Origin of the sequence: Lysobacter changpingensis, from assembly GCF_017308985.1 — a bacterium.
In the GTDB taxonomy this organism is placed as follows: domain Bacteria; phylum Pseudomonadota; class Gammaproteobacteria; order Xanthomonadales; family Xanthomonadaceae; genus Lysobacter_J; species Lysobacter_J changpingensis.
In genome coordinates this window covers 111,610-167,945 of the sequence record NZ_JADWPE010000007.1, presented here as the reverse complement: position 1 = coordinate 167,945, position 56,336 = coordinate 111,610, and the positions used below count along the sequence as shown (strand labels likewise).

Sequence of the window (56,336 nt, the reverse complement as noted above, 5' to 3'; positions counted from 1 at the left end):
GAATCCCGAATCCCGAATCCCGAATCCCGAATCCCGAATCCCGAATCCCGAGTCCCGAGTCCCGAGTCCCGAGTCCCGAGTCCCGAGTCCCGAGTCCCGAGTCCCGAGTCCCGAGTCCCCAGCAGGGGAGCCAAGGTCGCGTACATGCAAGATAATGCGCCGAACTTTCACCGAACCATCACGATGGATACCCCCGTTCGAGTCGCGGTCGTCGTTCCCTGCTACAACGAGGCCACGACGATCGCCAAGGTCGTGACGGATTTCCGCGCGGCGTTGCCGGATGCCACCGTGCACGTCTTCGACAACGCGAGCACGGACTTGACGGCCGCCACGGCCGAAGCGGCCGGCGCGCGCGTGACCCGCGTTCCCATGAAGGGCAAGGGCAACGTCGTGCGCGCGATGTTCCGCGAAGTCGATGCCGACATCCTGCTGATGGTCGATGGCGACGATACCTATCCCGCGGCCCATGCGCGCGAACTGCTCGCGCCGGTCATCGCCGGCTCGGCGGACATGGTGGTCGGCACCCGCCTGGAGCAGCATCACGATGGCGCGTTCCGGCGATTCCACGGATTCGGCAACCGGCTCGTGCGCGGCGTGATCACGCGACTGTTCGGTTACGGGATCTCCGACGCGCTGTCGGGCTATCGCGCGTTCAACCGCCGGTTCGTGCGATCCATGCCGGTGCTGTCGCAGGGCTTCGAGATCGAGACGGAAATGACCGTCTTCGCGCTCGCCAACGGCATGACCGTCCGCGAGATCCCCGTCCCTTACGGCGCGCGGCCCGTCGGCAGCCATTCGAAACTCCACACCTTCCGCGACGGCTACCGGGTGCTGCGCACCATCGCGTTCCTGTACAAGGATTACCGCCCGCTGCGGTTCTTCGGATGGCTCGCGCTGCTGTGCCTGCTGGGCGGTATGGCCGCCGGCTCCATCGTCATCGGCGAATTCGCCACCACCGGGAAGGTCACGCATCCTTCCACGGCGGTCCTGGCGGCGGCCCTGGTGCTTTCGGCGTTGCTGTCGGTTGCCACCGGCCTGATTCTCGATACCGTGAATCGCAGGAGCCAGGAGCTGATGCGCCTGCTGGCAGACCAGGTGGTGCATGCCATCCGCAAGTAAGGATGCTGGCCGGAAGATTCACCAGAACAACTGCTGCGCCGGGCAGAAAATCTTCCCGGGCTGAGGCGTGGGGCTGCCAACACAAGCGTGGTGAGCTCGGCGTTCATAGCGCGTGTCAAAGCACGCGCGCAGCTGATTGCGCACTGTCCGTGCGCGGGAGCGTCGTGCAACGTCGCGAAGCAGGGAACGTTCCCGCACAATGCCCAACGACGGGCGCCGGATCGTGTCCGGTCCGGCGCATGACTTCAATCGCCCAGCAGTCGATGCAGCGGCTGCCTGGGTTCCGACGCGATGTCGAAATTGAGCCACGACAGGATCAGCTGGCTACCCAGGATCAGGGGCAGGGCCGCCAGCATCACGGTGCCCGCGGTGGATACCTCTCCCAACGCGATCGAACGGCACCACGCGATCGCTCCGAAGATGACACCAAAGGCCAGCATCGGTATGCCGACCAGCAGCTCCAATGACGCCACCGAGAAACCGCGAACGAAGTAGCTGTAGATGAGGCGACGGAAAGCGTTGCGCGAATGTCCTGCAAGAAAAGGACCAATCACGCGCATCGGGCGCAGGCTCGAAGGCTCGCCTTCGTAACGTGCGGACATGGGCATCTCCGCCACGACAGCGCGAACCTGATTGAGCTGGTACAGCATGTCCGACTCGAAAAAGTAACGTCTGGCCACGCGGTCCAGCGGAATCTCGGACACCACCTTGCGATGGATCGCCGTGAAGCCATTGGTCGGGTCGAACAGCTGCCAGTAGCCGCTGGACAGCTTGGTCATGAAGGACAACACCGCGTTGCCGATCAGGCGGACGGCCGGCATTGCGGCCACGTCGGCAATATGGTGGAAGCGATTGCCTTTGGTGTAGTCCGCGCGCCCGGCGAGGATCGGCGCCGCCAACCGGTCGATCATGGCCGGATCCATCTGCCCGTCGCCGTCGATCTTCACGATGGCCACCGCGTCGCTTTCCAGTGCCGCCGTGTAGCCGGTGATCACCGCGCCGCCCACGCCCTGGTTCTTCTCGTGATACAGGACGGTGACCCGTGGGTCACGGCATTCGCGTTCGACCAGTCGTCCGGTGGACAACGGGCACTGGTCATCCACGACGTAGATCCATCCCGCTTCCGGCCCGATGCCGGCGATCACATCGAGGACCAGGGCACCGACGCCGTAGCACGGAATCACGACGGCAAGGCGAGGCGGAGTTCGTTCATTCATGGGCGTTTCCGTCCTGCTGTTTGCGCACGAATAGCGAAGCAATGGATTGGCGGAGCCCGCTCGCGAGATCCCGATCGCGGGCGACATCGGAAGCCGGGATCGTGGCGGCGCGAATCAGGGAGAAACGCATGGGCTTGGTTGGCGAAGCGGTCACCACGAACTCCTTGACCGGTTCGTTCAGCGTGAGCGCGTTCTCGATGCTGGCCACTTCCGAAGTCGTGCAGGTGGCCCAGCGCGACTCCAGATGCGTTTCGCCGGGGCGGTCCGCGTAACGCGCCGACCAGGAGACGATGATCGGGACGTTCACCTGGTCGCAGTGCATGGAAATGCTGGAATCGAACCGTCGAACGTCGCCCGACACCGGATAGCGGACCTTGATGTACTCGGGCTTCTCGACAGTCGTGGCGGCCGGCAGCGAGATACCGGCTATCTCCCAGATTTCATAATTGCCCACGCTCGACACCTGGCGGCTCTCGCTGGAGCGCAGGGCCGCGCTCAACGCCGGACTCGGCCTCTGCGTGTCGACCACCACGACTTCCACGCCGAAGTCCGAGAGCAACTTTCGCCATGCCTTGCCGGTCGGATCCGAATCGGCGGCGGCGGCAAGTCCTCTGAGACGCCAGTCGTACCAGGCTGTCGTGTACGCGGTCCCCGCCAGTTCGGCGTTGCCGTGCGAAATCACATTGTGGAAGAGGGCCTGCTTGCTGCCGTGGTACAGATCCCGAACGCGGGCCGCGACCTCACGCTGCGGAACGAACTTCCGCAACGCCTCCCTGCTGCCTTCGAGCAGGAACACATGCAGCATCCCGCCGTGGATCTGCCAGTAACCCGTGGAAAGCAGGCTCAGGTTCAGAACGACGATCGCGCCGACAGCTGCCAGCGTCTGCCTGCGCAGCTCAAGCTGGTTCAAGCCGGCCATCGCGACGGGCACCAGCAGTGCGAAGGACGGATGGACGTAGCGCACGTACTGGATCTGGAAGAAAACCAGCAGGAAGCAGCCCAGGCCCACCAGAGCCAACGCACGCGCGCGACGTCGGAGCAGCGCAAGCAGGGTGCCGGCGAAGATCAGCAGGAGCGCCATTCCGGATGCGCCGTCCTTGGCGCTCAGGTAGCGCGTGGTATGGAACGTCAGGTCCCAGGGCGTCCTCCAGTTCACACCGGCATCCCACAGCTCGTCCTTCCAGTTGATCGGCTGGAAGTAGGGCGACTGGAAGATGCCGTTGAGGAAGGGCAGGGTGGGATTGCCGGTGAGCAGGTATGCGTAGAAGTAGCTCGATGCGGCAACGAGGAGACCCAGCGCGCTGGCCGGCAGCAGCCACTTCCACGGCAGCCCGCGACCGGCTCTGGCCACCAGCCAGACGCCCATCGGAATCAGCAACAGTGCATTGGACAGTTTCAGCGCCAGCAGCAGGCCGGCGAGTACGGCAATCAGGCAGAGCCGCTTTCGGCCGTAGACGGCAGGCCTGCCGATCGCGATGGCGAGCCCGAGCAGCGTGGCCGTCGTGGCCGTCTCCGTCTGCATGCCCGCCAGCAGGGAACTCGACATGGGGAACGTGACGTAAAGCGCGATCGCCATCCAGCGCAGTGCGGAGGGCAGTCCAAGCAGGAGGCCGAGCTGCCAGAGCGCTCCGCAGATGAGCAGCAACCAGATGCCGTTGACGGCGCCGCGCGCCTCGCTCCCCGCGAGCAGCTGCGCAATCGCATGCACCACATCGCTCGCCCACGGCGCCACGGCCCAGAGCGAATCGCCCGCGGCCATGCGGTAGTAGCCCAGTTCCTGCAGTTGCCACGGCAGCGCCAGGTGGTAGCTGACGTCGTCGGACTGCGCGGTGGGCAACCAGGCGGCGGTCGATGCGATGCCCACGCAGGTGATCGCGACGAACGCGGCCACAGGGGCCTGGTCGATGGCGGAAACGAACCGGCTACCGAGCGGTCGTACCGCGGACACGATCGCCCGGCGTCGCAAGGAGATGACGAGCGCGGCGACGAGGAAATACACCGAAGGACGATGGATCGGAAACGGCAGCAGCCAGCCGACCGCCGCGCAGATGATGCCAAGGCCGGCAAGCAGTGCGAGCTCCGCACGGGCAGGCTCGTCGTCGGCCACGAGCAACGTACCCAGGCCGAGGGCCACGGCCGCGATGACGAGGGCTGCCGCCGTCGGCCCGAGTCCGGCGAAACACGCCAGCGCCACGAGCCACGCCCCGGCAGCCGTCGCGACGAACCGGCGTCGCTGCACCATCCACACCAGGCCCGTGATGGTGGTGATCGCAGCAGCGATGAGGGCATAGTCCACCACGGTGAATACCGCGACGTTGCGCCACGTCGAATGGAAAAGGAAGCCAAAAACCGTCAGTAGCGGTGTGACCCACAGGATCAGCTGCCGCACGGACGACGGCAGCGACAACGTTCGGGGAACTGCGTCCATGCACTCTGCGCCTAGGGAAATCGGCCTAGTCTATCTGCGAAAAAAGACGACTGTCTGCGAGAACAGTTCGGCTGGGCCGGGGTGGTGGGCGGGCCGGGCCTGGAGCGATCAGCGCCGGTACACCCAGTGCCGCGAGAGAAGGAATCCGACCGCACTCAGCGCCAGGTCGATGGCCGGCTTGGCCAGCCACGCCCATTTGAGGCCAACCGCCGCGTCGATGTTCGCCATGGCCCACGTGCTCACTGCCGTGGTCCCGAGCCACATCAGCACGAAGCGCGCGAACTGGCGCCGCCCCAGGGTGCCTTCCGAGCCGAAGGTGAACCGGCCGTTGAACCAGAACCCGAGCACCGCGCCACTGACGCGACCCACCACGTTGGCGGGCTCGACGGCGACGCCGGCGGCGCTCAGGCTCACGAAAACGGCCCAGTCCACCAGCAACTGCAACATGCCGATCAGGAAGTAACTGCCGCCCTGCCGGAGCAGTGTGGGGGTGGGGATCAGTCGGCGCATGCCGTGATTCTAGACCAGCCGTCGGTCACACTTGCTGAAGGCCGCGCCGCACGGGAAGCCTGTCGCCGGACCATTGCTAAGATTCCGCTCGCGGCGTCGACGTCCGGGCCGGCATCAGGAACAGAACAGGAACACGCATGAACCAGTTGCACGTCGTCATCCTCGCCGCCGGCGAGGGCAAGCGCATGAAATCGTCCACGGCCAAGGTGCTGCAGAAGATCGCCGGCAAGCCGATGCTGGGGCACGTGATCGACACCGCGCGCCAGCTCGGTGCGGCCGGCGTTCACGTCGTGTACGGGCACGGGGGCGAGCAGGTGCGTGCGGCGTTCGCCGACCAGCCGGACCTGCACTGGACCGAGCAGGAGCAGCGCCTGGGCACCGGCCATGCGGTGCAGCAGGCGATGCCGTCGGTGCCGGTCGACGCGCGCGTGCTGGTGCTGTACGGCGACGTGCCGCTGATCACCGCGCAGACGCTGCAACGCCTGTTGCAGGCGCCGGGACGCATCGCGGTGCTGGTCGCCGATCTCGACGATCCCACCGGCTACGGCCGCATCGTGCGCGATCCGCAGGGTCGCGTCGGCCGCATCGTCGAACACAAGGACGCCGACGACGAGCAGCGCGAGATCCGCACCGTCAACACTGGCATCCTCGTCGCCGACGGCGAGGCCCTGCGCCGCTGGCTGCAGCACCTGGGCAACGACAACGCGCAGGGCGAGTACTACCTCACCGATGTCTTCGCCTCCGCCGCCGCCGAATTCAACGCGGCCGAGATGGTCCACGTGCAGGATCCGATCGAAGTCGAAGGTGCCAACGATGCGTGGCAACTCGCGCAACTCGAACGCGCCTTCCAGCGTCGCGCGGCGCGTGCGCTCTGTGTGCAGGGCGCCCGCCTGGCCGACCCGTCGCGTTACGACCAGCGTGGCGAGGTGAGCGTCGGCCACGACGTGGAGATCGACGTGGACGTGGTGCTGGAAGGCAAGGTCGTGCTCGGCGACGGCGTTCGCATCGGCCCGTTCTGCCGCCTGAAGGACGTCACCCTCGGCCCCGGCACCGAAGTGCGCGCGCATTGCGACCTCGATGGTGTCGTCGTCGAAGGCGCGGCGCAGATCGGTCCGTATTCGCGCCTGCGTCCGGGCACCGTGCTCGCCGACGGCGTGCACATCGGCAACTTCGTCGAGACCAAGAACGCGCGCATCGGCGTGACCAGCAAGGCCAACCACCTCACGTACCTCGGCGATACCGTCATCGGCTCGCGCGTGAATGTCGGCGCCGGCACGATCACCTGCAACTACGACGGCGTGAACAAGTCGACCACGATCATCGAGGACGGCGCGTTCATCGGCTCCAATTCCTCGCTCGTTGCGCCGGTGACGATCGGCCGTGAGGCGACGATCGCCGCGGGTTCGGTCGTCACGCGCGATGCGCCCGAAGGCAAGCTCACCGTGGCGCGTGCGCGGCAGTCGGTGGTGGAGGGGTGGCAGCGGCCGGTGAAGAAGCCCAAAGGCTAGGAACGAGTGAAAGGAACCAGCAACGAGCAGGGCGTTCTTCACTCGTTTCCCGTTCTCCGCTCGTTCCCCGTTACTCGGCGGGCAGCGTCAAACTCACCGTCAGCCCGCCGCCGTCGCGATTCGCCAGGCCGATCCGGCCCCCGTGCGCCTCGCAGATCTCGCGCGCGAGCGCCAAACCCAGGCCACTGCCACTGCGCTTGGTCGAGTAGAACGGCACCAGCGCGTTGGCGAGCACCGCATCCGACATGCCCGGACCGCGATCGCTCACTTCCACCCGCAGCACGCGCCCGACCTGCCGGACCGACACGGTCACGTCCTCGTGCGCGGAGCCGGATTCGTGCGCGTTCTTCAGCACGTTGATCAGCGCCTGCTCGACCTGCGCGGGATCGAAGCGCGCCGGATCGTCCGGCACCGGGCCATGCTGGAACGCGTAATGCTGCTGCAGCCGCGACAGGAACGGCGCCCATTCCACCGTTTCCAGTTCCGGCACGGGCAGCTTCGCCACGCTCGAGTACCCGCGCAGGAAGCCGTGCAGATGCCGCGCGCGTTCCTCGATGGTTTCGAAGATGCGCCCGAGCTTCTCGTAGTCCTCGCGCCGCAGCAGCTCGGCGCCCGAATGCGCCAGCGACGTGATCGGCGCCAGCGAGTTGTTGAGCTCGTGGCTGATCACGCGGATCACCTTCTTCCACGTCGCCACTTCCTGCCGGTTCAACTCGGCGGTGAGCCGCTTGAACATGTACAGCGTGTGCACGCGGCCATTGAGATGGAAGTCGCGACGCGCGAGGTGGTAGGTCTCTTCCTGCCCGGCATGCTCGAAGCTGAAAAGCCGGTCACGGCCTTCGCCGAGTGCCTCGCGCAACGGCGCGGGCGTGTGTTCCATCAGCTGCGCGAACTTCAGTCCTTCGACCTTGCGCCCGTCATGGAACAGCTGGCGCGCGGCGACGTTGCCGTACACGATCGCGCCGCGGCTCTCGGTGAGCAGCAGCGCGGTCGGCGTGTTCTGCACGACCGTGTCGAGCAGCAGTTCGCGCTGGAACAGCGACTGGCGCTCCTCGCGCAGAACGCGGCCGAGTTCGTTGTGCGCCTCGACCAGGTCGTCGAGTTCGTCATGCGACCGGCGCGTCACGCTGAAACTGAAATCGCCGTCGCGGAAGCTCGCCACCGAACCCGACAACGCGCGGAACAGACTGAGTTGTCGGGCGAGATAGCGTTGCGCGATCCATGGCGCGACGATCGCACAGGCCAGCATCGCCAGGCTCGCGCCGAGCAGCGCGTTGTCGAGCCAGTCGATCAGCAGCGCCGCGAGCCCGGCGGCGCCCAGCATCGCCACGAACAGCAGCAACGCGAGCTTTCCGGCCATCGAGAACTGGCGCGTCTGCGGCTGCATGGCATCACCGGGCAATGCCGAGCTTGTCGAGCCGCCGGTACAGCGCCTGCCGGCTGAGGCCCAGGTCCGCCGCGGCCTGGCTCATCACGCCGCCGGCGCGCTGCAATGCCGATTCGATCGTCTCGCGATCGAGTTCGCCGTCGTGCGTGCGCGGGCTGGCTGCGATGGCGGCGAGGCCGAGTTCGTCGGCATCGATCACGTCCGCACGGCCGAGCAGCAATGCACGCTGGATCGCGTTCTTCATCTCGCGCACGTTGCCCGGCCACGAATGCCGCAGCAACGCGCTGCGCGCCGAGTCGCTCAGGCGGCGCCGGCCTTCGAGGAAGTGCTCGGCCAGCGGCAGGATGTCGCCGCGACGCTCCGCCAGCGGCGGCACGCGCAGCTCGATCACGTTGAGGCGGTAGTAGAGATCCTCGCGGAACGCGCCGGCGCGGATCATCGCCGGAATGTCGGCATTGGTCGCGGCAATCACGCGCACCTTCACCTGGCGCTCGCGGTTCGAACCCAGGCGCTGGAAGCGGCCGGTTTCCAGGACCCGCAGCAGTTTCATCTGCCCGGCCGGCGGCAGGTTGCCGATCTCGTCGAGCAGCAGCGTGCCGCCGTCGGCCGATTCGAACTTGCCTTCGCGCGACTTGTTGGCGCTGGTGTACGCGCCGGCTTCCGCGCCGAACAGCTCGGCCTCGATCAGCTCCGACGGCAATGCGCCGCAGTTGAGCGTCACGTACGGGCCTTCGCGCACGGCGGAATTGGCCTGGATGATCTCGGCGATGCGCTCCTTGCCGGCGCCGTTCGGACCGGTGACCAGCACCGGCACGTCGGCGCGCGCGACGTGGCACGCGAGGCTGACGACGCGTTCGCTCGCCGGATCGCCGAACACGATGCCGCGCAGGTCGTACTGGCGTTCCAGTTCCTGCCGACGACGGCGCTCGCCGTCGCGATGCTGCGCGAGCGCGCGATTCGCCTCGCCCAGTTCCAGCAGGTTGGTGACCGTGGTCATCAGCTTGCGGTCGTCCCACGGTTTGCCGAGGTAATCGGCGGCGCCGGCCTTCACCAGCGCGACGGCCGACTCCAGCCGCGTCCACGCGGTGAGCAGGATGATCGGCAGGTCGGGGAAACGGTCGCGGATCGTGCGGAACAGCGCGATGCCTTCCTCGCCGGAGGTCGTGTCGGCGGTGAAGTTCATGTCCTGGATGACGAGATCGATCGTCTCGCGTTCCAGCAGTTGCAGGCCTTCCTCCGGCGACTGCGCGCTGAGCACGCGCAGGTCGGCCAGCGAGAACAGCACGTCGAGCGCGACGTGCACGGCATGGTTGTCGTCGATGACCAGGATGGTCCGCATCGGCCTAGGGTAGCAGTGGGGCGCATGGGGCGGCGGCCGTTCCGGAGAGAGGAGCGAACGGCCGCCGCCGGTTACAGGGTTCGCGTCGGGACGATGTCAGATCCTTGGGAACCATGACATCGCGCCCTGATGGATTCCCGCCCGCGCGGGAACAGCATGTCTTCGAATCCCGAATCCCGGAACCGCTCACACCGTCCGCGTCGCCACCGCCGGCGACACCCGCGACGCACGCGTCGCCGGTCCGAACACCGCCAGCTGTCCCAGCAGCAGCACCGTCAGCGCGCCCAGCGGCGCGTAGTACCACGACAGGCGCGGCAGCTCGTAATGCTTCATCAGCCAGATGTTGAAGCCGTACGTGAGCAGCAGGCCGAGCGCGATGCCCACGCCCACCACGATCACGTTCTCGATCATGAAGTAGCGGCGGATGTCGAAGCGGCGCGCACCCAGCGCACGGCGCGTGCCGATCTGCTTCACGCGGCGCGTCACCCAGAAGCTGACCATGCCGACGATGCCCAACCCGGTCACCGCGAGCAGCGAGAAGATCACCGTGCCCAGCACGACGGTCATCGCGCGGTCCTGGCGGTAACTTTCGCCGCGCACTTCCTCGACCGAACGCAGCCCACGCACGATGCGGCCGGTGTTGATCTCGCCCAGCTTGCGTTCGGCTTCCTTCATCACCTCGTCGCGGCGGCCGGGTTCGGTGCGGATGAGATAGCGCGCGGAACTCGAATCGAACTCGCCGTCCTGGTACTGCGGCACCAGCATCGCGTGCTCGACCTTGTCCCAGCCCACCCACGGCGCCTGCAGGCGCTCGATGATGCCGACGATGGTGATCGGCCCGTTCCGGCCGCCGATGCCGCTGTAGATCACCTTGCCGACCGCGTTGCCTTCCGGATACAGCTGGTCGGCGAGCGCCTGGGTGATGATCAGCGTGTGCGGCGTGCCCTTGTCGTCCTTCGAGCGGTAGCTCACGTCACCGACGGTGAAGTTGCGGCCGGCGACGAGCTTCACGCCCAGCGTGTTCACGCCGTGCTCGTCGACCAGGTACAGCGCGGTCGGCACGTTCTTGCGCTGTTCCTCCGGCACGCTCTCGGGCTGCGTGGTGATGCCCTCGCTCCAGCCGCCGTTGGACAGCGGCACGGAGTTGATCGTGGTGGCGTCGACCACGCCGGGAATCGAGCGCAGCGTCTCCAGGTCCTCGCGAATGCTGCCGCGCAGGTCGAAGTCCTGCGCGAATCCCAGGCTGGTGATGGTGAACAGCGCGCTTTCGTCCATGCCGCTGGGACGGTTCACCTTCTCGATGCGCTGCAGGATGATGAAGACGCTGTTGCACACGATGGCCAGCGTGATGGCGACCTGCAGCGCGATCAGCAGCAGGCCGGTCTTGTTGCGCATGAGCGCGTTGAGGATCGGGCGGAATTCCATGATGGTTTCCTCGCGGTTACTGCGTCTTCAACTGCGTGGCCGGCTGCACCTGGCAGGCGCGCCACGTCGGATAGAGACCGGCGATGAGGCTGGCGATCAACGCGATCAGCAGGGATGCGAAGACCATGCTCCAGTCCAGTTCGGCGAGCCGTTCGATCGAGGTGCCCGCATACAGCTTTCGTAGCGCCAGCAGCCCGAGGCCCGTCAGCACCAGCCCGCACAGGCCGCCGGCGAGGCCGACCAGGCCCGATTCGGTCAGGTACTGCGCGAACACCGCCGGCTTGCTCGCACCGACCGCGCGACGCAGGCCGATTTCCGGCGCCTTGCCCATGAACTTCGCCAGCAGCAGGCCCACCGTATTGATCAGGCACACCGCGAAGAACGCGAACGCCAGCCACACCTGCGTGCGCACGTCGCGACCGACCACGCGCTGCGCTTCCAGGAACTCCGACACCGTGTAGACGCGGTTGTTGGTCGGACGCTGGAAGCGGCCGGTCTTCTTCTGCTCGGCCACGTAGTCGTTGAGGAAGCTCGCGTAGCGTTGCGCGTCGGCGTCGTCCTTCACCTGCACCCACAGGTCGATCCAGATGCATTCCGACGCGAGCAGGCCGGCGTAACCCGGTTCGGCGTCCTTGTAGCAGCTGTTGTTCGAGTTGCTGTTGAGCTGCTTCTCGATGCCGATGGCGAAGGGCACGAACACCGACTGCGGATCATTGAAAGCGCCGTTGGCGACGTGGTAAACGCGCGGCGTCGGACGCCACTTCTCCAGCACGCCGACGACGGTGTAGTCCTCGCCGCCCAGCCGTACCTTGCGGCCCACGCTGTTCTCGCCGCCGAAGAGTTTGTCGTTGGTCTCGCTGTCGATCACCGCCACGCGCGCGGCGTTGCGGTCTTCCGCGGGCGACCAGCCGCTGCCGTAGCGGAATGGCGGCTCGAAGATCGGGAAGAAGCCCGACGTGGTGAACAGCGCTTCGACCATGTACGGCTTGACCTCGCGCTTGTCCGGCTCCAGCGGAAGCACGTTGGGGAAGAACGCCGCCTCGTGCTCGGCCTTGTGCGCCTGCACGAGGTTGTTGGCGTCCTGGTAGGTCACCAGGTCCGGCGGTTCGGTCGGGTTGTCCTCGTCCCACGGGTCGTTCACGTCCCAGTTGTCGAGCAGGATGCGCCGGACCTTCTCGTCCTTATGCGACAACGGATTGGCGCTCATCATGTGCAGCACGGTCATCGAGGTCATCGACATGCCGATGCCCAGCGCGATCGCCGCCACCATGAGGGCGGTGAGGATGCGGTTGCGCTTGAGCGAGATCGCCGCCAGCCGCAGGTAGTAGGTGAACATGGTCGCGCGCTCCTCAGGCTTCGGTCGCGGTGGCGGCGGTCGTGGCGGCGACTTCGCCGCCCAGGCGCGGCGCATCGTCCAGGTCGGTCACCTGGCCGTCGATGATGTGCACGTTGCGCTGCGCGCGCGCGGCGAGTTCGGGGTCGTGCGTCACCATCACGATCGTCGTGCCCTGCGCGTGGATCTCCTCCAGCAGTTCCATCACGCCGCGCGCCATCAGCGAGTCGAGGTTGCCGGTGGGTTCGTCGGCGAGCAGCAGGCGCGGCGAACCCGCCAGCGCACGCGCGATCGCCACGCGCTGCTGCTGGCCGCCGGACAGTTCGGACGGATAGTGCTTCATGCGCGAGGACAGGCCCACGCGGCCCAGCGCGTGCTCGATGCGCTCCTTGCGCTCGGCCGACGTCATGCGGCGATAGCGCAGCGGGACGTCGACGTTGTCGAACAGGTTCAGGTCCGGAATCAGGTTGAAGCCCTGGAAGATGAAGCCGATCTTCTCGTTGCGCAGCCTCGATCGCGCGTTGTCGTCCAGGCCCTTCACCGACACGCCGTCGAGCAGGTAGTCGCCGTCGTTGAAGTCTTCCAGCAGGCCGGCGATGTTGAGGAACGTCGTCTTGCCCGAGCCCGACGGGCCGGTGACGGCGACGAACTCGCCTTCGCGCACGTGGATGTCGAAGCCGCGCAGTGCATGCGTTTCGATCATGTGGGTGCGGTAGACCTTGCTCAGGTGGGTCATCTTCAGCATGGCGGGCTCCTGGTGGTGCGTGTTCGGCGAAGGTTTCGGGGCGTGGACAGGGATGCGCGAAGGCGAGGGAACGTTACCGGTCAGTCGTTGACCATGACTTCCTCGGCGCCGTTGAATGCGGTGGTGTCGGAAATCACGATGCGGTCGCCGGGCTGGAGGCCCGACAGCACTTCCACGTCGGACAGGCTGCTGGCGCCGGTGGTGATCGCGGTCTTGATCGCGCTGTCGCCGTCGAGCTTGTAGGCGACCCGACCGCCGCCGGTATCGAGGAACGGGCCGCGCTGCACCATCAGCACGTTCGGCTTCTCCTCGATCATCACGCGCGTGCTGACGCGCTGGTTCTGGCGCAGGCCGGTCGGGCGCTTGCCGTCGGGCTGGTCGTCGGCGAAGCGCACGCGCGCCATCACCTGGCCGTTGACGACTTCGGGCGACACCGAACGCAGCTGGCCGTTGTACTTCTGCCCGCCGTAGCTGATCTCCGCGCCCATGCCCAGGCGCAGGTCGTCGGCGTAGCTTTCAGGCACGGGGAGTTCGACCTCGAGTTCGCGCAGATCGACCACCACCAGCAGCGGCTGATTGGCCGGCACCACCGTGCGATCGGTGATGTTCACCGTGCCGACCATGCCGTCCACGGGCGAGCGGATGTTGAGTTCGTCCACCTGGCGCTGCAGGTCGTCGACCAGCGCCTGCTGGCGCTGTGCGAGCAGGTGCTTGTTGCGCGTGTCCAGGCCGGCGCCGCGATCCTGCAGGCCGTAATCGCGCTGCGCGTGCAGCAGGCCGATATCGGCCTTCTTCAGCGTGTCCTGCGCGCGGGCCACTTCGATGCTCGACACCGCGCCGCCATCGAAACCCTTCTGGCTGCGTTCCAGGTCGCGCATCGCCGCGGTGCGGTCGATCTGTGCCTGGTCCAGCGCCTTCTGCGCGGTGGAGCGCGCCAGTTGCGCGTCGAGCGCGGCGCGGCTGGCTTCGGCCTGCAGGCTCGCCAGGGTCGACTGTTCCTGCACGAGCTTGCTGCGCAGCTCCGGGCTGTCGATCACCGCCAGCGTCTGGCCCTGCTTGATGGTGTCGCCGGCCTGCACCTTCAGCGTGACCGTGCCGGCGGCCGGCGCATACAGGGTGGGGCTGACCGCGGCGACCATCCGGCCCTGCACCGAGACGTCGCGCACCAGCGTGCCGCGGCGGACCTCGGCCGTGCGCAGGCGCTCGCCGCTGACCGACTGTCCGGCGCCCAGCCAGCGCCCCAGGGTGGGCACGCTCAAGGCCAGCAGCAGGGCCGCCGTCACGCCGCCGCCGATGAGCAGCTGCTTGCGACGCGGGTTCGCGGGGGGCGCGGCGATGACGCGGTCTTGGCCGGAGGTGTCGCGGATCATGCGGTCGGTCGGTGATGGGAACCCACCTGAACACGCACGGAGCGTGCCAACCCCCGCGCTCTTTGTTTTCAACCACTTGCGCGTGCGGCACGGTGTCCGCGGTGTCCGCGCGGACACTCCGGTGTCCGCCGTAAAGCCGCCATCGCGTACCTCCCGCTAAACTGTCCGTCTTCCCGATCTGGAGTGCCGCTGCATGTGCGGAATTGTGGGTGCGATCGCCGATCGCGACGTGGTACCGGTGCTGATCGAAGGCCTCAAGCGCCTGGAATACCGCGGCTACGACTCCGCCGGTATCGCCGTCCTGGACGGTGCCGACGTCCGCCGCGTGCGCCGCACCGGCCGTGTGGCCGAGATGGAGGCCGCCGCGCAGTCCGAGGACTTCCACGCCACGCTCGGCATCGGCCACACGCGCTGGGCCACGCACGGCGGCGTGACCGAAGCCAACGCGCATCCGCACATCTCCTTCGGCGAGCTGGCGGTGGTGCACAACGGCATCATCGAGAATCACGACGAGCAGCGCGAAGCCCTGCGCGCGAAGGGCTACGTGTTCGAGTCGCAGACCGACACCGAGGTCATCGCGCACCTGATCCACTTCCACCAGTCGCAGGGCGCGGATCTGCTGACGGCCGTGCAGAACTCGGTGCGTGAACTCGTCGGTGCCTACGCCATCGCCGTGGTCAGCAAGCGCGAACCCGGCCGCCTCATCGCCGCACGCATGGGCTGCCCGCTGCTGGTGGGGCTGGGCGAGGGCGAGAATTTCGTCGCGAGCGATGTGTCCGCGATCGTGCAGGCCACGCGCCAGGTGATCTTCCTCGAAGAAGGCGACACCGCCGAAGTGACCCGCGAGGGCGTGCGCGTGTTCGATGCGAACAATGCGCCGATCGAACGCGAAGTGCACGTGTCCGACGTGTCGCTCGCCTCGCTGGAGCTGGGCCCGTACCGCCACTTCATGCAGAAGGAAATCCACGAGCAGCCGCGCGCCATCGCCGACACCATCGAGGCGGTGATGGACGCCAACGCGTTCAGTCCGCTGCTGTTCGGCGCGAGCGCGGAGGACGTGTTGCGCGGCGTCGAAGGCGTGCAGATCCTCGCCTGCGGCACCAGCTACTACGCCGGCCTCACCGCGCGTTACTGGATCGAAGCCATCTCCGGCTTGCCGTGCTCGGTCGAAATCGCCAGCGAATACCGCTACCGCAAGGCCGTTGCCAACCCGAAGCACCTCATCGTCACCATCTCGCAGTCGGGCGAAACGCTCGACACGATGGAAGCGCTGAAGTACGCCAAGTCGCTGGGCCACGACCGCACGCTGTCCATCTGCAACGTGCCCGAAAGCGCCATCCCGCGCGCCAGCCGGCTGGTGTACTACACGCGCGCCGGCGCCGAGATCGGCGTGGCATCCACCAAGGCCTTCACCACGCAGCTGGTGGCGCTGTTCACGCTGGCCGCAACGCTGGCGAAGCTGAACGACCGCCTGGGCGTGGAGCAGGAAGGCCAGTACCTGGACGCGCTGCGCTTCCTGCCCGGCAGCGTGCAGCACGCGCTGAACCTGGAGCCGCAGATCACCGCCTGGGCCGAGCGCTTCGCGCCGAAGCAGCACGCGCTGTTCCTCGGCCGCGGCGTGCATTACCCGATCGCGCTGGAAGGCGCGCTCAAGCTCAAGGAAATCTCCTACATCCATGCCGAGGCCTACCCGGCGGGCGAACTCAAGCACGGCCCGCTCGCCCTGGTGGACGCCGCGATGCCGGTGGTGGTCATCGCGCCGAACGACACGCTGCTGGAGAAGGTGAAGTCCAACATGCAGGAAGTGCGCGCCCGCGGCGGCGAGCTGTTCGTCTTCACCGACGAGGACAGCCAGTTCGGCGCCTCCGAAGGCGTGCACGTCATCCGCGCCCCGCGTCACGTCGGCGTGCTGTCGCCGGTGGTGCATGCGATCCCGGTGCAGCTGCTGGCGTACCACGCCGCACTGGCGCGCGGTACCGACGTGGACAAGCCGCGGAATCTGGCGAAGTCGGTGACGGTGGAGTAATTCCCCGGGCACGTTCGGTCGTTGTGATTACGAACAATAAAGTCTGTACGGATTAATTAAGTCTGTCATGACTCCTCCTTCGTCCTTTGGATGGAACCAGTCGCAGATACTGGTTCCCAAGGCGAAGCCCGATGAGACTGTGTGGGGGCACCTCTATCGGACTGCGGCGCTCAACAACCTAGATTCCGTTCCAAGGATGATCGAAAAGTGGTCGGGCGGGGGCCAATCGATGGGAGGGGGACTCGACTCTTCTCTTGCGGCGGCGCAAGTGCTCCGGCTGCTCGCCAGCGCTGATACTGAGGAGGAGCTTCATCCGTACGCATGGAGGCATGGGATGGGGTACATGCTAGTTCTCAGCATGCACTCCAGAGATGGCGCCAAGGCCCTTGACTATTACACGCGAAGTGCCTTGCACGAGCACGCTTGCTTACTACCGGCTCGGCATCGAACGAAATTCTGTAGGCGCTGTCAGATAGACGCCATGGAGGCAGAAGGCTTCACATGGTTCAGGAGAATTCATCAGGCAGCGGGCATTGAGTTTTGCCCCTCCCATCATGAGATGTTGGAAGAGCGTCCTGCGAATCTTCAACGCCCGCTTTCTCATTTTCCTATGTCACGCACGGGAGCTCTACAGGTCGGATCGGGCAGCGGTGCGCGTATCAATGAATCTGACTCCGCGATTCACTGTTATACAGAGTTGGTGTCCTGGCGCTGGCGCGATACAGGTTGTGCGCGCCTTTCGGATATTCATGATCTTGTCGCAGAGCGGGCCCGCACTTCACGTGTTGCCGTTGAAACGATGATCCGTGAGGCCATCCGGGACCTGCAGGGGCGTCCGCAGGTCAGGGCGTGGTTCACCCGCCATTTCCAACACCTTCTCCTGTCTCCGCGTCCGCGGTGGCGGCCTCATATCTCGTTGTACCACTTGGCTTTAACCCTCGCATCTCACGGAGGGTCCATGGAAGAGCTATTTCTGCAGCTCAGTATTAAGCGAAGTGAGAGGAATGGAGATGCGGAGCAGGCTGAACCATGTGTTCGTTCGGTGGCGATTGAGAAGCAGGTTTCATGAAGGAGGTGCCAGACGAGGCCTTGAAACTCACTTTGAATGGCGCTTAGACGTAAGGAGCCCGGGTGCGCGCCATGCTTATCCATTCTGGCCGCCGACGATCGTTTGCAGGTAGCGGAGAGCTTTCTCGTATTCGCCGTCGCCGATCGTCTCGAGGAGCGTCCGCTGCTTCAACGCCCGTATCGGGGTATTCTTCAAATGAAACGCAGCAGACTCCACGTCTGGCGTGATCACCAACAGCCAGTCTAAGACTTCGGCGAAGGCGCCGAGCCTTCGCTGCACAATGGGGGCGTCTGGCCGACGGTGCAGAGCAAACTCGCTTACGCCAAGAATGAAGGCCAATTCTTGGAGGGAGATGCCCAGCATCGTACTGCATAGCAGGGGCGACCAGGCATATCGTCCGGGCTCGCGCAGCAACTGTTTTGATGTTGTCAATTGCAGTGCCATTCTCTCCTTCCTCCCTGGGTTTAGCTGGTCAGCGCCATCCAGACGCAACGTAGTTCTGCTCTAGTGGGGCGATTCGGCGGGCAGTTAGGTTCTTGGCCTTAGGCTGTTGTTAAGCGCCACAGCACCCTCGAGCAAGGCTTCTCCGGTGACCTTGGGCTTTGGAGGTTCCTTGGCCCTGCGTGCTCTTGGTTCACCTTGTTCTGTGAGGCCAGAGTGCAGTCGCTCGGACGGTGTCATGGAGCCGGCCAAAGCTGCTTGACCTAGACGTTGCTCGTATGCCTTGGCCGCAGGGTGCTGTACGACCTTTACTGGATAGGACGTGCTCCGCATCGCTAGAGTGCACATTCCTCAGGAACGCGACGTGGCCAGGGTATCGCTGCTCGCTGTAACAGCGGCAAAGTGCGTGGAGTTGACGCAGAATACTGCGAGTCTGGGTGCTAGGGACGAAGTGTGTCCTGAGCGCAACATCCAATTTCCACTCCGCTACTTCTATCGGGAACTCGGCAAGCGAGCCAAGTGGTTGGGGGACAATCTTCGTCCGCTCGTCGATTTCTTCGTCAGTAAACTCAGTACTGAAGCGTCGACTCCAGAAGGTCTCCAGTTCACTCATCGCGATCCCTTCCGCGAGGGAAACTGCGTCGGTACATCGTTTCGGTTGCTGCCGGCTCGGGAACCGTCGCTTCTAGTGCGCGCGCGGTTTCCGGATTAGGTCGCACGGCCAGCACGGAGAGGTTGACCAGTTCCAGCCCAAGACCAGGAAGCCCATCCGGCCGACGAAGACCTTCGCGCACGGTTTGCACCAGTCGTTCGGAGCCGCGCAGCAGTTCTTGCAGGGTCTGCCCGGACAGGACCGAGCGTAACTGCACCTGTGCAGCGTTGACTACGCGCTGTGGCAGTCGCGAAGGATCCTCCGAGACATACTCGCCGTTAGGCTTGAGGGTGAAGTTCATCAGGCTGGCCAGGAGCTTGGGATCGGCGACGCGATAGGTCACCTGCCCCTGCGCCGTTACGGCCTGGAAGTCGCTGCTCACCTCATTGAACATGAAGGCAACGTCGACGCTCTCCAGAGGCACTGAGACCAGGGAGGCGTTGGGGGCGAAATAGAAGAAGGCCAATCCTGTGCCCTCCCGTACCGGTTGCCCGTTGCGGTATTGAATAAGGTAGGTGCTTGGACTGGCTTTGACATAGCGCAAACCGAACATGGATTCCCCTTGTCTCCGATGTGAACTTCAGCGGCGTTTGAGCACAGTTGGTTGCGGATCTGCAGCGTGTGCATTCTGGGTTTGTACGCAAACCTGATCCAGCAGATTTCCTGATCGGTCGACGGCAGCTATCGCGCGGTACCCGAAGAGGCTCCAGCCTCGATACAGCGTCGCATAGACGACGAAGATGCACACGATCGCGAGGACCTTGAGCCATGCCGCCCCAAGTGCAAGCACGACGAGGCAGTTCATCAGAACCCAATGCACGCATACGATCGTGGCGAATGCGGCGGATAGCACGCGCATGAGGGTCGATCGGCGAAGAAAGACCTTGTTGCGCCGCATACGCAGGTCGGTATTGAGCACGATCAGTCGAAGGTCGCTCACAGATACGCCGGCTTCGCGTGCAGCGAGTGCCGCGCGTCGGACGAGCGCGGGTGCGCTTCGCCAGTACGTCACCGCGAAGTGCATCTCGCGGTATCGCTCGGTTACCCAGCGGGCAGCAATCGAATTATCCCCGAATCGTTCAAGTGCCTGGCCGAGTCGCTTCTCCATCATGTATCGGCGTGCATGCCACCACCAGACGCCAGAGAAGAATGTGTCCAGTTTGCTTCCGATGGCTGCAAAAGAGCGTCGCAGGGTTCTCGGCCTCTTCGCGAATACCAGTGCAAAGACACCGGCCCAGGCGTCGCGGAGCAGTGTGGAAAAGGCGACGATCACTCGCTGGAATGCTTGGCTATAGCTCATGCGCTCATCAACCTGATCAGGCGTTCCTTGAGCGTTGTGGTCGATTCGTTCGAATCGTCCTGCATCAAGGTCGAGCAAAGGAAGGCGAAGAACCGCTCCCGCTCCGGGTAGGGGAGCGGATCACCGCTGGCGGTCCGCGCGAACTCGTCGACGGTCCGAAAGGCGGCCACGCACATCTCGAGTGCTACTGCGCTCGCCCGACCGGCGTGGGCCGATGTCTGCCCCAACACGAGGGCACCGATATCGACGCCGTGCGCCTGCAGGCGAAGCAGGTAGTTGAGATCCGGAACTCGGACAACTACACGCAGCTGATCGAAGTGTCGATGGCCTACCGCAAGATCACCTGGGAGCACACCGTCGCCGGCACCTCCGGTTCGGACGACTGGCGCGCGCCGCTGACGGCGTGATGTCGGATCGGGCGCCGCGTGGGGCGGCGCCCGATTCTTTCCAGAGTCGATGCTTCGGAGTCGAAGATGAAACCTCTCGTTCTCGTCGGACACGCGCATGAGTGTCCGATTCATGGCAAGGGCACCGTCGTCTCGGGTGCCAACGCATTCACCAGCAATGGCCGCGCGGTCGCCCGCGTCGGCGACAGAACCAGTTGCGGCGCGACGATCGTCAGCGGCTCGGCTGGGTTCGTGATCGATGGAAAGGCGGCAGCCACGGTCGGCGACAAGACTGATCACGGCGGAACGCTGACGGAAGGCGACAGCGGCTTCATGGTCGGGCGCTGAGGTCTCTTCACGTTCCCTGCTGAGTTCGCCAGTGGATGACGTGTGGCGCATGGGCTGAATGCAGCTTTCACCGTGCGCACGAATGCAGACGCGCGGCGCAGGCCGCGCGTGTCCGCTCCGCCAATCGGCTCGCGTTGTAGGGAGGGCGCAACGTTTGCGGAAGCTCGTGCGCGTTCACGACAGGACCACGCCCGTGCGACGCGGGCGGCCGTTCCTTACCAGGCTCTGTTGCGCGTTACGAAGGGAGGTCGGCGCCAAGGGCCACGTTCGAGGGCATCCCCCATGAAACTCCGTACCCATCCCCGGCATCGTCTCCCGGCGATCGCCAGCGCCGTGCTTGTTCTCGGCACTTTCGCCGGTGCCGCCTTCGCGCAGACCGCAACCACGGTCAATCCCTACACCGGCTCGGTCGTGGTGAAGAAGTTCTACGACGCCAACGCCAACGGCGTGCGCGACACCGGCGAGCCGTTCCTCACCGGCTGGCCGATGACGCTCACACGCCCCAACGGCACCACGAGCACGAGGAACACCACCGCCGTCTGGTCGGGGCTCACCGGCGGCTCGGGTTATTCGGTGCTCGAAGCCACGCCGCTCCAGTCCAACTGGGTGCAGACCGCGCCACGCGTGAACGGCGTTCCGGTCAACCCGAAGAACTTCTCCATCGTGCCGTGCAAGACGGTGACCGTGTACTTCGGCAATTACTGCAAGAAGGGAAGCGGCGGCCACACGCTCGGTTTCTGGAGCAACAAGAACGGCCAGGACCGCATGAACGACGGCGGCGAAATGGCGACCGAACTGGGCCTGCTCTCCACGCTCAACCTGGTCGGCGCGAGCGGCACCGCATTCGATCCGCTCAACTACGACGGCTTCCGCGCCTGGCTGCTGGGCGGCAACTCGGTCAACATGGCCTACATGCTCTCGGTGCAACTGGCCGCGATGACGTTGAACGTCGAAGCCGGCTTCGTCGACGGCGATGCCTACTTCCTGCCCTGCAAGTGCACCATCAACGAGCTGATGGACGATGCCAATGCGTCGCTGGGGCTATACCCCAACACGCCTTCCGGCCATTCGCAGCGCGATGAGCAGGCCACGCTGAAGACCTGGCTCGACCAGCTCAACAACGGCGCGAACATCATCCCGGTCACGCCGTGCACGCGCACGTTCTACTGACCCGACCTCACGGAGCCGCGACGCATCGTCTCCGTGCGTCGCGCGCTCCGGGCCGGGAAGACGGCTGCCACTCCTGTCGCGGTGATCGCTCGCACCGGGCGGCTCCCCCGTGCGTTGCCGAGTGAGCCCACCGCTGGCGCTCGGGTTCAGGAACATCGCGCCCGCGCGCCATCACATCCCAGCGAACGGCCCGACTCCGCACAGTGGCTCGATCCTGTCCGCGCGCCGGCGAACCGAGCGCACAGTTCCATCCGCGCCCGGCCGTGGAGGGCGCCCCTATAGCCCGTTCGTCACTTGACGGCCCCCGAGCCCCCCACCCACAGTCGGTGCGATTTTGTCTCGATCGCCTGCCCGCCCGCCGTTCCGGCGTCCGCGGGCCCACTCCGGGGGTACTACAACAGTGGATAGACGTTCCTTCCTCACCATGTCCGGCATCGGTGCCGCCGGGCTGATGTTGCCGTTCGGCCGCGCCATCGCCGCCGAAGAGCTGCTCACCACCCTCGACGTGGCCAAGAAGAAGCAGCTGGCCGACGCCGCGCTGCAGGCCGCCACGTCCGCGGGCGCCAGCTATTCCGACGTCCGCATCGGCCGTTACCTGCGCCAGTTCGTCATCACGCGCGAGGACAAGGTCCAGAACGTCGTGAACACCGAATCCACCGGCATCGGCGTGCGCGTGCTGGTCAACGGCGCCTGGGGCTTCGCCGCCACCAACGCACTGAACACGCAGGGCGTGGTGAAGGCCGCGCAGCAGGCCGCAGCGATCGCCAAGGCCAACGCGAAGATGCAGACCACGCCGGTCCAGCTGGCCAAGGCGCCTGGCGTGGGCGAGGTGTCGTGGAAGACGCCGATCAAGAAGAACGCGATGGAAGTGCCGCTGAAAGACAAGGCCGACCTGCTGCTGGGCGTGAACGCCGCGGCGATCAACGCCGGCGCCAACTTCGTCAACTCGATGCTGTTCCTTGTCAACGAGCAGAAGTACTTCGCGTCCACCGACGGCAGCTACATCGACCAGGACGTGCACCGCATCTGGGCGCCGATGACCGTCACCGCCATCGACCAGGCCACCGGCAAGTTCCGCACGCGCGACGGCCTGTCCTCGCCGATGGGCCTGGGGTTCGAATACCTGGACGGCGCATCGTCGGGCAAGGTCATCTCGCCGAACGGCGTGGTGAACTACGGCCTGTCGTACGACATGAAGGAAGACGCCATCGCCGCCGCAAAGCAGGCGAAGGCCAAGCTGAAGGCGCCGTCGGTCAAGCCCGGCAAGTACGACCTCGTGCTCGATCCGTCGCACACCTGGCTCACCATCCACGAGTCGGTCGGCCATCCGCTCGAACTCGACCGCGTGCTCGGCTACGAAGCCAACTACGCCGGCACCAGCTTCGCCACGCTGGACAAGCAGAAGGAGCGCTTCCAGTACGGCAGCGGCATCGTCAACATCTTCGCCGACAAGATCCAGCCGGGCAGCCTCGGCGCCGTCGGTTACGACGACGAAGGCGTGAAGACCAAGAAGTGGGACCTCATCAGCGACGGCAAGCTGGTCGACTACCAGACCATCCGCGACCAGGCCCACATCCTCGGCAAGACCGAATCCGACGGCTGCTGCTACGCCGACTCGTGGTCGAGCGTGCAGTTCCAGCGCATGGCCAACGTGTCGCTGGCGCCGGGCAAGAACAAGCTGTCGGTCGCCGACATGATCAAGGACGTCGAGAACGGCATCTACATCATCGGCGACGGCTCGTTCTCCATCGACCAGCAGCGTTACAACGCGCAGTTCGGCGGCCAGCTGTTCTACGAGATCAAGAACGGCAAGATCACCCAGCAGATCGAGGACGTCGCCTACCAGATCCGCACGCCGGAATTCTGGAACGCCTGCGCCGCCGTCTGCGACGAAAGCGACTATCGCCTCGGCGGTTCGTTCTTCGACGGCAAGGGCCAGCCGGGCCAGGTCTCGGCGGTCTCGCACGGTTCGAGCACGGCGCGCTTCAACGGCATCAACGTCATCAACACCGCCCGCAGCCTCGGCTGATCGCGCGCTGGAGAACTGAATAAATGAGCATCTTCACCGAAGAACAGTCCAAGGCCATCCTGGACAAGGTCATCAAGCTGTCCAAGGCCGACCAGATCAGCGCGACGCTGTCGGGCTCGGTCGACGGCAACATCCGTTTCGCGCTGAACAACATCTCCACCAGCGGCATCGTCGACAACACCGAACTCGCGGTCGAAGTCGCCTTCGGCAATCGCGTGGGCACCGCGACCATCAACGAGTTCGACGACGCCTCGCTCGAACGCGTCGTGCGCCGCGCCGAGGACCTCGCGCGCCTGGCGCCGGAAAACCCGGAGTTCATGCCGGCGATCGAGAAGCAGACCTACAAGCCGAGCCCGACCTTCAGCGAATCCACCGCGGGCATCACGCCGGAATACCGCGCCAAGGTGGCGGCCGATTCCATCGGCCCGTGCAAGGGCGAGAAGCTGATCGCCGCGGGCTTTCTGGAAGACGGCCAGAACTTCGTGGCCATCGCCAACTCCAACGGCAACTTCGCCTACCAGCGCGGCGCGAACTTCAACTACACCTGCACCGTGCGCACCGAAGACGGCCGCGGTTCGGGCTGGGTCGGTCGCAACCTCAAGGACGCGTCCGACTTCAAGGCCGACGCCGACATCCGCACCGCCATGCGCAAGGCCACCGAATCGGCCGAAGCCAAGGCGCTGGAGCCGGGCAAGTACACCGTGATCCTGGAACCGGCTGCGGCCGCGGGCCTGATCTCGTTCATGATGAATTTCTTCGACGCGCGCCAGGCCGATGAAGGCCGCAGCTTCCTGTCGAAGAAGGGCGGCGGCAACAAGCTTGGCGAGCAGGTCTACGACTCGCGCGTGAACATCAGCGCCGACCCGTGGGATCCGCGCGCGCCGGTGCTGCCGTGGGATTCCGAAGGCCTGCCGCGCGAGAAGATGAACATCGTCGAGAACGGCAAGGTCGTCGCGCTCAACTACTCGCGCTACTGGGCCAAGAAGCAGGGCAAGCGCGCCGTGGGCGAGCCGGGCAACCTGCTGGTCGCCGGCGGCGACAAGTCCACGGCCGACCTGGTGCGCGGCACGCAGAAGGGCATCCTCGTCACGCGCACCTGGTACATCCGCATGGTCGATCCGCAGACCGTGCTGCTGACCGGCCTCACGCGCGACGGCACCTTCTACATCGAGAACGGCCAGATCAAGCACCCGGTGAAGAACTTCCGCTTCAACGAGTCGCCGGTGATCATGCTCAACAACATCGAGGAACTCGGCCGTCCGGTGCGCGTGGCCGGCGACGAATCCTCGTTCGTGATGATGATCCCGCCGATGAAGCTGCGCGATTTCACCTTCACCTCGCTTTCCGACGCGGTGTGACGGGGAAGTTCGATCGTGCAACGTCGTGATTTCCTCAGCTTTACCGGTTTGACCACGGCAGGCGCGCTGCTCCCGTTCGGGCGCAGCGTTGCTGCGGAAGCGCTGCTGGAACCGGTCGATCATGCGCGTCGTCGGCAGCTCGCCGACGCCGCGCTCGCTACGGCCCGTGCTGGCGGCGCGCAGTATTCCGACGTGCGCATCGGCCGTTACCTGCGCCAGTCGGTCATCACCCGCGAAGCGCGCGTGGAGAACGTCGTCAACGCCGAGTCTTCCGGCGTCGGCGTGCGCGTGCTCGCCGACGGCGCGTGGGGTTTCGCCGCCACGCACGTGCAGACGCCGGAAGCCGTCGCGCAGGCGACGCGCACCGCGTTGTCGATCGCGAAGGCCAACGCGCGCAACCAGACGCGCAAGGTCGAACTGGCGCCCACGCCCGCATTGGGCGAGGTGCGCTGGGCCACGCCTATCCGCAAGAACGGCATGGAAGTGCCGATCAAGGACAAGGTCGACCTGCTGCTGTCGGTCAATGCCGCGGCGATGAAGGCCGGCGCGGATTTCTTCAACTCCACGCTGTTCCTCATCAACGAACAGAAGTACTTCGCGTCCACCGATGGCAGCTACGTCGGCCAGGACATCCACCGCATCTGGCTGCCGGTGACGGCCACCGCGGTGGACAAGGCGAGCGGCAAGTTCCGCACGCGCAATGGCCTGTCCGCACCGATGGGCATGGGCTACGAATACCTGGACGGCGCGGCGGCCGGCAAGCGCGCGCTGCCCGGCGGCATCACCGCATACGCCACCAGCTACGACGTGGTGGAAGACGCGGTGCAGGCCGCGCGTGACGCACGCGCGAAGCTCAAGGCACCGTCGGTGAAGCCGGGCAAGTACGACCTGGTCATCGACCCGACGAACCTGTTCCTCACCATCCACGAGAACGTCGGCCATCCGCTCGAACTCGACCGCGTGCTCGGCTACGAAGCCAATTACGCCGGCACCAGCTTCGCCACGCTCGACAAGCGCGACGCGGGCTACAAGTGGGGCAGCGACATCGTCAACTTCGTCGCCGACAAGACGCGTCCGGGCAGCCTCGGCGCGGTCGGTTACGACGACGAAGGCGTGAAGACGAAGCAGTGGGACCTGGTGCGCGATGGTGTACTCGTCGATTACCAGGCCACGCGCGATGAAGCGCACATCCTCGGCCACACCGAATCGCACGGTTGCAGCTACGCCGATTCGTGGTCGAGCGTGCAGTTCCAGCGCATGGCGAACGTTTCGCTGATGCCGGGCAAGACGCCGCTCAGCGTCGCCGACATGGTCAAGGACGTCGAAAACGGCCTGTATGTGCACGGCCGCGGGTCGTATTCCATCGACCAGCAGCGCTACAACGCGCAGTTCGGCGGCCAGCTGTTCTACGAGATCAGGAACGGCAAGGTCACCGGCCTGGTTGAAGACGCCGCGTACCAGATCCGCACGCCGGAATTCTGGAACGCGTGCGTGGCGATCTGCGACGAGCGCGACTTCCGCCTCAACGGTTCGTTCTTCGACGGCAAGGGCCAGCCGAGCCAGGTCTCGGCGGTGTCGCACGGCGCGGCTACGGCGCGGTTCAACGGAATCAACGTCATCAATACCGCGCGGTCGATATGAACCGCGCGCAGTTCCTCCGCCTGATGCTGGGAAGCGCGGCAGCCGCGATGCTGCCGCCTCTCGCGCAGGCGGCGGCTGCGGATTACGACTTCTGGCTGACGCGGTTGAAGTACGACTCCGGCGACTGGGACGTCGACCAGCGGATGCCGGCGAACCTGATCACCTCGCTGATCGACTACACCCACCTGCGCGTGGACCCGAAGGAGCACGTGCTGGCGCTGGCCGATCCGAAGATGCTCACGGCGCCCTTCTGCTACCTCGCCGGCCACAAGCTGGTGGACTTCAATCCGGCCGAGCGGCGCAACTTCGAGCGTTACGTGCGCAACGGCGGCTTCGTCTTCGTGGACGACTGCAACCACGACATCGACGGATTGTTCGCCAAGTCGTTCGAGGAACAGATGGCGAAGATCTTCGGCCCGAAGGCGCTGAAGAAGCTGCCGAACAACCACGCGCTGTACCGCAGCTTCTTCGAGTTCAAGGACGGCCCGCCGGCCACCACGTTCGAACTCAACGGCTGGGGCGACGACCTGGTGCACGACTATCTGAAGGCCATCGAGATCGACGGCCGCCTGGGCGTGCTCTACAGCAACAAGGATTACGGCTGCGAGTGGGATTACGACTGGCGCAACAAGCGTTTCCTCGCCGAGGACAACACGAAGTTCGCCGTCAACATCGTGATGTATGCGTTGAGCAGTTGATGCCCCAGGGTCGTCATCCCCGCGAAAGCGGGGATCCAGCGACTTCAGGGCGGACGACGAAGGCACTGGATTCCCGCGTGCGCGGGAATGACGAGCAAGAGCGAACACGGACTCCACACATGAACCACACCCTCACCGAAGCGCAACTCAAGACCCAGCTCGAACGCCTCGGCACGCTGCGCAACGCCATCGCGCAGGCGATCGTCGGACAGGAATCCGTCGTCGAGCAGTTGCTCATCGGCCTGCTCGCCGGTGGCCACTGCCTGCTCGAAGGCGTTCCGGGCCTGGGCAAGACGCTGCTGGTGCGCTCGCTCGGACAGGCGCTGGAACTGCAGTTCCGCCGCGTCCAGTTCACGCCCGACCTGATGCCCAGCGACATCCTCGGCACGGAACTGCTGGAAGAAGACCACGGCACCGGCCATCGCCATTTCCGCTTCCAGCCGGGCCCGATCTTCACCAACCTGCTGCTCGCCGACGAACTCAATCGCACTCCGCCGAAGACGCAGGCCGCGCTGCTGGAAGCGATGCAGGAACGCACCGTCAGCTATGCCGGCGTGACGCACACGCTGCCGGCGCCGTTCTTCGTGCTGGCGACGCAGAACCCGATCGAACAGGCCGGCACGTATCCGCTGCCCGAAGCGCAGCTGGACCGCTTCCTGCTGCACATCCGCGTGGATTACCCGACCGAGCGCGAGGAGCGCGACATCCTCGCGCAGACCACCGGCACGCACAGCGCGCACGTGCCCAGCGTGATGCACGGCGAGGAAGTGCTCGCGCTGCAGGCGCTGGTGCGCGAGGTGCATTTCGGCGACGACCTGCTCGCGTGGGTCACGCGCCTGGTGCGCGCCACGCGCCCCGGCGCCGACGTTCCCGACGAAGTGAAGCAGTGGGTGAAGTGGGGCGCCGGTCCGCGCGCGGGCCAGTCGCTGGTCCTCGCCGCGAAGGCGCGTGCGCTGCTGCACGGCCGCCTCGCCGCGACGCGCGAGGACATCGCCGCGCTCGCCGCGCCGGTGATGCGCCATCGCCTGCTGTTGTCGTTCGCCGCGGAAGCCGAGCAGAAGAGCGCCGACGACGTGATCGCCGCGCTGCTGCGCGCGGTGCCGTTCACCGGCTGATCGCCACGTTCCGATGAACGCGCCCGGTACCCGCATCGCCGACTTCATCCCGCCCGCCGTGCGCGCGCGGCTGAAGGACCTGCGCCTGACCTCGCGACGCGCGGTCGGGCTGCAGGGGCTCGGGCTGCATCACAGCCGCAGTCGCGGCGCGGGACTGGAATTCGCGCAGTACCGCGCGTACGAGCCGGGCGACGAACTGCGCCAGATCGACTGGAAGCTCTACGCGCGCTCGGATCGCTTCTTCGTTCGCGAAGCCGAACGCGAAAGTCCGCTTGCCGCGTGGTTGCTGATCGACGCGAGCGCGTCGATGGCGCAGGAAGACAAGGCGCGGCCGGGCTGGTCGCGGCTTTCGGCCGCAAAAGGATTGGCTGCCTGCGTCGCCGAACTCGCGCTACGACAGGGCGATCGCTTCGGCCTGGTCGCGTTGCGCGACGACGGCGTGCGCCTGCTCGCGCCCGGCGCGGGGCTGCGCCAGCGCGACCGTTTCCTGCTCGAACTGCACGGGCTTGAGGCACGCGGGCAGTGGCCATCGCCGGAGAAGCTGCGCCCGCTGTGGGAACGCATCGGCGCGGGCGATCTGGTGGTGCTGCTCAGCGACGGCTTCGACGAAGGCGCCATCGACGTGATGACGCGCCTTGCGGCGGCACGTCGCGAAGTGTTGACCGTGCGCATCCTCACCGCCGAGGAGCGCGACTTCCCCTTCAGCGGCGGCCATCGCTTCCACGACCCGGAAACGGGCGAGGAACTGCTTGGCGACGGTGCGGCGATGCGCGCGGAGTTCCTCGCGCGCTTCACGCAGGCGCGGCGTGAACTCGATGCGCGGCTGGATTCCAGCGGCATCCGCCATGCCGAATACGTGCTCGACCAGCCGCTCGACCTGCCGCTGCGGCGGCTGTTCGGCGCGCGCGACGCCGCGGAGTACGCGTGAGCCTCGCGTTCCTGATTCCCGCCGCGCTGGCCGCACTGGGCGCACTGCTGATCCCGCTGGCGATCCACCTGGCGCGGCGCAGCGAGCAGCGCCCGACCGCGTTCGCCGCGCTGCGCTGGCTGCGGCAGAAACCCAAGCCCCGTCATCGCATCCGCTTCGACGAATGGCCGCTGCTGATCGTGCGCCTGCTGCTGGTCGCGCTGATGGCGCTGCTGCTCGCGCGTCCCGTGCTTCACGGCGGTGAATCGCATGCACCGTACGTCGCCGTGACGCCGGGCGTCGATCTGGCAAAAGCGCGAGCGGCGTTCGATTCGCCGCAGGCGCGTTGGCATTGGCTGGCGCTGGGTTTTCCGGAAGTAGAGGCGATGCCGGATGCGGCCCACGCATCGCTTCCGAGCCTGTTGCGCGAGCTCGATGCGAACCTGCCGGAAGAGGTCGCGCTGACCGTGTTCGTGCCGGAGCGCATCGATCATGCCGATGGCCGGCGCATCGTGCTGTCGCGAAAGATCGACTGGCGCGTCGTGCCGGGTGCGATGCCGGCGGAAGTGGCGCAGAAGGCACCTGCCGCTCCGACATTGATTGTGCGCCATGCGCCCGATCGTGCGGCCGCCGCGCGTTACCTGCGCGCCGCTTCGCTCGCGTGGCAGCCGGCCAACGTGAACGCGAAGGTGGATATCGCGCCTATCGGACAGCCCTTGCCTGCCAACGCCGAGCAGCTCGCGTGGCTCTCGGCGGGCGATGTTCCGACGAATGTCCGCGACTGGGCGCGCAATGGCGGCACGCTGCTGCTGGACGTCGGTGCGCACCTTCCCTTGACCGCAGAAGTGCCCGCATGGGCAACGTTGTGGCGCGACGAAGCCGGTTCGGCCCTCATCGAAGGCGCCGCCTACGGTCACGGCCGTGTGCTGCGCTTTACGCGCACGCTCACTCCGCAGGCGATGCCGCAGCTGCTCGACGCCACGTTCCCGCAGTACCTGCGCGACGCGCTCGAACCGCCGCCTGCATCGCCGTCGCGCGCTCTTTCCGGTGAACATGATCCGCTGACGGGCGGAACGACGTTCCCGATCTCGCCGCGCGATCTCCAGCCATGGCTGGCGTTGCTCATCGCGCTGGTCTTCCTGCTCGAACGCTGGCTCGCGACGTCGTCGCGACGCGCGGTGGCGCCATGAACGCGACCACGCTGCTGCGCCAGACCTTGCAGCACGCCCGCACGCGCGTCGCGCTCGACGCCATCGCGCGCACGCTGCCTTGGGCCTTCGCCGTCGCAGCCATCGCTTGGCGATGGCAAGGCGTCGGCATCGCCGTCGCGTCGTTCCTCATCACGGCCGCCGTCGTCGTGGCGTTCGCAATGCATCGCGCGCGCAAGCTCGACACGCATTGGCTCGTACAGCGCCTGGACGCGACGCGCCCGGACATGGAAGACAGCACGGACCTGCTGTTCGCGCACGAAGCGTCGCTGACGACGCTCGAACGCCTCCAGCGTGCTCGCCTGATCGACCGTCTTGAGCGCGGCGCGGCGCCGGAGCTCCGTCCGCGCTGGTCGACGCGCGCGATCGTGCTTTCAGTGGCGATCGCCGCCATCGTGTTCGCCGCCGCGCTGTTATGGCCGAATCGCCCCGCGCAGGCCTTCGACGACGTCGTCGCGCAGCTCAGTGGCGAAGCCGCCAGGCCGACGCACACGCGCATCGTCGAACAGAACCTGCGCGTCGCGCCGCCCGCCTACACGCGGCAGGCCGCGCGCGACGAACCTTCGCTCGACACGCGCGCGCCGCTGGGCACGAAGCTTGCGTGGACGCTGCGCCTTGCGCCGCAGCCCGCTGCCGCCGAACTGGTCTTCCACGACGGCCGCCGCGTCGCGCTGCGTCGCGATGGCGAGATCTGGCGCGGCGAGCACGTGCTCACGCGCTCGGCGCTGTATCGACTGAGCCTGAAGGATGCGCCGCCGCTGCGCGACGCGAAGCCGCATCGCCTGGATGCCGTCGCCGACCGCCCGCCGCAGGTGCGCGTGCTCGAACCCGATCGCAGCCTCAGCCTCGCCACCGCGAACCAGAAGGCGTGGGCCGTCTCGTTCGAAGCCACCGACGATTACGGCATCGCGAACACCGCGAAGCTGCGCGTCACCCTCGCGCAGGGCAGCGGCGAGAACATCACCTTCCGCGAACAGACGGTCGCGCTGCGTGGCACAGGCAGCGCAACGACCAAGCGCTTCGCGCATTCGCTCGATCTGCGCTCGCTCGGCTTCGCGGTGGGCGACGACCTGATCGCGCAGCTGGAAGTGGAAGACAACCGCACGCCATCGCCGCAGAACGCGCGCAGCGCGAGCCTGATCCTGCGCTGGCCGTCGGATCTGGGCACCGAAACCAGCGACATGGAAGGCATGGTGCGCAAGGTGATGCCGGCGTACTTCCGCAGCCAGCGGCAGATCATCATCGATGCCGAAGCGCTGCTGAAGGAGAAGCGCCGGCTCGATGCCACCGAATACCTGCGCCGCAGCGACGCGATCGGTGTCGACCAGCGCATCCTGCGCCTGCGTTACGGCCAGTTCCTCGGCGAAGAGGCCGAAGGTGCGCCGAAGCCGCCGCCGACGTCGGACGATGTTTCCGCGGTCACCGAGTCGCAGACCGAGGCCACAGACGAGCACGAACACGCCGACGAACCCGCCGACGATCATGCGCACGACGAACCCGCGACGCCCGCGACGTTCGGCCAGGAAGGCGCGGTGCTCGAGGAATACGGCCACACGCACGACCACGCCGAAGCCGCGACGCTGCTCGATCCGGAAACGCGCGCCACGCTGAAACTCGCGCTCGACGCGATGTGGCAGTCGGAAGGTCATCTGCGCCAGGGGCATCCGGACCAGGCGTTGCCCTACGCATACACCGCGCTCAAGCACATCAAGCAGGTGCAGCAGGCCAGCCGCATCTACCTCGCGCGCGTGGGCCCGGAGCTTCCGCCGATCGACGAATCGCGTCGCATGACCGGCGACCGCGCGGGCATCGCGCGTCGCGGCGATGCACTGGTCGCGGCGACGCCGCCGGATCCGGCGCTCCTGCAGCTGTGGCAGGCGCTGGACGAGGCGCACGTCGATGACGGTGTCGCGCGCGACATCGACTTTGCCTCGCTCGACCGCTGGCTGCGTGCCAACGAATCGCGTGTGGCCGATCCGCTGTCGCTGATCGCCGCGATCGATGCGCTGCGCGCCGAGCCGGCGTGCGTGCCGTGCCGCCGCGAGTTGCGCGCGCAGCTGTGGCCGCTGCTGCCGCGTCCGCCGACCACCGTTCCGCGTCGCGATGACGGCGATGCCGCAGGTCGTCGATACCTGGATGCGCTGCGGCAGGAGAACGCACGATGACGCCGCTGTTCACGCCGACGACGACCGCATGGCTGCTCGCGTTCGCCGCGCTGCTTGCGATCGTGCGTCTGGTGTATCGCCATCTGCGCGCCGGGCCAGCGCAGCGTTCGCACGCCGCGCGCATCGCGGTGTTGCTGGTCGCGCAGCCGGTCTGCGCCGCGCTGTTGTACTTCGCGCTGTGGCCGCCGACCGTACCGGGCCGTGCGGGCACGCTGGTCGTCGCGACGTCCGGCGCGCAGCGCGCGAAGGCCACGGCCGGCGATGCGCTGGTCGCGCTTCCAGAAGCGCCGCAGTGGTCCGACGTCGAGCGCGTACCCGATCTGGCCACGGCATTGCGTCGTCATCCCGGAACGCAGCGCGTGCGCGTGATCGGCGATGGGCTGGACGCGCGCGATCTCGACGCCGCCAACGGCGTCGCCGTCGAGTTCACGCCATCGCCGCTTCCGCGCGGTGTGCTCGAACTGCATTCGCCCGGGCGTATCGCGGCGGGCGACGAGTTCAACGTGGGCGGTCGCGTGGGCGGCGTCGCGAACGGCGCAGCCGAACTGCTCGATCCCGCGCGCCGCCGTGTCGATCGCACGACGCTGGCCCGCGATGGCCGATTCGACCTGTCCGCCACCGCGCGAGGCGAGGGGAGTGCGACGTTCCGCCTGCGCGTGCTTGATGCCGGCCAGCGCGTGATCGAGGAGATCGACGTCCCCCTGCTGGTCGAAACGCCCGTGCCGCCGCGCGTGCTGCTGCTTGCCGGCGCGCCGGGCCCGGAGGTGAAGTATCTGCGTCGCTGGCTGGAAGATGCGGGCTTGCCGTCGCAGGCGCAGGTCGCGGTCGGCGGTGGCGTGCAGCTCGGCGATGCGCCGGTTGCGATCAACGCGGGGACGCTTGCGCGTTTCGACGTCGCGGTCATCGACGAACGCGCGTGGTCGTCGATGGGCGAGGCGCAACGCGGCGACCTCGATGCGGCGGTGCGCGACGGGCTCGGGTTGCTGGTGCGCGTCACCGGTGCGCTGTCGGCGCACGAGCGCGCGCGCTTGCGTGCGCTCGGATTCGCGTTCGATGGCGGTCGCGATTCGACTCCGGTGCGGCTGCCAGCCACCGCGCGCGACGATGCGGCCGAACGCGCGCGCCTCGGCCCTGGTTCGCAGGATGCCCCGCGCTCGCGTGAGGAGCCGCCGCCGGAGCTGCCGGTCCTGGCGCGCCGCGATGCGACGGTGCGTGCGTCCTACGGCGTGCCGCTGCTGCGCGATGCCGACGGTGCGCCGCTTGCCACGTGGCGCGCGCACGGACGCGGACGCGTCGGCGTGTGGCTGGTGACGGACAGCTTCCGCCTGGTGCTCGTGGGACGCGACGACCGGCACGCACAGATGTGGAGCGGTGCGTTCGCGACGCTCGCGCGTGCGCGTCCGCAGACGGCGTTCGACATCGATCGCGATGCGTGGGAAGGACAGCGCATGTCGTTGTGCGGCGTGCAGGAGGGTGCGCGGGTGATCGCGCCCGGCGCCCGCGAACATGGATTGGTGCGCGATCCGGCCGCGCGCGGATGCGCCGCGTTCTGGCCGCGTTCGGCGGGATGGCACCGGCTTCGGTCCGGCGATCGCGAGCAGGCGTTCTTCGTGCGTGCGCGCGATGCCGCGCCGGCACTCAAGGCGCAGGCCACGCGCGAGGCGACGCTGCGGCTCGCCGCTTCCTCATCGGGTGCGACTCCCGCGAGCGGCGCGTTGCAGGCGCCGCGTCGCCCCGGTGCGCGCTGGCCGTGGTGGCTGGGCTGGCTGGTCGCGAGCGCCGCGTTGTGGTGGTTCGAGCGTTCGCGCGTTGGGCGCCGGCTCAGCGCAGTGTGATCGCGCGCGACGGCCGCGTATCCACCTGCAGCGAGTCGCGCAGCAGCTTGAGCGAAGCCGTGCGTCGTCCCGGCGTTTCCGACGCGACGCAATCGGAGGGCACGTGCAGCTTGAAGCCGTGCATGTTGGCGTCGGAGGCGGTGGCCAGCACGCATGCGTCGAGCGCGATGCCGGTGAGGATCAGCGTTTTCGCGTCGAGCTTCCCCAGCAGCATGCGCAGCGGGGTGTCGCGGAAGCCGCTGCGTTCGGGTTTCAGCACGAAGAAGTCGTCTTCTTCCGGACGCAACAGGGTCACCAGTGGCGCGCCGAGCGAGTCCGGCGCGGCGCATCGCGCCACGACCTGCTTGAAATCCGAACGCCACTGGCCGTAGTTGTCGTTGACGTAGATCACCGGCACGCCGCGCGGCTTCAGCCGCTGCTTCAAACTCGCGATGCGGCGCGCGGCCGGCTTCGCGGTGGCGAGCAGCTTTTCGCCCTCGGGGAAATCGAGGGCGTTGATCATGTCGATGATGAGGAGGGCGTGGCCTTTCACGTCGCGCGCGACTGGGGACTGAAGGGTAGGATCGCGATGCGGTCGTGATCGCGGCGTCGCGCGATGGTTGAGGCTGTCTTCCGGTGGGAGAGGTCGCGGGCTGGGAGGTGCGGTGACCTGAACGACGCCTTCGTCCGGTCGGCCGCGCTGTGTACGCAGCCCCTCCCCACCCTCCCCTGCATTCGCAGGGGAGGGAGCAGAAGCAGGAAGCTCAGTTCACCGGCGCATACCGCAGCGTCAGGAACCACTCGCGGCCGGCCTGGTTGTAGAACGCCACCGTCTCGTAATCGCGGTCGAACACGTTCGCCACGCGCGCCTGCACCGTCAGGGCCGGGGTGATCGCGTACTCGGCGCGCAGGTCGAGCGTGCCGTAGCCGCCGAGGCGGCGCGTGTTGGCGACGTCGTCGAAACGCGAACCTTCGCCTGCCGCGGTGACGCCCAGGCGGAACTTGCCGAAGGCGCGATCCACGTCCACGCGCGCGCTCTGCTTCGCACGGCGGGCGAGCTCGTTGCCCGCGTAGAAGCCGCTGCGGTTCTCGGTGTCGAGGTAGCTGATCGCGCCGTTGATGGTCCAGTCGGCGACCGTCGTGTCGATGCCGAGCTCGGCGCCGCGCATGCGCGCGCGTTCGACGTTGTTCGGCAGGCCGATCGCGGCGTCGAAGGCGATCAGGTCGTCCACGTCGGTGGTGAACGCGTCGAGTCGCACGTTGAAGGTGTCGCCGCGCCAGGCGGTGCCGAGTTCCCAGGTTTCCGATTCTTCCGGATGCAGGTCCGCGTTGCCGAAGAACGGGTAGTACAGTTCATTGAACGTCGGCGCCTTGAACGCGCTGCCGTAGCCGGCGGTGATGCGCCAGCCGTGCGCGAACTCGATGCCCCACGCGGCGCTGCCGGTGGTGTGGCCGCCGAACTGCTCGTTGTCGTCGCGGCGCACGCTGGCTTCCAGCGATTGCGCACCGAAGCGCCCCTGGTACTGCACGAACGCCGCCTTGTTGTCGCGCGAGGTCTCGTCGTACTGCGTCGTGCTGCTCACGCTGTCGTCGAGCCAGTCCAGGCCGATGCTGAGCAGGTGCTTCTCGGCGAGGCCGAAATCGCCCTGCAGCGTGGCGCTGTCGCGGTAGGTGCTGAAGTAGTCGAGGTAGGTGTCGCCGAGGTAGTTGTCCGACGCATCGGTGTTGCGGCCGGCGGTCAGGTGCAGGTCGACGCGGCTGTTCGGGTGCCAGCGCAGCTTGCCGCCGACGACCTGCTGCACGGTCTTCGCGCGATCGGTGAAATCGCCGTCGAACTCGTTGTCGCCTTCGTTGCGCAGCGCGTGGCCTTCCAGGCTCCACTGTTCGTCGAACTCGATGCCGCCGCGGACCGACAGTGCATCGCGCGTGTAGCCGTCGCGATCGGGCTGCGAGCCCGGTGCGATGAAGCAGCCCGCGCCGTCGAAGGTCACCGGATCCAGGTAACCGCTGCACGCGTCGATGCCCTGCGTGTGGCTGTACGAGTAGTCCGCGCCGAACCACGCGCGCCCACTGCGACCGCCGAAGCCGGTGGAGAATTCGTTGAGGCCGTTGGAACCGCCGCCGACGCTCACGCGCGGCGCGAAGCCGTTGCGGTCGCGGCGCGTGAACACCTGGATGACGCCGCCGATGGCGTCGGCGCCGTACAGGCTCGAACGCGGGCCGCGCACGATTTCGACGCGATCGATCAGGTCGACCGGCAAGTCCTGCAGCGATGCCAGGCCCGAGGTCGCCGAGCCGATGCGCACGCCGTCGACGAGCACGAGCACGTGGTCGGATTCGGCACCGCGCAGGAACAGCGTGGTGAGCTTGCCCGCGCCGCCCTGGTTCGACAGCGAGATGCCGGCGCGGCCACGCAGCAGGTCCGGCAGCGAACGCGCCTGGCTGCGGCGGATCTGTTCGGCGTCGATCACTTCCACCGGCGCGAGCGCGTCGTTGACGGTGACGGCGGTGCGGTTGGCGGTGACGACGACTTCGTCCAGGTCGGTCGCCTGCGGCGCCGCGTGCGCGAGCAGGGGCAGGGCGGACGCGCAGGCCAGGGCGAGCGCTTGGACGTGGACGGTGCTGCGGAAGGACATCGCGATTCTCCGGCGCGGATCGGGCGCCAACGGCAAAGGGAACGGTTGCCGGAAGAATCGAGGCCGCTACGGGGCGCGGGCGCGCCGACGTCGCCGCCGCGACGCCCTCCGCATCGCAACCAGTGGAGGCCGGCCTGTCGCCAGGCGGCCTGCTTCGTGGCCGGTCTCCGGACTCGCGGGCGAGGACGATGTCCTCCGGCTGCGGCGCCTTCCCGTGCATGCGCACAGTGGCGGTGTGCCGAGCCTGTTGCTCGCTTACCGTTGCGGGGGCAGTGCCGGACTGGCCGTGGTGCGGCGTCACCGGCTTCCCGTTTCAACCCGTGGGCAGGACGCCGGCGGGTCACCTCGAAGCGGGGCGAAGTCTACGGCATTTTCGCGGTTGTGCTTCGTTTGGGTGTTTTTGGGGCTCAGGGGGAGCCGCTGCCTCGGCGTGGAGGGCGCGATAAGGAGGCTGCTAGATCTGGAGCGAGTTGCTTCCAGGGCCGCGGGTGATGCTTCACCCCTCCCCAACTCTCCCTGCAAGCAGGGAAGGGAGCAGAAGCCGAGGCGGTGACGCTACGGACTCACTCCCGATCCGCCGGCTCGTCGAACAACGCCGGCATCGCCATCGAATCCTCGCGTGCCATCTGCGTGGTGGTCACCGGCGCGGCGGCCGGCTTGTAGCGCGGCGGCGGGAGCAGCGCGGTGGCGGCGTCGGCGGCGAGGATCAGTTCGCTGCGGCGTTCGTCGGAAATCTCCTGCCAGTGGCAGTCCTGCAGCGCGCCTTCGATCGCGTACAGCAGGTTCAACGTCGGCTTGAAGCCCGCGCGCTTGACGCGCATGAAGGCTTCCACCGTGCCCACCGCGGCGAGGTCGTCGCGCGTGCGCAGTCCGACCTGGCGCAGCCAGGCGGCGGACTTCGGGCCGATGTTGCGCAGCTTGTCGGTGCTGGTCATTCGAGTGACTCCACGAAAGCCCGCGCGATCGCCTCCAGGCCGTGCTGGTCATCAACGTCGAAACGATCGTGAACCGGACTGTCCAGGTCGAACACGCCGATCAGCTCGCCCTTCGACGACACCAGCGGGACGACCAGCTCGGAGTTCGACGCCGAATCGCAGGCGATATGGCCCGGGAAGGCGTGCACGTCGTCGATCCGCTGGGTCTGGCGAGTCGAGGCCGCCGCGCCGCACACGCCCTTGTCGAGCGGGATGCGCACGCAGGCCGGCAGGCCCTGGAACGGGCCGACCACCAGTTCGGTGCCGTCGAAGAAGTAGAAACCGACCCAGTTGAGCTGCGGCAGCGCGTGATAGACCAGCGCCGACAGATTGGCCGCGTTGGCGATGCGGTCGCGCTCGCCGTGCACCAGCGCGCGGGCCTGCGCGAGCAGCTGTTCGTACTGTTCCGGCTTGCTGCCGCTTAGACTTTCGCTGGTGAACATGAGCGCCTCGTTTCCACATCGCAATAGTGCCTCAGATACCGACGTAGATGGGGTCGCCACGGCCGCGTGCAACCGGGAGGCGGCATGAACCGCGGCTGGTTCGTCACCGGCACCGACACGGGCATCGGCAAATCCCTGGCCAGTGCGACGCTGCTGCATGCGTTGCGCGCACGCGGGCTGCGGGCGGCCGGCATGAAGCCCCTCGCCAGCGGCTGCGAGGCCACGCCGGAGGGTTGGCGCAACGAGGACGCGCTCGCGCTGCAGGCCGCCAGTTCGCCGCGGCCGGCCTATGCGGACGTGAATCCGTTCGCCCTGCCCAATCCGCTGGCGCCGGAACTGGCTGCCAGCGACGCCGGTATCCGCGTTACCCTTGCGCCCATCGTGTCCGCGTTCGAGCGCCTGTCCGCGCAGGCCGATGTGGTGGTGGTGGAAGGCGTCGGCGGTTGGGCCGCCCCGCTGTCGGCCACGCTGGACCAGGCCGACCTGGCGCGCGTGCTGGACCTGCCGGTGGTGATGGTCGTGGGGCTGCGGCTGGGCTGCATCAGCCATGCGCGCCTGACCGCCCGTGCGATCGAACGCGACGGGCTGCGGCTGGCGGGCTGGATCGCCAACGACATCGATCCGGCCATGGCCCGCGCCGACGACAACTTCGAACTGCTGAAGCAGCGGCTCCCGGTGGCGTGCTGGGGACGGCTCCCGTACCGCGACATGCCCGATCCCGCACAGCTGTGGTCTTTGCTCCAAACGGCCTGATCGCCGATAGACGTGACCAATGGGAGATGGGCCGCTCCCGACGAATGCTAGACTGAGCGGTATAGGAATTAGAACCCGTCCGGGCTTCGACGCTCGTAATGAAGGAACTGGAGTCTTCCCCCATGGTCAAGAACCCGCGCACGGTGGCGATCGCCGCCGCGTTGGCCCTCGCACTGTCCGCCTGCGGCGGCAAGGATCAGCAGCCCCAGGGCGGCATGCCTCCGCCGGAAGTCGGCGTGGTCAAGGTGCAGCCGCGCGATGTGCCGTTGCAGAAGGATCTGGTGGGCCGCCTGGCCGCATTCCGTAGCGCCGACGTGCGCGCCCGCGTCCCGGGCGTGCTGCAGCGGCGCGTCTATGAGGAAGGCAGCGACGTGAAGGCCGGCCAGGTGCTGTTCCTGATCGACCCGGCGCCGCTGCAGGCCGAAGTCGGCCAGGCGCAGGCCTCGCTCGCCTCGGCGCAGGCGAACTACGCCAATTCGAAGGCCGCGGCCGACCGCGCGCGTCGCCTCGCCCCGGACAAGTTCGTCTCGCAGTCCGACCTCGACAACGCGCTCGCCGCCGAGCGCAGCGCAGGCGCCGCGGTGAAGCAGGCCGAAGCCGCGCTGGCCAACGCCCGCATCAACCTGGGTTATGCGACGGTGACCGCGCCGATCAGCGGTCGCGCGAACCAGCAGATGGTCACCGAGGGCGCCCTCGTCGGCCAGGGCACGGCGACATTGCTGACGACCGTCGACCAGATCGACCAGCTCTACGTGAACTTCTCGCTGAGCGTGTCCGAACTGGAGCAGGTCCGCCGCGCGCACGGTTCGCAGAGCGACTCCACTGTCACCGTGCTGCTGCCGGACGGCACGCCCTACGAGCATCCGGGCAAGCTGAACTTCTCCGGCGACGTGGTCGATCCGACCACCGGCGCGATCGCGCTGCGCGCGCTGATCCCGAATCCGGAGAAGAACCTGCTGCCGGGCACCTTCGTGACGCTGCAGGCGACGCTCGGCACGCAGCCGAACGCCTACCTCGTCCCGCAGGCCGGCCTGCAGCGCGACGCGAAGAGCGCGTTCGTGCTGGTCGTGGGGGCCGACGGCAAGGTCGCGCGCAAGGACGTCCGCGCCGATCGCCAGCAGGGCGGCAACTGGGTCGTGACCCAGGGCCTGGCGCCGAACGACCAGGTCATCGTCTCGGGCGTGCAGCGTGCGCAGCCGGGTTCGCCGGCCACGGCCAAGCCGGCGGACGCCGCCGGCAGCGCCGCCGCCGCGCCCGGCGCTCCGCAGGGACAGGCCGGCAAGGCCGCCGGCGAGGAGCCGGCCAAGAAGGCAGCCGGTCAGGAACCGGCCCAGAAGGACTAATCCCCCGCCATGTCCAGATTCTTCATCAACCACCCGGTCTTCGCCTGGGTCATCGCGATCCTGATCTCGCTTTGCGGCGTGCTCGCGATCCTGAACCTCGGCGTCGAGTCGTATCCCTCCATCGCGCCGCCGCAGGTGACGGTGTCCGCGTCGTATCCCGGCGCGAGCGCCGAGACGGCCGAAGGCGCGGTCACGCAGGTCATCGAGCAGCAGCTGACGGGCATCGACAACCTCGTCTACTTCTCCTCGTCGTCCAGCTCCAGCGGCGGCTCGAACATCACGCTCACCTTCGCGCCGGGCACCGATCCGGACATCGCGCAGGTGCAGGTGCAGAACAAGGTCGCGCTCGCCACGCCGCGTCTGCCGACCGAAGTGACCCAGCAGGGCGTGGTCGTCGCCAAGGCGAATGCGGGCTTCCTGAAGGTCGTCGCGCTGCGTAGCGACGACGACACGATGGACCGCGACGCGCTGAGCGACATCATCGGCTCGCGCGTGCTCGACCAGATCGCGCGCGTGCCGGGCGTCGGCAGCACCCAGCAGTTCGGCAGCGAATACGCGATGAACATCTGGTTGAACCCGGATCGTCTGCGCGGCTTCGGCCTGTCGGCGACGCAGGTGCTGCAGGCGGTCCGCTCGCAGAACGTGCAGTTCGCGGCCGGCAAGATCGGCGCCGATCCCGCGCCGGTCGAGCAGGGCTTCACCGCGACGGTGTCCGCCGAAGGCCGCTTCAGCACGCCCGAGCAGTTCGGCAACATCATCCTGCGCACCAATGCCGACGGCACCACCGTGCGCCTTCGCGATGTCGCGCGCGTCGGCCTGGGCGCCACCTCCTACGGCTTCGACAGCCGCTGGGACGGCAAGCCCGCGGCCGGTTTCGCGATCCAGCTGGCGCCGGGCGCCAACGCGCTGGGCGTCGCCGAAGCCGTCACGCAGCGCATGAACGAACTGCAGGCCACGTTCCCCAAGGGCGTGACCTGGTTCTCGCCGTACGACAGCTCGACCTTCGTCGCCGTCTCGATCAAGGAAGTGATCAAGACGCTGTTCGAGGCGATCGTGCTCGTCTTCCTGGTGATGCTTATCTTCCTGCAGAACTTCCGGGCGACGCTGATCCCGACGCTGGTGATCCCGATCGCGCTGCTCGGCACGTTCCTGGGGATGTACTTCATCGGCTTCACCATCAACCAGCTCAGCCTGTTCGGCATGGTGCTGGCGATCGGCATCGTGGTGGACGACGCGATCGTGGTGATCGAGAACGTCGAACGCATCATGACCGAGGAAGGCCTGTCGCCGAAGGCCGCCACGCGCAAGTCGATGACGCAGATCAGCGGCGCGGTCGTGGCGATCACGGTCGTGCTGGCGGCGGTGTTCATCCCGTCCGCGTTCCAGGGCGGTTCGGCGGGCGAGATCTACAAGCAGTTCGCCATCACCATCGCCATGGCGATGTTCTTCTCGGCGTTCCTCGCGCTGGGCTTCACGCCCGCGCTGTGCGCGACGCTGCTGAAGCCCACCGCCGACCACCACCGCGACAACATCGTCTTCCGCACCTTCAACAAGTACTACGACAAGGTCGCCAAGACGTACGTCGGCCACATCGGCAGCGCGATCAAGCACACGCCGCGCTGGATGATGGTGTTCGGCGTGCTGGTGGTGCTGTGCGGCTTCCTGTTCACGCGCATGCCGGGCAGCTTCCTCCCCGAGGAAGATCAGGGCTACGCCATCGCGCTGATCAACCTGCCGCCGGGCGCGACCATCAACCGCACCAACGCCGTGCTGGACCAGGTGCGCCAGACGATGGAGAAGGACGAGGCGTTCGACGGCATCTTCACCGTCGCCGGCTTCAGCTTCGTGGGCCAGGGCGAGAACGTGGGCATCGCGTTCATCCGCCTCAAGCCGTGGGACGACCGCGACGTCACCGCCGCCGAGTTCATCCAGAAGGCGAACATGGCGCTGTTCGGCATCCGCGACGCGCAGATCTTCGTGATCAACCTGCCGACGGTGTCGGGCCTGGGCCAGTTCGGCGGCTTCGACATGTACCTGCAGGACCGCAGCGGCCAGGGACGCGAAGCCCTGACCGAAGCGCGCAACGTGCTGCTCGGCAAGGCCGCGCAGAACCAGGCGCTGACGGCGGTGCGTCCGAACCAGCTGGAAGAGTCGCCGCAGCTGCGGCTGGACGTCGACCGCGTGCAGGCACAGTCGATGGGCTTGTCGGTGGGCGACATCTACAGCGCGATCCAGCTGATGCTGGCGCCGGTGTACGTCAACGACTTCGTCGACGAAGGCCGCGTGAAGCGCGTGACCATGCAGGCCGATGCGCCGTACCGCACCGGTCCGGAATCGCTCGCGCGCTTCTACACGCCCAGCCCGCTCACGCAGCCGGCCGAGGGCGAGGCCGCGTCGATGGTGCCGCTGTCGAACGTCGTGCGCAGCCACTGGATCACCGCGTCGCCGTCGCTCACGCGTTACAACGGTTACGCCGCGGTGGAAATCGTCGGTTCGCAGGCGCCGGGCCACAGCTCGGGCGAGGCGATGACCGCGATGCAGAACATCGTCGAGAACGACCTGCCGCAGGGCTTCGGCTACGACTGGACGGGCCAGTCGTACCAGGAAATCCTGTCGGGCAACCAGGCGCCGGCGCTGCTCGCGCTGTCGATCCTGGTGGTGTTCCTGTGCCTCGCGGCGCTGTACGAAAGCTGGTCGGTGCCGGTCGCGGTGCTGCTGGTCGTGCCGCTGGGCGCGCTCGGCGCGGTGCTGTTCTCGCTGCTGCGCGGCCTGCCGAACGACATCTACTTCAAGATCGGCCTGATCACGGTGATTGGCCTTGCCGCCAAGAACGCGATCCTGATCGTGGAGTTCGCCATCGAGCAGCGCCAGCACGGCAAGACGCTGCGCGAGGCGACGATCGAAGCGGCGCACCTGCGTTTCCGCCCGATCCTGATGACGTCGTTCGCCTTCATCATGGGCGTGTTCCCGCTGGCGATTTCCAGCGGCGCCGGCGCCAACTCGCGTCACGCGATCGGTACCGGCGTGATCGGCGGCATGATCTTCGCGACCTTCCTCGGCCTGCTGCTGATCCCGGTGTTCTACGTCGCGGTGCGTCGCCTGCTGGGCGACAAGATGGACGAGAAGCCGGTGCTCGAACGCGACGAGGACGAGGAACCGACACCGCGTCCTGCGACCTGACGCGCGTCGCCCGCACCAGGAAAAAGCCCGCCGGATGGCGGGCTTTTTCTTTGCCTCATTGCTGCAGGCGTCGCTCCGGGTCGCGGATGGACGCGAGATCGCGCGTGTTCTTCTGCACCGCGATCGCGGCGAACAGGCTCAGCGCGAAGGCCATGCCGTAGAAGCCCTTCTCGCTGAGCGTCAGGTCGATCGCGTTCGACAGGCCGACGACGAGCAGGGCCAGCGCCAGCAGGATCGAGAACCATGACAGCGCGTAGTAGAGATTCGTCACCGGAATCCCCTGGGCACGGTCGCGCACGCTCTTCTGGATCGAGATGGCGGAGAAGAGGCCGTACATCAGCACGGTGAAGTAGTAGCCCTTTTCGCTCAGCCCCATGGTGGCGTTCCACAGGCCGATGAGGAATGCGCTGACGCCGAGCAGAAGGGCCGACCACGAAGCGCCCATGAAGGCGTTGGAAGGTTTGCGGTTATCCATCGATTCCGTCCTTGTCGTTGCGTGCGATGCACGAAGGTTCACGCCCGCGAATCGGACGCGACGACACCGTGCAGTGCACGGGAGGGATTGGAAAGCCGAAAAATTCTGCGCCGCGCGCTGGACCTGGTGCGGCGCGCGTCAGTCGCGTGCGTCGCGATCGGCTTCGCGCCAGGAGCGCGCATCCTCCGGCAGATGCCCGTCCGGATCGTGCACGCGCAACATCCGCGCCGGCAGCTGGCTGGAGTTGAACAACACCAGGTTGGTGCCGCCCGCATGCGCGGCGGAGGGGAAGAGGATGCCCGCCGCGCCGGCATCGAGCGCGAGATCGCCCAGCACCCAGCTCGGCGGTTCGATGCGTTCGTCGAACGCGAGGCGGCGCCAGTTGCAGGCGTACTCGGACCAGATCGGCTCCCAGCGCCCGCTGTCGAAACCGTGCGAGAAATCCACCACCATCAGCGGACCGACGATGAAGGTCACCAGCGTGCCCGGCGGCAGCAGCAGTTCGTGCTGGCGGTATTCCTCCAGCGCGGTGGCGATGTCCTTCGAGAGGTAGAGCGCTTCCAGCCCCGGGCGGTTGAAGCGCCCGCCCTTGCGCGCGGCGCCTGCGCCGGAGGTCGGCGCGTGCGACCAGCGCGGGACGATGACGCGATACAGCGCGTCGCCATCGCCCAGTTCGCGCAGGATCATCCGGTGGCGCCGCCAGCGACCGATTCGATGTAGTCGATCACGACCTGCGCCTTGCCGGCCTGCACCAGCGCGTCGGCGGTGAGGTAATCGAATTCGGGCAGCGGGTCGTTCATGAACCAGAAGATCGCGCGCGTGCGATCGCCGCCGGCCGCGTCCTCGGCGGCGGCGAGCACGCGCACGACGTCGCGCAGGTATTGCTGGAGATGTTCGTTCTGCGGGCGCGCGGTCGGCGTGTTGCGGCTGACCCGGGCGCGCTCGGCCAGGCTCTGGATCTGCAGGCCCAGCGCGTCGCCGATGCGGCGCGGCGAGAGATAGACCTGCTCCGGTTCGCGCAGGGCTTCTGCAAGGCTGGCGACTGGCTTCATGACGGCGTTCATGGGGAACTCCGGTCGATACGTGCACGTACTATGCACGAAATATGCACCATATTCCACTGTCGCCCGATAAAGAAAAAACCCGGCAGCACAGGCTGCCGGGCTTCCATTCCGCCGGGAGGGGATGGCGGAGTCGATCGGAAAAAGAAACGCTAAAAGGAGAGAGAAAGTCGGGTCGTGCCCTGTTTACTTGACGCTCGGCTTCGAGCCGGCGCCGGCGGCCTTCACGGTCTTCTCGACCTCGCCCTGGACGCCGCGCGCGGCCGATTCGAACTGCGACTTGGCCAGTTCGGTGATCGCGCCGTGGGCCTTCAGGCTGCGGCCGAAGACTTCCTGGCCGGTGGCGATGCCGCGCTCGAGGTTCTCGCGGGCGACCTGCGCGCCCTTGGGCCACAGGGTCTTGAAGGAGTCGAAATCGCGCACTTCGGCCGCCTCGCCGAGGAAGGCGAAGGTGGCGTTCACGCGATCCTCGATCGCCGACAGTTGCAGGCCGAACACGGCCTCGGCGTTGTCGAGGGCCAGGCGGTTGACCTGTGCGGCAGCGTCCGCGAACTGGCGCGTCGCGGCGGCGAACTGTTCGTTGAACGGCTGGTACATGGCGATCTCCTGGCAATCCGGGAGGGAGGTCGGATTGTGCGGTGCAGCATAGCGCGGGTCTTGTTGCGGTGCAACAAGCCGCCGGATTGGATTCAGGGCCAATTGGGGCGGTGGAGCCGGGATGGCAGAATCGCGCTGCGGCGGGCTCGGCCGACGCAAAGATCGCCTAACAGGATGACCGGACGATGATCGACGCCCCCGACCGCCCCACGATCCTGCGTCGCTTGAAGGGGCTGGTCCGGCTGGCATTGCTCGGCACCGCCCTGTCGGGCGCGTTCGCGTTCCCCGTCGCGGCCCAGACGCCCGCGGCGAGCGGCGGACCGCCCTGCGTGGGCCTCGTCCTCGGCGGCGGCGGCGCGCGCGGTTCGGCCCACATCGGCGTGCTGAAGGTGCTCGAACGCGAGCGCATCCCCGTGTGCAAGGTCGCCGGCACCAGCATGGGTTCGATCGTCGGCGGCCTGTACGCCACCGGCTACACGCCGGCCGAGATGGAGGACCTGATCCGCACCATCGACTGGGCCGACATGTTCGTCGACGACCCGCCGCGCCCCGGCCAGCCGATGCGCCGCAAGGACGCCGACTTCCGTTACCTGCTCGACCTGGAGATCGGCTACGTCGATGGCCGCGTCGTGCTGCCGGTCGGCATCGTGCAGGGACAGAAGCTGCTGATGCTGATGCGCCGGCTGACGATTTCCACCTGGGACGTGCAGAACTTCGACCAGCTGCCGATCCCGTTCCGCGCCGTCGCGGCCGACATCATCAACGGCGACAAGGTGGTGTTCGCCGACGGCGACCTCGCGCTGGCGATCCGTTCGAGCATGTCGGTGCCGGGCGCGTTCGCGCCGGTGCGCGTGGGCGACCGCCTGCTGGTCGACGGCGGCATGGTCGACAACGTGCCGGTGGACGTCGTGCGCCAGATGGGCGCCGATCGCCTGATCGTCGTCGACGTCGGCTCGCCGTTGCACAAGGAAGACGCGCTGACCAATCCGCTGGTGATCATGGACCAGATGATCTCGGCGCTGATGACCGAGAAGACCGAGGCGACGCTCGCCACGCTGCGGCCGGAGGACGTGCTGATCCGCCCCGAGCTGGGCGACATCACCGCCGCGGAATTCAACCGCGGCGACGAAGCCATCGCGATCGGCGAACGCGCCGCCGAAGCGGCGCTGCCGCGGCTGCGCGCGCTGTCCGTGGACGAAGCGACCTACGCCGCGTATCGCGAACGCCAGCGCAAGCGCGAGTTCGATCCGAAACTCGTCGCGTTCCTCGACATCGTCGAAGGCCGTTCGCCGTCGGCGACGCGCGAGGTCGAGCGTGCGGTGGTGCAGAACGTCGGCCAGCCCTTCGATGCGGAGCGGCTGGAGCAGGACATCGGTACGGCCTACGGCGACGGGCGCTTCCAGCAGATCGATTACCGCCTGGTCGAACGCGACGGCCAGCCCGGACTGGAGATCATCCCGGCGGAGAAACCGTGGTCGGCGTTCGGCAGGCTCGGCTTCCAGCTCGACGACAACTTCAACGGCCGCAACAACTACATGGTGTCGGCCGAACTGACCTTCAGCGACGTCAACACGCTCGGCGCGGAGTGGCGCAACGTGATGCGGCTGGGGCGCATCACCGGCCTGCTGTCGGAGTTCTACCAGCCGTTCGGCCGGACCGGCGCGTTCTACATGAAGCCATCGCTGGAGCTGCGCAACGAATCCTTCCCCCTTTGGGCCGGCGGCGACCAGCTCGCCGAGTTCCGCATCAACCGTCGCCAGATGGCGGTGGAAGCCGGCTACACGCCGCAGCCGGAATGGCGCATCAGCGCCGCGCTGGTGCGCGGTCGCGACCGGGGCGACCTGCTGATCGGCAATCCCAGCGATTTCACCGGCAACAAGGAGAAATACGCCGGCGTCTTCTACAACGCGACCTGGGACACGCTGGACAACATCAACTTCCCCACGCGCGGCCTGCGCGTGAGCGCGGACCTGGAGACGTACCACGACGTTGCCGGCGCCAACGTCGAAGGAGACGTCGCGCGGCTCACCGCGGACTGGGCGCAGGCGTGGGGCCGCTACCACCTGCTGCTCGGCGCGAACCTGAGCAGCGCGCTGGAGGAGGACAGCTTCTTCCAGACGCAGGGTTTCCTCGGCGGCTTCCTCAACCTGTCGGGTTTCGACGAGCGCGCGCTGTTCGGCACGCAGACCGCCCTCGCTCGGGCAGTGATGTACCGGCGCACCGGCAACACGAGCCGGTTGTTCTCGCTGCCGATGTTCGTCGGCGCGAGCGTGGAGACGGGCAACGCATGGGCCATCAAGGACGACGTGGACGCGGACGACCTGATCCTCGCCGGCAGCCTCTTCATCGGTTTCAGCACGCCGCTGGGGCCGATGTTCCTGGCTTACGGCGGGAACGACGAAGGCGAGAGTTCCTGGTACCTCACGTTCGGATCGCTGCTGCGTCCTCAGGTGAAGTGAGGTTCGCGAGCGCGCCCGGCCGCGCTCGCCGAAGCATCAGGCCTTGTAGTGGCAGCCCGACGTGCAGGTCTCGTGCACGACCACTTCCGACAGCAGCGGCAGGGACGGCTTAAGGCGGTCCCAGATCCATTTGGCCAGGACTTCGCTGGTAGGGTTTTCCAGGCCTTCGATGTCGTTGAGGTAGTGGTGGTCGAGCCGGTCGTACAGCGGCTTGAAGGCCGCCTTGAGGTCGGCGAAATCCATGACCCAGCCCAGGTGCGGGTCGATCTCGCCCTCGACGTGGATCTCGATGCGGAAGCTGTGCCCGTGCAGGCGCGCGCACTTGTGGCCCTCGGGGACGTTGGGCAGCCGGTGCGCGGCTTCGAGCGTGAATGCCTTGAAGATCTTCATGCGCGCCAGTGTACCGCCGCGCCGTCGCCGGGGCGGTGCGACGGTCTCGGCGCTGTCGGCATCCAGACGTGAAACCCCATCGGGATTCCCGCCATGCCGAAGCTGCTCCGCACCGCCGCCGTCGCCCTGCTGCTGACCGTTTTCGCCGCCCATGCCGCGCCGGCCCCGCGCGACCGGGTCGACGCGGTGGCCGACGCGATCGCCGCGAACTATTTCGATCCCGCGCGCGGGAAGACCATCGCCGACGACCTGCGCCGCGACGCCGACACCGGCACCTTCGACACGCTCCAGCCGCAGGCCCTGGCCGACGCGCTGACCGCGCGGTTGCGACCGCTCGACCGCCACTTCCGCGTGCGCTGGGACGGCGATGCGTCGCCGCCCCGCGTGCCCGTGGGCCCGCGTCGTCCTCCGCAGGCACCGGCGAACCACGGCATCGCCAAGGTGGAAATGTTGCCGGGCGAGGTCGGTCATCTCCGCCTGGACCAGTTCGCACATTTCGAGTTCGACGATGCGGACGCGCCGGCGCGTCGCGCGATCGACGACGCGCTCGCGAAGCTCTCGGGATCGCGGGCGATGATCGTCGACCTGCGCGGCTGCCGCGGCGGATCGCCGAGCATGGTCGGTTACCTCGCCAGCGCGTTCCTCGCGCCGGGCGCCGACGTCTACAACACCTTCCACACGCGCACGCGCACGATGAGCGAAGCGCCGGCGATTCCGTACGCGACGCCGCGCACGCAGGTGCCGCTGTACGTGCTGGTCGATGGCGGCACCGGATCGGCGGCCGAGTCGTTCGCCTACACCCTCCAGAACGCGAAGCGCGCGACGATCGTCGGCGAGCGCAGCGCCGGCGCGGCGAACCCCGGCGCGATGATCGACGTGGGCGAGGGCTTCACCGTGTTCGTCTCCGACGGTTCGCCGGTGAACCCGATCACGCGCACGAACTGGGAAGCGACCGGCGTCGCGCCGGACGTCGCCGCGATTTCCGCCGACGCACTCGACGCCGCGCTCCGCCTCGCACGCGCGCGGTGATCGCGCGAAAGCCGCACGCGTACACGCCGGATTCGCAACGGTGAACGCAAGCCCCGCGCGAAGCGGGCGATATCGGCGATTTCACGCAGGGATACGGATTCACCTAGAAAGCTGTCGGCACCTTCAACGGAGCCACGACATGAAGATCCGTACGAATACGAAGCTGTTCGCCGCCGTGTTCGGCGCGGCGGCGATGATCGCCGCGGTGCCGATGGCCACGATGGCGCAGGATCGCGGCCAGACCGAGGTCGAAGAGGAAGGCGATTCGGCCCAACCGGTCAACGACACCTGGATCACCACCAAGGTGAAGGCCGACCTGATGGCGACCTCCGACGTGCCGGGCACCACGATCGACGTCGACACCACCAACGGCGTGGTGAAGCTGTCCGGCAGCGTCGACACCAAGGCGCAGCACGACAAGGCGATCGCCGTCGCCAAGAACATCAAGGGCGTCAAGAGCGTCGATGCGAAGGCGCTGAGCGTCGCCAAGGGCGGCGACCGGTAAGGGTGGAGCGGCCCGCGAGGGCCATGCGGGCGACGAACGCCCGGGTGTCCGCACCCGGGCGTTTTGTCGCCGCCGCGAGGAGGACGCAACCATGGCGAAAGAGAAGAAACCCACGTCGAAGGCGAACGGCACCGCCGCGAAGCAGCAGGCGATCCAGGCCCATGTCGAGGCGAAGGAGGCAAAGAAGCCGCCGGCGAAGAAGGCCGAGGCGAAGAAACCGCCCGTGCAGGCCGGCACGCGCCGGCAGCCGGAGAATCCGCTGCCCGAGCAGCACCAGAAGAAACCCGGGCACGAACACCAGCTCGATCCGCGCCCGCGATTCGAAGCGCCCGATTACCAGGGCAGCGGCAAGCTGCAGGACAAGGTCGCGATCGTCACCGGCGGCGATTCGGGCATTGGCCGTGCGGTGGCGGTGCTGTTCGCGCGCGAGGGCGCGGACGTGGCGATCGTCTACCTCAACGAACACGAGGATGCCGAGCAGACCCGCGCGGCGGTCGAGAACGAGGGCCGCCGCTGCCTGGTCATCCCGGGCGACGTGAAGGACTCCCGGTTCTGCGACAGCGCGGTGGCCGCGACGGTGCAGGCGTTCGGCAAGCTCGACATCCTGGTCAACAACGCGGCCTTCCAGATGCATACGCCGTCGCTGGAAGACCTCACCGACGAGCACCTGCAGGAAACCCTGCAGACCAACATCGCCGGCTATTTCCACATGGCGCGCGCCGCGCTCAAGCATCTCCCGCGCGGCGGCTGCATCCTCAACTCGGGTTCGGAAACGGGGCTGTTCGGCTCAAAGCAACTGCTCGACTACTCGGCGACGAAGGGCGCGATCCACGCTTTCACCAAATCGCTGGCGAGCAGCCTGCTCGAGCGGGGCATCCGCGTGAACGCGGTCGCACCGGGGCCGGTGTGGACGCCGTTGAATCCGGCCGACCGCTCGGCGGAGGACGTGGCGAAGTTCGGCGAGTCGAGCGACATGGGCCGTCCCGCGCAGCCGGAGGAGATTTCGCCGGCGTATGTGTTCCTGGCTTCGCCGGTGTGTTCGTCTTACATCAACGGGATTGTGTTGCCGGTGATGGGCGGGCCGTATGGCTGAACGGGCCGCGCTTGCGCGCCACTGGCGCGCGCGGCCCGCGAAGGACCGGCCGGGCAGGGCGATCCGACGCGCGCAACGTCCCGCCAGGAATGGCAGCGATCCCGGAACCCGTGCCAACGGCACTGCCGCGTGGCCTGCCGAACGACCGGCCATGGATGGCTGGGCAGGGCCATCCATAGGTTGAAGTGTTGCGCCATGGATGGCAGCGGTGCGGCGGCTCGGAGTGGCGCTTTCGCTTCTGCTCGTCGCGAAGGCAGGCATGACGAAGCACTCGTCCCATACGCGACACCCATGCGCTACGGGCTGGATCCCGGCCTTCGCGGGGACGACGGTGAGCCGGCGGATGTCCGTGAGTAGGCGAGATCATCGTGAGTAGGCGGGACCACCACGAGTGGGACTGAACGACAGGAAGCGTCCGCACAGCGCCTCGCCAACCCGTCCGCGCAAGAACACAGCAATCCCTCACCCCGCCACATCCTCCTCCACCACCTGCCGCTCCCGCAGCCGCGCCACCGCCGCCTCCTCGCGCGCGCCCATGATCATCTCCGCCAGCCACTTGATCAGGATCGCCGTGTACGCCTTCTGCGCCGGCTTCTGCGAAAACGCATGGTCGGCGCCCTCGATCACGCGCCGCGTCAGCGAGCGCGTGTCGTGCAGCGCGTTGGCGTAGTTGTCGATCACCGGATGCGGCACCACCGTGTCGTGCTCGGCGGCGACGAGCAGCGCGTGGCCGCGATAGTCGGCACACGCGCGCAGCACGCGGTTGTCGCGCCAGTCGATGCGGCGCTGGCGGTAGGCGGTGAGATCGGTGTCGATGTGCAGCTGCAGCTTCGGCAGCTCCCAGCCCTCGTCCTTGTAGATCGCCGGCGAACGCAGCGCGAGCCAGCGCACTGGCCGCAGCGCCGTCATCAGCGCGGCCAGGTAGCCGCCGTAACTGATGCCGACCACCGCGATCGCGCCCGGGTCGACGTTCGGCCGCGCGGCGAGCCAGTCGTAGGCGGCGAGCAGGTCGGCGAGGTTCTGCGGTCGATTGACCTTCTCCCAGTGGCGCGCGGTGCGCTCGTGCCCGCGCAGGTCGAAGGTGAGGCAGACGCAGCCGATGCCCGCGGCCTCGCGTGCGCGCACCAGGTCGTGTTCCTGGCTGCCGCCCCAGCCGTGCACGAAGAGCACGCCCGGCAGCTGCGAAGGCGGCGCGAGCACGGTGCCGCCGATGCGATCCTGCTCGACCTCCAGTTCGATGGTTTCGAGGCTAACGTCCATGCGCATCGTCCTGCGCGTCGAGCATGGCGTACTTCGTGATGGGGCCCACCGCCGGATCTTCGGCGCGGAACGAGACGTGCGCGCCGAGTGGCGGATCCACCAGCTCGTGGACTTCGACCGTCGACACGTTCACGCGCGACAGCTGCGGATCGCGATGCATCGCCTCCAGCGCGAGGACCTCCGCCGGCGTCGCACCGCCCACGCGCCAGGACTGTTCGAGCACGCCGGTGCGCGGCATGCCCGAGGGATCCACGCCGAGCGCCACGTCGTAGTTGCGACGCGAGGCGAAGAACGACGGATAAGCGCGCGACACCTCCGCGTCGTAGCGGATCGCGCAACGCAGCACGCGGCGCTCGGCTTCGTCTTCCAGCGTCGCGAGCAGATCGTTCAGGTCGCCGCGCAGGCACGCCAGCGTCGAGCCGCCGTAGGTCGCCACGCCGTCGCGATTGCGCGTGAGCCGCTGCATGCCGAAGTACGCGACGCGATGCGAGCCGACCGCCACGGTGCCGACGCTGTAGGTTTTCACCGGTTTGAGGTTGAGTTCGACCACCGCGCCCACCCGCGCGAGCGACTTCGGATCGAGCTGCGCGAGCGCGGCGTCGAGGGATTTGCGCTCGGTCGCGACCGACTGGCCGCTGCCGCCGATGCCGTCGGCGCGCTTGATCCGCGCCGGCAGTCCCTGTTCGAACAGCCGCTTCGCCGCGCGCGCGACGTCATCCACGCTGAATGCGGCGAAGCCGGGCAATGTCACGTCCTCCAACGCGCGGCCGAGCGCGTCCGACCAGCCTTCCGGCTTCGCGCGTGGCTCGTCGACGAGCGGATGGGTGATCGTCTTCGTCGCCACGAACGCGTGCGGCACCACGCCGCCCAGCAGCTGGTTCGGCCCGACGATGCCCAGTTCGTGCGCCTCATGCGTCAGCAGCGTGACGTCGGGCACGAAGAACGCCGGGCCGCGGTAGTCCGCGTCCGGCACGTGCACGCCGCCGTATGCGAATCCGAGCAGCGACGCCACGCGCTCGCCGATCCAGCGACCGGTGGCGGCTTCGTGTTCGCTGCGATGTTCCCGCCGTAACAGCTCGACCACGCAACCGGTGCCGTCGGCGCAGTGGCCGCGATCGGCATCGGGTGCGGTGGGGGTCCAGACTCCGCCGGCCGCCATCGCGAGCGTCAATCCGGTGCCTTGGCCGGCACGAACGGCGACACCGGATCGCTGGCCGGGAACGTCTCCTCCAGCGCCTGATCCTGGTTCTCGCTTTCGTGCTGTTTGCGCTTCTCGCGCTCGCGCGCGTCCTCGGGCTTGTCCTGCGTGGTCTTCTTGTCGTCCTTCAGCGGCGGGTCCTTGCGATCCTGCGACATGGTTGCCTCCGGGGGGGTGGCAGCATCGGTTGCATCGACGATACGACCGCGCCCGGGTAACGCGGCGTGATGGCGGCAGCTCGCGGAAAGTGGCTGTTCACGCGGCTTTCCGGGGCTCCGGCGGATGGTTCCGTCGCGGCGATCGGCCGCGCGACGGCATCGCGTATGGACTGGCACAGCAGGTTCGCCAAGGCGGCGGCGCGCTGGACGGGCAACGCGTCGTGTTTCGGGCTGGCGGCGCTGATCGTGATCGCGTGGTTGGTGAGCGGGCCGATGTTCGGGTTCAGCGACACCTGGCAGCTGATCATCAACACGGGAACGACGATCGTCACGTTCCTGATGGTGTTCCTGATCCAGAACACGCAGAACCGTGACACCGAGGCGATGCAGATCAAGCTCGACGAGCTCATCCGCGCGACGCGCCAGGCCGAGAACACGCTGCTGGACCTGGAGGAACTCGACCAGGCCGAACTCGATCGCCTGCGCGAGCGCTACGAGCAGCTCGCCCGGCTGGCGCGCGAACAGAGCCTGGCGCGGCAGCGAGATCCGGTCGCGCGGGAACACGAGCGCAAGGCGCGTTCGGCCGAACGCGAGATGCGGCGCGCCGATTCGGTCGACGAGCCGGAGAAGGACTGAACGCCTTCAGCGCCAGGCGCTGCCGACCTGGATGTAGAACGTCTCGTCCTCCGGTCCCCATGCGTAATCGACGCCGGTGTAGAGGCCGAGCACGCTGGCGATCTTGTAGCGCACGCCGGCGTCTTTCGCGACCTGGCTCGGCGCTTCGCCGAAATCGTTGTGGCGGCCCAGGTGCGGCCGGCGCGGAGAAAGCCGACCAGCGCGCCCGCCGGCGGGGCGATGGAAGAACGTCAGCGCCAATCCGCCGCCATAACCCACTGCCGGATCGCTGACGATGATCGGCGCGGGCAGGAAACCCTTGCGATCGAGCAGCCCGCGCGACATGGCGAACCGGCCGTCCTTCGGATCGTGCAGCAGGGCGCGCATGCCGGGCTTCCCGTCCTGCGCAGGCACGGCGGCATCCGCTTGCGTTTGCGCCATCGCCATGCCGCAGGTCAGCGTGCACGCAAGAAGCAGCGCGCCCACCCTCGCCAGGCGGCGGCGCATCAGTGCTCCGGCACGAGGAAGGTGACGACCAGGCGCACGCCCCAGTCGGGTCCGCCGCGCGGCGAGTCGGCGTAACCGCGCAGACCTCCGGCGAAGCTCAGTGTCTGGCTGCCGATGCGCGTGACTTTCGAGTAGACGACGTTGATCGGCACCGTCCACTGCTGGTTTTCCCAGTCGTAGGTGGATTCGGAGTTGAACGTGAGCGTGCGGCCACCCGGGAACTGACGCGCGAAGAACGGCTGCAGGAAGGTGTTGCTGATGTCGGGATCGTTGGCGGAACCGCCTAAGGACCAGATGTGGTTGGCGAGCGTGCCGACCGTCCAGTGCCTGCCTTGCCGCAGCACCAGCACGCTGGGCCCGGCGCCCCATTCGTCGACGCCCAGCATGTCGTTGCTGGCAGTGGGCAGGAGGAACACCGGTCCGATCCCCCACGTCACACCGCCCGCGGTGGGTTGCTTGGGTGAGAAGAAGAACGTGGGCGTGACGTTGCCTACGCCGAACTGGCTGCCGGAATTCCCCGCGATGTCCTCCTGGTAGATCACGGGCATGATGACGCGCGTGATCAGGTTCCAGTCCTGCGAGATCGACGCGGGAATGACCGGCTGGATGTTCAACGTCTGCTTCGTTCCGTCCTCGCTGCCGTAGCCGAAGTCGGCGTTGTACTGCAGCGGGATGCTGATCATCGATGCGACGGGATTGGACAGCTTCTTCGCCAGTTCGTCGGCGCTTTCCTGGGCGGACGCGACGGGTGCGGCGAGGACGATTGCGAAGGCGAAGAGAAGCGGGCGGATGTGTCGCATGTACGAAACTCCCTGTACGGTCAGAACGCCACGGTTGCGGTCACCATCAGCGGATCGCCTTCCAGGCGACGCTTGACGTCGAATTCCTTCAACCAGCGTGCGGCGAATTCGACCTGGCCGCCGTCCCATTTCTTCGAGTAATTGACGATCGG

Annotated in this window: 52 protein-coding genes and 1 riboswitch (1 of these 53 running past the window's edge); of the genes, 24 read left to right on the top strand and 28 right to left on the bottom strand. The window is 67.2% G+C overall.

Annotated features, from left to right (window positions below):
• The first annotated feature begins 183 nt into the window (after positions 1-183).
• Positions 184-1,119, top strand: a complete 936-nt coding sequence (locus tag I4U41_RS16545) for a glycosyltransferase (protein WP_206862274.1) — start codon at positions 184-186, stop codon at positions 1,117-1,119.
• Between the two features lie 245 nt (positions 1,120-1,364).
• On the opposite strand, the gene I4U41_RS16540 is transcribed toward I4U41_RS16545, so the two are convergent.
• The 3 genes from I4U41_RS16540 to I4U41_RS16530 form a co-directional block, all read right to left on the bottom strand.
• A complete protein-coding gene (locus tag I4U41_RS16540) occupies positions 1,365-2,336 on the bottom strand; it encodes a glycosyltransferase family 2 protein (RefSeq protein WP_206862273.1) in 972 nt (323 codons plus the stop codon).
• Entirely contained in the window at positions 2,329-4,764 is a 2,436-nt protein-coding gene (locus I4U41_RS16535) for a hypothetical protein (protein ID WP_206862272.1), read from the bottom strand. Before I4U41_RS16535 ends, I4U41_RS16540 begins: the two co-directional genes overlap by 8 nt.
• A gap of 108 nt (positions 4,765-4,872) precedes the next feature.
• Positions 4,873-5,274 carry a GtrA family protein gene (locus tag I4U41_RS16530; protein WP_206862271.1) on the bottom strand — a complete coding sequence of 134 codons (402 nt, stop codon included), beginning with the start codon at positions 5,272-5,274 and terminating at the stop codon, positions 4,873-4,875.
• Between the two features lie 137 nt (positions 5,275-5,411).
• Here I4U41_RS16530 and glmU point away from each other — a divergent pair, with 137 nt between their 5' ends.
• Positions 5,412-6,782 (top strand): bifunctional UDP-N-acetylglucosamine diphosphorylase/glucosamine-1-phosphate N-acetyltransferase GlmU, encoded by a 1,371-nt coding sequence (gene glmU, locus I4U41_RS16525; RefSeq protein WP_206862270.1) that lies wholly within the window; start codon positions 5,412-5,414, stop codon positions 6,780-6,782.
• 70 nt (positions 6,783-6,852) lie between these two features.
• Here the strand turns inward: glmU and I4U41_RS16520 are convergent, their stop codons facing one another.
• The 6 genes from I4U41_RS16520 to I4U41_RS16495 all read right to left on the bottom strand — a co-directional run bounded on the left by I4U41_RS16520 (position 6,853) and on the right by I4U41_RS16495 (position 14,381).
• The gene (locus tag I4U41_RS16520; RefSeq protein ID WP_206862269.1) at positions 6,853-8,169 is read right to left on the bottom strand and encodes a sensor histidine kinase; all 1,317 of its coding nucleotides are present in this window, start codon (positions 8,167-8,169) and stop codon (positions 6,853-6,855) included.
• Positions 8,170-8,173: 4 nt separating this feature from the next.
• On the bottom strand, positions 8,174-9,508 hold the full coding sequence (locus I4U41_RS16515) for a sigma-54-dependent transcriptional regulator (RefSeq protein ID WP_206862268.1): 1,335 nt from the start codon (positions 9,506-9,508) through the stop codon (positions 8,174-8,176).
• 186 nt (positions 9,509-9,694) lie between these two features.
• Positions 9,695-10,933: an ABC transporter permease gene (locus tag I4U41_RS16510; protein ID WP_206862267.1), complete on the bottom strand. Its 1,239-nt coding sequence runs from the start codon at positions 10,931-10,933 to the stop codon at positions 9,695-9,697.
• Between the two features lie 16 nt (positions 10,934-10,949).
• Positions 10,950-12,269, bottom strand: a complete 1,320-nt coding sequence (locus I4U41_RS16505; protein WP_206862266.1) for an ABC transporter permease — start codon at positions 12,267-12,269, stop codon at positions 10,950-10,952.
• Positions 12,270-12,282: 13 nt separating this feature from the next.
• On the bottom strand, positions 12,283-13,011 hold the full coding sequence (locus I4U41_RS16500) for an ABC transporter ATP-binding protein (RefSeq protein WP_206862265.1): 729 nt from the start codon (positions 13,009-13,011) through the stop codon (positions 12,283-12,285).
• Between the two features lie 80 nt (positions 13,012-13,091).
• Entirely contained in the window at positions 13,092-14,381 is a 1,290-nt protein-coding gene (locus tag I4U41_RS16495) for an efflux RND transporter periplasmic adaptor subunit (RefSeq protein WP_206862264.1), read from the bottom strand.
• A gap of 193 nt (positions 14,382-14,574) precedes the next feature.
• Between I4U41_RS16495 and glmS the strand changes: the two genes are divergently transcribed.
• Positions 14,575-16,407, top strand: coding sequence for a glutamine--fructose-6-phosphate transaminase (isomerizing) (gene glmS / locus I4U41_RS16490; RefSeq protein ID WP_206862263.1), 1,833 nt, complete (start codon positions 14,575-14,577; stop codon positions 16,405-16,407).
• Positions 16,408-16,474: 67 nt separating this feature from the next.
• Complete coding sequence (locus I4U41_RS18725; RefSeq protein WP_484502686.1) at positions 16,475-17,476, top strand: TniQ family protein; 1,002 nt, start codon at positions 16,475-16,477, stop codon at positions 17,474-17,476.
• Positions 17,477-17,551: 75 nt separating this feature from the next.
• On the opposite strand, the gene I4U41_RS16485 is transcribed toward I4U41_RS18725, so the two are convergent.
• The 4 genes from I4U41_RS16485 to I4U41_RS16470 form a co-directional block, all read right to left on the bottom strand.
• Complete coding sequence (locus tag I4U41_RS16485) at positions 17,552-17,920, bottom strand: hypothetical protein (protein ID WP_206862262.1); 369 nt, start codon at positions 17,918-17,920, stop codon at positions 17,552-17,554.
• Positions 17,921-18,522: 602 nt separating this feature from the next.
• Positions 18,523-19,122: an SPFH domain-containing protein gene (locus I4U41_RS16480; protein WP_242525305.1), complete on the bottom strand. Its 600-nt coding sequence runs from the start codon at positions 19,120-19,122 to the stop codon at positions 18,523-18,525.
• 27 nt (positions 19,123-19,149) lie between these two features.
• Positions 19,150-19,869, bottom strand: a complete 720-nt coding sequence (locus tag I4U41_RS16475) for a hypothetical protein (protein ID WP_206862261.1) — start codon at positions 19,867-19,869, stop codon at positions 19,150-19,152.
• Positions 19,866-20,039, bottom strand: coding sequence for a hypothetical protein (locus I4U41_RS16470; protein WP_206862260.1), 174 nt, complete (start codon positions 20,037-20,039; stop codon positions 19,866-19,868). Before I4U41_RS16470 ends, I4U41_RS16475 begins: the two co-directional genes overlap by 4 nt.
• 36 nt (positions 20,040-20,075) lie before the next feature.
• Here I4U41_RS16470 and I4U41_RS18600 point away from each other — a divergent pair, with 36 nt between their 5' ends.
• The 12 genes from I4U41_RS18600 (at position 20,076) to I4U41_RS16410 (ending at position 34,729) form a co-directional block, all read left to right on the top strand.
• The gene (locus I4U41_RS18600; protein ID WP_343225234.1) at positions 20,076-20,276 is read left to right on the top strand and encodes an Hcp family type VI secretion system effector; all 201 of its coding nucleotides are present in this window, start codon (positions 20,076-20,078) and stop codon (positions 20,274-20,276) included.
• Positions 20,277-20,342: 66 nt separating this feature from the next.
• Positions 20,343-20,603, top strand: coding sequence for a PAAR domain-containing protein (locus I4U41_RS16460; protein ID WP_206862259.1), 261 nt, complete (start codon positions 20,343-20,345; stop codon positions 20,601-20,603).
• Between the two features lie 282 nt (positions 20,604-20,885).
• The gene (locus I4U41_RS16455) at positions 20,886-21,773 is read left to right on the top strand and encodes a hypothetical protein (protein ID WP_206862258.1); all 888 of its coding nucleotides are present in this window, start codon (positions 20,886-20,888) and stop codon (positions 21,771-21,773) included.
• A 400-nt stretch (positions 21,774-22,173) separates the two neighbouring features.
• A complete protein-coding gene (locus I4U41_RS16450) occupies positions 22,174-23,802 on the top strand; it encodes a metallopeptidase TldD-related protein (RefSeq protein WP_206862257.1) in 1,629 nt (542 codons plus the stop codon).
• Positions 23,803-23,825: 23 nt separating this feature from the next.
• On the top strand, positions 23,826-25,160 hold the full coding sequence (locus tag I4U41_RS16445) for a TldD/PmbA family protein (protein ID WP_115841874.1): 1,335 nt from the start codon (positions 23,826-23,828) through the stop codon (positions 25,158-25,160).
• Positions 25,161-25,175: 15 nt separating this feature from the next.
• Positions 25,176-26,801, top strand: a complete 1,626-nt coding sequence (locus I4U41_RS16440) for a metallopeptidase TldD-related protein (RefSeq protein ID WP_206862256.1) — start codon at positions 25,176-25,178, stop codon at positions 26,799-26,801.
• Complete coding sequence (locus tag I4U41_RS16435) at positions 26,798-27,499, top strand: DUF4159 domain-containing protein (protein WP_206862255.1); 702 nt, start codon at positions 26,798-26,800, stop codon at positions 27,497-27,499. Before I4U41_RS16440 ends, I4U41_RS16435 begins: the two co-directional genes overlap by 4 nt.
• A 119-nt stretch (positions 27,500-27,618) precedes the next feature.
• The gene (locus tag I4U41_RS16430; RefSeq protein WP_206862254.1) at positions 27,619-28,614 is read left to right on the top strand and encodes an AAA family ATPase; all 996 of its coding nucleotides are present in this window, start codon (positions 27,619-27,621) and stop codon (positions 28,612-28,614) included.
• Positions 28,615-28,627: 13 nt separating this feature from the next.
• Complete coding sequence (locus I4U41_RS16425) at positions 28,628-29,542, top strand: DUF58 domain-containing protein (protein ID WP_206862253.1); 915 nt, start codon at positions 28,628-28,630, stop codon at positions 29,540-29,542.
• Positions 29,539-30,711, top strand: coding sequence for a BatA domain-containing protein (locus I4U41_RS16420; RefSeq protein WP_206862252.1), 1,173 nt, complete (start codon positions 29,539-29,541; stop codon positions 30,709-30,711). Before I4U41_RS16425 ends, I4U41_RS16420 begins: the two co-directional genes overlap by 4 nt.
• Positions 30,708-32,894 (top strand): hypothetical protein, encoded by a 2,187-nt coding sequence (locus I4U41_RS16415; RefSeq protein WP_206862251.1) that lies wholly within the window; start codon positions 30,708-30,710, stop codon positions 32,892-32,894. Before I4U41_RS16420 ends, I4U41_RS16415 begins: the two co-directional genes overlap by 4 nt.
• Entirely contained in the window at positions 32,891-34,729 is a 1,839-nt protein-coding gene (locus I4U41_RS16410; RefSeq protein WP_206862250.1) for a carboxypeptidase regulatory-like domain-containing protein, read from the top strand. The genes I4U41_RS16415 and I4U41_RS16410 overlap by 4 nt, the downstream gene beginning before the upstream one ends.
• Here the strand turns inward: I4U41_RS16410 and I4U41_RS16405 are convergent.
• The 4 genes from I4U41_RS16405 to I4U41_RS16390 all read right to left on the bottom strand — a co-directional run bounded on the left by I4U41_RS16405 (position 34,716) and on the right by I4U41_RS16390 (position 38,761).
• Positions 34,716-35,261: an isochorismatase family protein gene (locus I4U41_RS16405; protein WP_206862249.1), complete on the bottom strand. Its 546-nt coding sequence runs from the start codon at positions 35,259-35,261 to the stop codon at positions 34,716-34,718. The two genes, I4U41_RS16410 and I4U41_RS16405, sit on opposite strands and share 14 nt — an antisense overlap.
• Before the next feature lie 211 nt (positions 35,262-35,472).
• Positions 35,473-37,344 (bottom strand): TonB-dependent vitamin B12 receptor, encoded by a 1,872-nt coding sequence (btuB, locus tag I4U41_RS16400; RefSeq protein ID WP_206862248.1) that lies wholly within the window; start codon positions 37,342-37,344, stop codon positions 35,473-35,475.
• A 141-nt stretch (positions 37,345-37,485) separates the two neighbouring features.
• A riboswitch (cobalamin riboswitch) is annotated at positions 37,486-37,707 on the bottom strand.
• Between the two features lie 200 nt (positions 37,708-37,907).
• A complete protein-coding gene (locus tag I4U41_RS16395) occupies positions 37,908-38,279 on the bottom strand; it encodes a TfoX/Sxy family protein (RefSeq protein ID WP_206862247.1) in 372 nt (123 codons plus the stop codon).
• Positions 38,276-38,761: a GAF domain-containing protein gene (locus I4U41_RS16390; RefSeq protein WP_206862246.1), complete on the bottom strand. Its 486-nt coding sequence runs from the start codon at positions 38,759-38,761 to the stop codon at positions 38,276-38,278. The genes I4U41_RS16395 and I4U41_RS16390 overlap by 4 nt, the downstream gene beginning before the upstream one ends.
• An 84-nt stretch (positions 38,762-38,845) precedes the next feature.
• Between I4U41_RS16390 and bioD the strand changes: the two genes are divergently transcribed.
• The 3 genes from bioD (at position 38,846) to I4U41_RS16375 (ending at position 44,037) form a co-directional block, all read left to right on the top strand.
• Complete coding sequence (gene bioD / locus I4U41_RS16385) at positions 38,846-39,514, top strand: dethiobiotin synthase (RefSeq protein ID WP_206862245.1); 669 nt, start codon at positions 38,846-38,848, stop codon at positions 39,512-39,514.
• A 122-nt stretch (positions 39,515-39,636) separates the two neighbouring features.
• Entirely contained in the window at positions 39,637-40,857 is a 1,221-nt protein-coding gene (locus tag I4U41_RS16380) for an efflux RND transporter periplasmic adaptor subunit (RefSeq protein ID WP_206862244.1), read from the top strand.
• 9 nt (positions 40,858-40,866) lie between these two features.
• Positions 40,867-44,037, top strand: coding sequence for an efflux RND transporter permease subunit (locus tag I4U41_RS16375; RefSeq protein WP_206862243.1), 3,171 nt, complete (start codon positions 40,867-40,869; stop codon positions 44,035-44,037).
• A gap of 55 nt (positions 44,038-44,092) precedes the next feature.
• Here I4U41_RS16375 and yiaA read toward each other — a convergent pair whose 3' ends face one another.
• The 4 genes from yiaA to I4U41_RS16355 form a co-directional block, all read right to left on the bottom strand.
• Entirely contained in the window at positions 44,093-44,512 is a 420-nt protein-coding gene (yiaA, locus tag I4U41_RS16370; RefSeq protein ID WP_206862242.1) for an inner membrane protein YiaA, read from the bottom strand.
• Positions 44,513-44,650: 138 nt separating this feature from the next.
• A complete protein-coding gene (locus tag I4U41_RS16365) occupies positions 44,651-45,199 on the bottom strand; it encodes an RES family NAD+ phosphorylase (protein WP_206862241.1) in 549 nt (182 codons plus the stop codon).
• Positions 45,196-45,576 carry a DUF2384 domain-containing protein gene (locus I4U41_RS16360; protein ID WP_206862240.1) on the bottom strand — a complete coding sequence of 127 codons (381 nt, stop codon included), beginning with the start codon at positions 45,574-45,576 and terminating at the stop codon, positions 45,196-45,198. The genes I4U41_RS16365 and I4U41_RS16360 overlap by 4 nt, the downstream gene beginning before the upstream one ends.
• 183 nt (positions 45,577-45,759) lie before the next feature.
• Positions 45,760-46,170 (bottom strand): phasin family protein, encoded by a 411-nt coding sequence (locus tag I4U41_RS16355; protein WP_206862239.1) that lies wholly within the window; start codon positions 46,168-46,170, stop codon positions 45,760-45,762.
• A gap of 185 nt (positions 46,171-46,355) precedes the next feature.
• Here I4U41_RS16355 and I4U41_RS16350 point away from each other — a divergent pair, with 185 nt between their 5' ends.
• Complete coding sequence (locus I4U41_RS16350) at positions 46,356-48,629, top strand: patatin-like phospholipase family protein (RefSeq protein ID WP_206862238.1); 2,274 nt, start codon at positions 46,356-46,358, stop codon at positions 48,627-48,629.
• 36 nt (positions 48,630-48,665) lie between these two features.
• Here the strand turns inward: I4U41_RS16350 and queD are convergent, their stop codons facing one another.
• Positions 48,666-49,019 (bottom strand): 6-carboxytetrahydropterin synthase QueD, encoded by a 354-nt coding sequence (gene queD, locus I4U41_RS16345; protein ID WP_206862237.1) that lies wholly within the window; start codon positions 49,017-49,019, stop codon positions 48,666-48,668.
• Between the two features lie 93 nt (positions 49,020-49,112).
• Between queD and I4U41_RS16340 the strand changes: the two genes are divergently transcribed.
• The 3 genes from I4U41_RS16340 to I4U41_RS16330 all read left to right on the top strand — a co-directional run bounded on the left by I4U41_RS16340 (position 49,113) and on the right by I4U41_RS16330 (position 51,646).
• Complete coding sequence (locus tag I4U41_RS16340) at positions 49,113-50,048, top strand: S41 family peptidase (protein ID WP_206862236.1); 936 nt, start codon at positions 49,113-49,115, stop codon at positions 50,046-50,048.
• Positions 50,049-50,187: 139 nt separating this feature from the next.
• Positions 50,188-50,553, top strand: coding sequence for a BON domain-containing protein (locus tag I4U41_RS16335; protein ID WP_206862235.1), 366 nt, complete (start codon positions 50,188-50,190; stop codon positions 50,551-50,553).
• A gap of 91 nt (positions 50,554-50,644) precedes the next feature.
• On the top strand, positions 50,645-51,646 hold the full coding sequence (locus I4U41_RS16330) for an SDR family oxidoreductase (protein ID WP_206862234.1): 1,002 nt from the start codon (positions 50,645-50,647) through the stop codon (positions 51,644-51,646).
• 462 nt (positions 51,647-52,108) lie between these two features.
• Here the strand turns inward: I4U41_RS16330 and I4U41_RS16325 are convergent, their stop codons facing one another.
• The 3 genes from I4U41_RS16325 to I4U41_RS16315 are packed head-to-tail and all read right to left on the bottom strand — an operon-like array spanning position 52,109 to position 54,262.
• Positions 52,109-52,906: an alpha/beta hydrolase family protein gene (locus I4U41_RS16325; RefSeq protein ID WP_242525304.1), complete on the bottom strand. Its 798-nt coding sequence runs from the start codon at positions 52,904-52,906 to the stop codon at positions 52,109-52,111.
• Positions 52,896-54,065, bottom strand: coding sequence for a DUF3182 family protein (locus I4U41_RS16320; RefSeq protein WP_206862232.1), 1,170 nt, complete (start codon positions 54,063-54,065; stop codon positions 52,896-52,898). Before I4U41_RS16320 ends, I4U41_RS16325 begins: the two co-directional genes overlap by 11 nt.
• Before the next feature lie 8 nt (positions 54,066-54,073).
• Complete coding sequence (locus tag I4U41_RS16315; protein ID WP_206862231.1) at positions 54,074-54,262, bottom strand: hypothetical protein; 189 nt, start codon at positions 54,260-54,262, stop codon at positions 54,074-54,076.
• A gap of 165 nt (positions 54,263-54,427) precedes the next feature.
• Here I4U41_RS16315 and I4U41_RS16310 point away from each other — a divergent pair, with 165 nt between their 5' ends.
• Positions 54,428-54,898: a low affinity iron permease family protein gene (locus tag I4U41_RS16310; RefSeq protein WP_206862230.1), complete on the top strand. Its 471-nt coding sequence runs from the start codon at positions 54,428-54,430 to the stop codon at positions 54,896-54,898.
• A 6-nt stretch (positions 54,899-54,904) separates the two neighbouring features.
• Here I4U41_RS16310 and I4U41_RS16305 read toward each other — a convergent pair whose 3' ends face one another.
• The 3 genes in view from I4U41_RS16305 to I4U41_RS16295 are tightly spaced (at most 20 nt apart) and all read right to left on the bottom strand, a layout consistent with a single transcriptional unit that may run on beyond the window.
• The gene (locus tag I4U41_RS16305; protein WP_206862229.1) at positions 54,905-55,384 is read right to left on the bottom strand and encodes a hypothetical protein; all 480 of its coding nucleotides are present in this window, start codon (positions 55,382-55,384) and stop codon (positions 54,905-54,907) included.
• Positions 55,384-56,184, bottom strand: coding sequence for a transporter (locus tag I4U41_RS16300; protein ID WP_242525303.1), 801 nt, complete (start codon positions 56,182-56,184; stop codon positions 55,384-55,386). The genes I4U41_RS16305 and I4U41_RS16300 overlap by 1 nt, the downstream gene beginning before the upstream one ends.
• Positions 56,185-56,204: 20 nt before the next feature.
• Positions 56,205-56,336: the 3' portion of a SphA family protein gene (locus I4U41_RS16295; protein WP_206862228.1), read on the bottom strand. It continues 822 nt past the right edge of the window; only the last 132 of its 954 coding nucleotides appear in the window; its start codon lies beyond the right edge, outside the window; it ends in the stop codon at positions 56,205-56,207.

Coding starts and splice junctions, on each gene's coding strand:
- I4U41_RS16365 (WP_206862241.1), bottom strand. CDS start 45,199: ATGATCCTGCGCGAACTGGGCGATGGCGACGCGCTGTATCGCGTCATC.
- I4U41_RS16430 (WP_206862254.1), top strand. CDS start 27,619: ATGAACCACACCCTCACCGAAGCGCAACTCAAGACCCAGCTCGAACGC.
- I4U41_RS16390 (WP_206862246.1), bottom strand. CDS start 38,761: ATGTTCACCAGCGAAAGTCTAAGCGGCAGCAAGCCGGAACAGTACGAA.
- I4U41_RS16505 (WP_206862266.1), bottom strand. CDS start 12,269: ATGTTCACCTACTACCTGCGGCTGGCGGCGATCTCGCTCAAGCGCAAC.
- I4U41_RS16300 (WP_242525303.1), bottom strand. CDS start 56,184: ATGCGACACATCCGCCCGCTTCTCTTCGCCTTCGCAATCGTCCTCGCC.
- I4U41_RS16350 (WP_206862238.1), top strand. CDS start 46,356: ATGATCGACGCCCCCGACCGCCCCACGATCCTGCGTCGCTTGAAGGGG.
- I4U41_RS16510 (WP_206862267.1), bottom strand. CDS start 10,933: ATGGAATTCCGCCCGATCCTCAACGCGCTCATGCGCAACAAGACCGGC.
- glmS (WP_206862263.1), top strand. CDS start 14,575: ATGTGCGGAATTGTGGGTGCGATCGCCGATCGCGACGTGGTACCGGTG.
- yiaA (WP_206862242.1), bottom strand. CDS start 44,512: ATGGATAACCGCAAACCTTCCAACGCCTTCATGGGCGCTTCGTGGTCG.
- I4U41_RS16305 (WP_206862229.1), bottom strand. CDS start 55,384: ATGCGCCGCCGCCTGGCGAGGGTGGGCGCGCTGCTTCTTGCGTGCACG.
- I4U41_RS16485 (WP_206862262.1), bottom strand. CDS start 17,920: ATGGCACTGCAATTGACAACATCAAAACAGTTGCTGCGCGAGCCCGGA.
- I4U41_RS16380 (WP_206862244.1), top strand. CDS start 39,637: ATGGTCAAGAACCCGCGCACGGTGGCGATCGCCGCCGCGTTGGCCCTC.
- I4U41_RS16330 (WP_206862234.1), top strand. CDS start 50,645: ATGGCGAAAGAGAAGAAACCCACGTCGAAGGCGAACGGCACCGCCGCG.
- I4U41_RS16460 (WP_206862259.1), top strand. CDS start 20,343: ATGAAACCTCTCGTTCTCGTCGGACACGCGCATGAGTGTCCGATTCAT.
- I4U41_RS16315 (WP_206862231.1), bottom strand. CDS start 54,262: ATGTCGCAGGATCGCAAGGACCCGCCGCTGAAGGACGACAAGAAGACC.
- I4U41_RS16480 (WP_242525305.1), bottom strand. CDS start 19,122: ATGTTCGGTTTGCGCTATGTCAAAGCCAGTCCAAGCACCTACCTTATT.
- btuB (WP_206862248.1), bottom strand. CDS start 37,344: ATGTCCTTCCGCAGCACCGTCCACGTCCAAGCGCTCGCCCTGGCCTGC.
- I4U41_RS16395 (WP_206862247.1), bottom strand. CDS start 38,279: ATGACCAGCACCGACAAGCTGCGCAACATCGGCCCGAAGTCCGCCGCC.
- I4U41_RS16410 (WP_206862250.1), top strand. CDS start 32,891: ATGACGCCGCTGTTCACGCCGACGACGACCGCATGGCTGCTCGCGTTC.
- I4U41_RS16415 (WP_206862251.1), top strand. CDS start 30,708: ATGAACGCGACCACGCTGCTGCGCCAGACCTTGCAGCACGCCCGCACG.
- I4U41_RS16435 (WP_206862255.1), top strand. CDS start 26,798: ATGAACCGCGCGCAGTTCCTCCGCCTGATGCTGGGAAGCGCGGCAGCC.
- I4U41_RS16425 (WP_206862253.1), top strand. CDS start 28,628: ATGAACGCGCCCGGTACCCGCATCGCCGACTTCATCCCGCCCGCCGTG.
- I4U41_RS16340 (WP_206862236.1), top strand. CDS start 49,113: ATGCCGAAGCTGCTCCGCACCGCCGCCGTCGCCCTGCTGCTGACCGTT.
- I4U41_RS16475 (WP_206862261.1), bottom strand. CDS start 19,869: ATGAGCTATAGCCAAGCATTCCAGCGAGTGATCGTCGCCTTTTCCACA.
- I4U41_RS16355 (WP_206862239.1), bottom strand. CDS start 46,170: ATGTACCAGCCGTTCAACGAACAGTTCGCCGCCGCGACGCGCCAGTTC.
- I4U41_RS16515 (WP_206862268.1), bottom strand. CDS start 9,508: ATGCGGACCATCCTGGTCATCGACGACAACCATGCCGTGCACGTCGCG.
- I4U41_RS16455 (WP_206862258.1), top strand. CDS start 20,886: ATGAAACTCCGTACCCATCCCCGGCATCGTCTCCCGGCGATCGCCAGC.
- I4U41_RS16545 (WP_206862274.1), top strand. CDS start 184: ATGGATACCCCCGTTCGAGTCGCGGTCGTCGTTCCCTGCTACAACGAG.
- I4U41_RS16325 (WP_242525304.1), bottom strand. CDS start 52,906: ATGGACGTTAGCCTCGAAACCATCGAACTGGAGGTCGAGCAGGATCGC.
- I4U41_RS16375 (WP_206862243.1), top strand. CDS start 40,867: ATGTCCAGATTCTTCATCAACCACCCGGTCTTCGCCTGGGTCATCGCG.
- bioD (WP_206862245.1), top strand. CDS start 38,846: ATGAACCGCGGCTGGTTCGTCACCGGCACCGACACGGGCATCGGCAAA.
- I4U41_RS16320 (WP_206862232.1), bottom strand. CDS start 54,065: ATGGCGGCCGGCGGAGTCTGGACCCCCACCGCACCCGATGCCGATCGC.
- I4U41_RS16500 (WP_206862265.1), bottom strand. CDS start 13,011: ATGCTGAAGATGACCCACCTGAGCAAGGTCTACCGCACCCACATGATC.
- I4U41_RS18725 (WP_484502686.1), top strand. CDS start 16,475: ATGACTCCTCCTTCGTCCTTTGGATGGAACCAGTCGCAGATACTGGTT.
- queD (WP_206862237.1), bottom strand. CDS start 49,019: ATGAAGATCTTCAAGGCATTCACGCTCGAAGCCGCGCACCGGCTGCCC.
- I4U41_RS16360 (WP_206862240.1), bottom strand. CDS start 45,576: ATGAACGCCGTCATGAAGCCAGTCGCCAGCCTTGCAGAAGCCCTGCGC.
- glmU (WP_206862270.1), top strand. CDS start 5,412: ATGAACCAGTTGCACGTCGTCATCCTCGCCGCCGGCGAGGGCAAGCGC.
- I4U41_RS16520 (WP_206862269.1), bottom strand. CDS start 8,169: ATGCAGCCGCAGACGCGCCAGTTCTCGATGGCCGGAAAGCTCGCGTTG.
- I4U41_RS16535 (WP_206862272.1), bottom strand. CDS start 4,764: ATGGACGCAGTTCCCCGAACGTTGTCGCTGCCGTCGTCCGTGCGGCAG.
- I4U41_RS16310 (WP_206862230.1), top strand. CDS start 54,428: ATGGACTGGCACAGCAGGTTCGCCAAGGCGGCGGCGCGCTGGACGGGC.
- I4U41_RS16495 (WP_206862264.1), bottom strand. CDS start 14,381: ATGATCCGCGACACCTCCGGCCAAGACCGCGTCATCGCCGCGCCCCCC.
- I4U41_RS16445 (WP_115841874.1), top strand. CDS start 23,826: ATGAGCATCTTCACCGAAGAACAGTCCAAGGCCATCCTGGACAAGGTC.
- I4U41_RS16335 (WP_206862235.1), top strand. CDS start 50,188: ATGAAGATCCGTACGAATACGAAGCTGTTCGCCGCCGTGTTCGGCGCG.
- I4U41_RS16530 (WP_206862271.1), bottom strand. CDS start 5,274: ATGCGCCGACTGATCCCCACCCCCACACTGCTCCGGCAGGGCGGCAGT.
- I4U41_RS16540 (WP_206862273.1), bottom strand. CDS start 2,336: ATGAATGAACGAACTCCGCCTCGCCTTGCCGTCGTGATTCCGTGCTAC.